Below are 54,012 nucleotides of genomic sequence, written 5' to 3' on the forward strand. Positions count from 1 at the left end.
TCTCGTAGACGATCGGCGTGCGAGCCTTCATCGGCGCGAGGGTGATCTCGTTGATGCCTTCGACGTCCCCCCGCGTCCACGCGTCCGCAAGCTGGCCGAGTTCGACGGGCGCCTCGCCGAACGTGTCGAGCGTATTGCGCAGGAAGGCGACCTGGCCCTCCTCGGAGAAGCCGGACAACATCCGCACCTGGTCGGCAGGGGTCTCCAGGCCGCGGATCGGCTTGGCAGTTCGGGCGGCGTCGGCGCGGAGCTGTACGTCCACGCCGGCGCGCGCTTCGAAACCGCCGCGAGCAGGCAAAGCCGAGGACAGCATCACACCCGCCAGCCAGGGCCGCAGCGGATCCATCTGCCTTGCCGAGGCGCCCAGCGTCCGCGCCGCCGCGTCCAGCCGAACAAAGTCTTCCGGGCTGAGCAGGCTCGACAATGGTCGATCGGGGGACGTGCCGTACTGCTGGATTAGGGGCGCGACCGCGGCCTGATCGTCGGGGTCCGCCACTTCAAGGATCAACGCATCAGAGGCCTCCAGCGCCTCGGCCACCCCGGCTGTCCGCCAATCGATTCCAGGCCTCATGAAATGGATCGTTCCGAAGAGATAGAGGGTTGTGTCGGCGTCCTGTACGACCCACAGCGCTGGCTTCGGCGTGGGCGCTGTCTCGGCGTGTGCAGGAGCGGAGATCAGGACGATGAAGGCGAGTGCTGCGGCGCTCAGGCTGCGGCGCAACGTTGCGGGTAAGGTCATGGCGAGGGTCCAGGCAAGAGTGTACAGGCGGGCGCGATGTCGTCACGCTCGGCTGGGAGGGGCAGTGGTGAGGGAGGAGGAAGCGCGTCAGTCTGGGTGACGCGTCAGGGGTCAGGCGGTCGTCTTCTGTCGCCGACCGAGGCCAAAGAGGACGGTCGCTGCGATTCCTGCAACCACGGCGGCGCAGCCGCCCGTGAACGCCACGGAAATCGGCGCAAAGACCCATATCCCGGCGTAGGCGAGGCCGCTCAGGACAGTCGACCAGCCCCCGAACCGCTGGACTTGGCGGGCTTTCGCGGCAGGGACGAAGGTCTTGGGCATGCTGTTGCCGTACCAGACGAGCATCAGGCCGATCGTCCCCATGACCAGACGGGTGACGGTCTCGCTTTCGATCAGGCCTGCGTTGCGTGCGGCTGTGGCGGCCAGGGCGATAGCGATGATGGCGCCCGCCACCGCCAGGCTCTTGACGATGTCTCTATTCATTTGATTGGGGCCTTGGCCGAGGACGCCGCTGCGCTCGGTTCGAATGTATTGACGAAGCCCAGCAGCGCGTCTTCGAGCACCGAGAGCTTGAGGTGATAGATGACGGCCTTGCCGACCTTCTCGGCGTGGACGAGGTCCGCTTCCTTCAGAACCGCGAAATGCGCGGACATGGTCGGCTTGGACACGTCGAACTGGTCGCTGATCTCTCCCGCGGCGAGAGGACCGGCGCGCAGCATCTGCAGGACGCGGCGGCGGGTCGGATCGGAAAGGGCTTTGAAGACCGAACTCATGATGTGACGATTAGCTAACGGTCTAACCATTGTCAATCGGTCGGTCGAACGCCTCTGCTTTGGTGTCGGACTGCGGTCGATAGGTGGGTGGTTTGCGCAGATCGTACTGATTTGCCATCAAGCAGCCGCACCCGCCCTTGTGCCAGGTCAGCGACCAGCCCCGGCTGCAGACTGCTCACGTTCCCGCTTGCGAAGCGCGCGGCGGAGGCGTCCAGCGTTCCGTTGATGCTCGGCAGAAGATGAACTTCCGCCCCTACGCGCACCGAGGCTGTCGGACGGTAGTCCGCCTCCACGGCGCCGCCGAGTGCGCCGTAAGCTTCGCCCCAGGGGAAGAGACGGTCCAGCCGTCCCTCGACGAACAGGTCCCGTTTGTCGAACCGTTCCGTCCATTCGCCCACGCCCGTGATCGTCGAGCGCTCATCCATGGCATGGGCGGCGGCGACACGCACTTCGTTCCAGTCGGACAGTCCCGCGGCAAGGCGGCTCCTTGAGCCGTCCAGATCAAAGCGCCAAGCGGGTCGCGGCCGCAGGGCGCGGGCCAGGGCTGTCAGATCAGCGCGTTCGGGCGCCTCAAGGAGCGCCTTATCGGTTTCCATTATAGCGCGCTCCGCGTCGCCGCGTCTGCGCGCGACGAGCGCCAGCCCGAGGCGGGCGTCCACATAATGCGGGGCCCGGACCAGGACGGCTTCGAAGTCCGCCTCGGCCTCGTCCAGCCGGTCAAGAGCCAGGAGGGAGAGGCCGCGATTCAAAAGGGCGTCGGTATCCTCGGGCCGAATCCGAAGAACCGTATCCAGCTTGGCAAGCGCCGCCTCGCTGCGCCCCGCGCGTCGGTCGCGGACGGCCTCCTCATAAAGCGCGGTCGGATCCGGGTGGACCTCAGCCGGAACGTCTTGAACGAGCATCGTCGCGCTCCATGCTAGAGTCCGCCGCGATGATCCGGCTGATGCGCTGGACGAGTTCTTCGGGAATGAAGGGTTTGGCCAGATAGTCGGCGGCGCCCAGTTGAAGGCCGCCTACGACGTCTTTTTCGTGTTTTAGCGCTGTCAACATAATCACAGGGACAGCCCGCGTGGTTTCGTCGCTTTTCAGGCGACGCAAAACCTCGAAACCGTCCATGACCGGCATCATGGCGTCCAGAACGATAAGGTCCGGTTTGTGAACCTTTACGAGGTCCAGAACCTCCTCGCCGTGCTCGGCCGCGATTACCTGATGCTCCGCCGCCGCAAGCTTGTGTTGCAGCAAAGCTCGCAACAAAGGATCGTCGTCCGCGATCAGAATCCGGGCCATCTTATTACTCCACTACCATGCGCCCTTCACTTCTATGGGAGGAGAGTATGAACCAAGCCCTAGCAAGCGACCGCTTTGGTCCGGGTCTTGGCGGTCATCGAACTTGACGGGGAGCGCGGGGGCCTGAAGGCCGGGGGTAACAGATTTGAGGTGCAGGGGGTTCGACGCCGCCAGGCGCGTGCGCGCCGCGCCGTCGCTTTCGTCTCTTACCGATCGCCAACAGGCGTCGAGCGGGACTTGCGGGGGCATCATGAACAGCCATCAGGCCTTCGGCTTCTGCCGAAGGCCTTCAGCCGTGAGCGGCCACGCGGGCTCCACCCTTGCACGCCTTCGCTGTGCGACAGGTGCTCCTAACCTTGGCGGTGCTTCAGGCTGCTGACCACGTCATGGTCGGTCTTGATGGCCGCATAAGCCGCAGCAATGCGTTGCCGCAAGGCGTCCGGAAGAACAGCGTCCTCCGCAGCTTTTTCAAAACGCGCCTTGATGACGTCTTCTCCGCGTTCGACTTCGTCGATCACACCACTGTCATCACGTCCCATGATTTCGCCTCTCAGTTCGGCGAACTTGTTATGGACGCGGCCTAACAGGGACTGGTCATCCTCGGGTTCACCGCCCAGGTTACGCACTTCAGACTGAAGCTCACGGCTAAGCTGTTCACGCTTATCTGCGCGGTCCCTGAACATGGCCTTGAGTTCGGGATCACTCGCTCCGTCCGCGGCATGTCGGTAACCATGAACGCTGTCCAAGGTTGTTTCGATCAGATCGTTCAAGGTTTTGACGGCTTGTTCGTTATCAGCGTGCATCGAGGCGATATCCTTTTAAAAACGGCAAGATAGAACCTGCCACGACGCGTCCTGTTCCGTGCCTTTTGCCTAGGCTGAGTCTGGAATCCGAATGGCGGATCGTCCGACGCCCTGGCGTCTCCAAGGGGGCGTCCTGCTTGAGCCCGACGTCTCAGCGGGCGCCGGATGGACTGAGCAGACGGCTTGAGTTCCCATGCTCGCTTTGTGGTGCGCAGGAGGAAGTTAGGACGCCGCCCGCGCCAAGTCCAAGGCCGCGAGCGCGCCAAAGCGCGTTCGTCTGAACACGAGGTACGGACACAGACGCCGAGCAGCGCCGGCGCGGCGGTGCAGAGCTACTGAAACTCGCGTGCATTCTCGTGTCGAGCGTGGTTCGACGGTTCTCACTGAGGGGAAGCGAGCGCGTCTATTCCTGATCGCAAGGAACTCAGGGCCAAGCTTGCGGTTCTCCCTGTCAGCTCGAAAAGGGGGGGGCGACTGGATCGTGCGAAAACGCTTGACGATATTGGTGTTGAGCGTGGCCGTCCCTGCGGCTGCGGCCCTTGGTCTGCTGGTCGGCATCAATGTGCTTGAAGCGCGCCGCGCCCACGAGCGAACGCTTCTGGCGACGGCCCGATCGGTATCGACGGCCGTAGATATGGATCTGGTCCGAAAGCTTGACGCCGTCGACATGATCGCGAGTTCGGACGCCTTTGCCGCCGCGGACTGGGCGCGCCTGGCTGAGCGGACAAGTCGGCTCGGTTTGGGCGAGGGCATAGAGTTGGCGGTGGTCGATCCAGATGTGGCGCACGTCATCCATGTGCCGGCAGGCGCGACAGCGATCGAGCAACCGGTTCCGTTGACGATCCAGCCGGAATCTGACGCCCGAATCGCGGGGGAAGGGCAGGCCAGAGTATCCGATTTGCATGGGGCTATCCGATCCAACGCCCCCGTAATTGCGATCAGCTCCGCGGCAGTACCCCCGCGGACTAACCCAGAGGTTGTTCTGGTTGTCCCTCCAACCCGGTTTCTCGACGTGATCAACCGTCAGCCGGTTTCGCAGTCCACCCTGGTGACCCTGGTCGACGCCCGGCATCGCGTGATCGCCAGATCTCGAGATCACGCCGTTCATCTCGGGGCATCCGCCACGCCGGAAATGGTCGCTGCGATGACGTTCGCGCCCGAAGGCGTCGTGCCTAGTCGGTCGCTGGACGGCGATCGGACAGTTGTGGCCTACACTCGCTCAGAGTTGTCCGGTTGGACGACCATGGTGGTGGTGCCGCGTTGGTGGCTGGAAGCGCCGATCTGGACCAACGTCCTGGGCGTCGGGGCGGTGTTTCTTCTTCTCGGCGGGCTGAGCCTGGTGGCGGTGCGCGACCAGTCCAACGCCATTTCGCATGAACTAGAAGCCTTGGAGCAGGATGCGGCCGCGCTGGGAGGCGGGGGCATCGTATCGCCTCGGCCGGGGCGGATCGCGAGCATGGCCAAGGTTCAGAAAGCCTTAAGCTGCGCCTCGGTGGAACTGGACCGCCGCGACCAGAGACAGACCCTGTTGATCAATGAGCTCAATCATCGGGTCAAGAACACCTTGGCGACGGTTCAGGCTCTGGCTTTGCAGACCTTTAGAGGGACGGAGCCCGAAGCCTGTCGCAAGTTCGAGCAAAGGCTCTCCGCCCTGGGTCGGGCTCATGATCTGCTGACGCAGGCGGCCTGGACAGAAGTCGAGATGCAGGATGTTTTCGCGCGTTGCGGGGAAAACCATGAGGGACGTATTCGGGCCCACGGCCCTTCAGTCATGTTGCGGCCCGAGGCGGCGCTGGCCCTTTACATGTGCGCTCACGAACTCACCACCAACAGCCTCAAGTACGGCGCGCTAGGTTCGGAAACCGGCAGCGTAGAGATTGGGTGGTCGCTTCAGGAGGATGGGGTCGTTCAGCTTGTCTGGCGCGAACGCGGAGGGCCTGCAGTGAGCGCGCCGACGCGCGAAGGATTTGGCACAAAGCTGATGGACAGATTGGCGCGACATGAGCTGAACGGCAGGCTGGAAAGAGAATACCGACGGGCTGGCCTGGTGGCGCGGGGACGATTCCGTCTATCCTCGGACAGCCGGTTTCGTTCGGACCTCTGACCACCAGGGCTTCAGCGCGCGCAGTGACTCCAATCTTCCTAACCTATGTTGAGGACGCGCGGTCCTTTACGTGATCATGAAGACCGATCCCTCCCCGGGTCTATGCGTCGAATACATTGCAGCGACGTCTGTTCGTGGAGAGGCGATCAGTGGCTACGGCGATCATTCTTCGCTGCCGACGCAAGCAGCCCGGCCGTGGCCTTCGCATCTGGTACGAGTACGCGCCGATCGTCGAAGGCTGCGCTAGGAGGCGGCCCAATCACATGATGGCGTCAGCGGAGAGCGCCGCAGATCTGGCTCGACGGTCCGGGTTCAGCGTCGACGACGATGTCATTGATGTTCAGGTCTGAGCTGGCGCGCTGATGGAAGGCTTGCGACGCGGTCTGCTGATCTTCGTGGTTCTGGCGACCACATTCTTCATTGGCGTGAGCATCAGCGTTCTCATCTGGAGCTTGCAGGCGATCTGATGAGGCGGCCCAGGCCATAGCTTGACTGTTTTGGCCGTTCGACCGACGGCGCGATGCAGGAACGAAGGTTCCGTGTCATTCGCCTTGTGAGGAGGATGAGGCTGAACGTCGCGAGAATCTGGAGCGATCCGGCGGCGCAAGAAAATTCCAGGCAGGCGCGCGGCGTCGGCTTCACCTTCTGATCGTTCTGTTCTCCGGCACCCGGGAGATTGAATTGCTATAGGTGCGCGCGGAGGAGCCGCGCGCCGCGCCGGCCCGCAGTACCGAGTGCGCCCATGACCATCCCGACAGACCTGACAGACGCCCAACCGATCCCGAGTGCGGCGACCTCGCCGCGTTTTCTTATCGGGATCGTCGGCGCCGTGGCCTTCGCCCACCTCCTCAACGATTTGATTCAGGCGGTCCTGCCGGCCATCTATCCGATGCTGAAGACGAAGTTCGCCCTGAGCTTCACCCAGATCGGCCTTGTCGCCCTGGTCTATTAGTTCACGGCGTCGCTGCTTCAGCCCTGGATCGGCTTCTATACGGACAAGCGTCCCAAGCCCTATCTGCTGCCCTGCGGGATGTTCGCCACACTGATCGGAATCGGCCTGCTGGCGACCGCCGGCGGCTTCACCATGCTCCTTGTCGCCTCGGCGGTGATCGGGGTGGGGTCCGCCGCCTTCCACCCGGAAGCCTCGCGCGGGGCCGTCTCGCCTCCGGCGGACGGTTCGGCACAGCCCAGTCGACCTTCCAGGTCGGCGGCAACACCGGGTCGGCCATCGGGCCTCTGGCAGCTTCGCTGATCATCCTGCCCCTGGGCCTTACCGCTGTGGGATGGCTGTCGGTCGCTGCGGTGACGGCGATCTGGGTGCTCTTTGGCGTGACGCGGTGGCGTATCCGCAATCCTCACGCCATGGTCGCGGCCAGGACCGTGAGCGAAGGCCCCCAACTGAGCCGGGACCGGATCATCGGGGCCCTGGCGGTCATCACCGTGCTGATGTTCGCCAAATTCATCTACATCGGCGCCTTCACCAACTACTTCACCTTCTACCTCATCGAGCGGTTCGCCCTCTCGGTTGAGGATTCCCAGTTCCACCTGTTCGCCTTCCTGGCCGCGGTGGCGGCGGGAACCTTCGCCGGCGGCCCGATCGGCGACTGGATCGGCCGAAAGGCCGTGATCTGGCTCTCCTTCCTCGGGGCCGCGCCCTTCGCCCTGCTGCTGCCCTACGTCGATCTGGGGTGGACGACCGTCCTCTCGATCGCCATCGGCTTCATCATGTCCTCAGCCTTCGCGGCCCTGGTCGTTTATGCGCAGGAACTCGTCCCAGGCCGCGTCGGCCTGGTGTCGGGGCTGATGTTCGGTCTCATGTTCGGCATCGGCGGCATCGGCGGCATCGGCGCGGCGGGCCTTGGCTTGCTCGCGGACGCCAAGGGCATCGTCTGGGTCTACAAGCTTTGCGCCCTAATGCCGCTTCTAGGTCTGATCACCGCCCTGCTTCCCGAGATGAAGAAGTCGGGTGCGGCTGGGCAGGCCGCAATCCTCGACCGAGCTTTCGCCGAGAGGCCGAGCGCGAGCAGCCGTCAACCTTCGCATCGAACGGCGCTGTGGACCTCGGGCACTGAGTTCCGGTTCAGTGGAGCCGACACGCTGAGCTTTCACCCGTCGCCTCCATGGCCGCATTGCGGACCTGGGCGTAGGCAATGAACCTTCCCTGCCTACGCCTGTCGCGATTAATTGCCTGGCTGGGGCGTGGTGGTCGTGACCACGGCGGTGCTGTTGGACGGCGGCGCCACGACGGTCTGACGCTCGACGACGACCGGCTCCGAAGCGCGGGCTTCGGCGGCGCGCGCCTCAGCCTGGGCGCGGATCGCTTCAGCGCGAGCCGTGGCGCTTTGGGCCTGTGCAATCGCCACGCTGTCCCGGGTGCTGCTGAGCTGGTTCTGAGCCAGGGCGGCCTCTGCCGTTTGCCTCGCATTGTCCGCCGCTGCTTCTGCCTGGATGACGCGCAATTCGGCGTCAGTGGGAGCAGTCGTTGGACGCGTCAGGAAATAGATGAGGCCGAAGACGACTGCGGCGAGAAGAATGCCGACAACCCACCACAGAGCTGTGTTGGGTTCACGCTCGACGATGATCGTTTCCGGCGCGCGGCGGATCGTGCTGCCGATGGGGGCGATGACATTCGGGTCGTCTCGCTTGAAGTCGTCCACGTTTTCCTCCTGATTGCTGCGATCAAATGGCGTGGCGGGAGCTATGGTTCCGCTTGTCTGCCAAAAGACTGCATGACCGTTTGTCTCTCGAGAGAACTCTTTCTTGCGACTGGGTTAGTCAGGCCTGGACTGAGTTCAGTTTCGCACTTTGGAACCTCTGCTGTGGGGCGCCGTTCGGATGGGACAGCGCCTGCTGTACGAGCGGTCCGTAACCGGCGCCGCTCGGCCCCTATCGAGTTGAACCCATCCTTGCCCCTCGCCTTGATCAGCGAGGGGCTTTTTATCAGTGGTCCGTCGCGCCCCTCCCGCTCGGACCCCTGCAGGCCTGGCCCTCCAAGTTGATGGCGACTTCACGCGCAAAAGCCCGATGCGCCTCACTGGCGTCGAAGATCACCCGGCCGGACGCTTTTCGGGTACTGGTCAACCGATAACAGATCTGTTTCGTTTTGCCGGCAACCGTTCGGTTGATGCGCTTCAGCTTCACGCCGGCCTCGGCCCGGATCAGCTTCCTCATCACGACCTCCTGTTCCGAGAGTCAGGCCTGGGCGACGGCTTTGGTTCCCAATCCAAACCCTTGCGGAAATGCAGCCTCGGCCTGAATGGGGACTGGCGGACGTGGTGGCGGAGATTCTGGGCGTTGGGAGAGCCAGGTCGAGGAAGGGAACAAGGCCTCCATCCCGCTGTTACCTCTTCGCACTTCCCCAAAGGAATGCAGGTCGGTCCGGTGTCGCGCTCAGCCAAACCCCGCGCAGCACCGGGCCGATTAGCGCTATCGGCGCTGGAACCAGTTCGCCTCACAGATGTTTTTTGCGACGTCCTTTGGGGAGGACGTTTCTGCGGGCATCCTCCACGATGCCTACTCGAAGTTGCTGTGCCGCGGCATTTCGAGGATCAGGCGGCGACCCAATCCGGTCACCTCTTCCTCCGATCGGGTTGGGTTGTTGCTTCCTTCTAGCCCTCTTCAGACTTGTCTCAGGCGATCTCGATCTCGGTCGGCTGCTTGTCGCTCTTGGCGATCTCCCAAGCCTTGCCGATGTAAAGCGCGCCGACGCCGGCGAATACGCCGCCGACTAGGATGGACCCGTCATCCCCGTTCTCGACGCGATAGGCGATGACGATAATCGCCCAGCCGATCATTCAACCTCTTGATCTGGCGCTCGCACTCGCGCGCCTCCAGCTTGATCACGCGCTCGTGGACGTCATCGATCTCGGCTCATCCTCGACCCGACAGCTAGCGCCGCCATGACCTGATCGACCGCGTGCTACTGAGCGGCCAACCGGGTCAGGATTTCCACCAGGCCTTCACCGGTCTGCTGAAGCGCGTCAGGGTTAACGCTCGGACTGTCGCTTCATACGGTGAATGAGGCCTTCCTGATTTACAGTACTGTCGTCACCGCACCCTTGAAGATCGAGCCCGCAGATTTTGACGTCTGGATGGATGCGGCCAGCGATCCGGCCGAGGTGATGAGAGCCGTCAGGGCTTATAGGTTCGAAGTCGCATGACCCGCAGATTGAATGCCTGACCTTGCACGACTGTGACAGAGGGCCGGGCACGACCCCCGGCTAACTGAACCTTGACGCCATGGCGAAGGCCGCAGGTGATGACGCCCCTGATCACGTGCGAGACCGAGCCTGCATGAATGTCCTGTCGGGCGTCCGAGCCACCTGCACGGACCTGCATGACGGTCTGCGCCGCCGGGACATCGCGATCCACGGCGGATCGACGCAGGAAACGAGAGTCTTGACCCGGGCCGAGGCGGGCGAGCGCGGCGCTCCGTATCGGGATTTAGCGCCGGCCTCTTGAAGCGCGGGGGGCGCCCTCTAGATGGTGACCGCCTTCAAATTTCATTGGAGATGCTTTGATGCGAAACGTCGTTGTAGAACCTTTGGGCGACGCTTGGGCCGTACGTGTGGACGAGGCCGAGCCCCAGCTGTTTGCGCGCGGACGCGCGGCTGAAGAGGCGGCAAGATCCATTGCCGAAAAGCTTGCTGCGGCAGGCGACCACGTTGAGCTCTATCTAGTGCTCCGTAACGGAGCCAAGGCTGCGCGGTTCGTATGTCTGCCGCCCGTGTCCGAAGATGATGAGCCCTTGCTGGTCGGCGGAAGCCTGTTGGCGCGCGAAGCTCTTAGGGAAGAGGTTGAAATGGGGGGAATGGCCCACCGCCGACAGACCTCTCGCCAACCGACATGGCGCGGCCTTGGGTCACATAGCTTCGCCACGCCGACGTGCTTTCTTGGGCAAGTCTTGGAGGAGAGCACGAATGAAAGCCTTGACCCTTAAAGTCGTAATCGGCCTCGGCGCTGCAGCCCTATTGGCCGGCTTAACCCTGGTGATCTGGGCGGGCTTCGCGATGTCGGTTCACGGCGGTTAAGCAGAAAAGTCCGCCCCGGGTGAACCGGAGCGGGTCTGGTATTTGGCGCTAGAGAGCGGACGCTGTGAACTTCGGCTAGGGGTGGGAAGCTGCCGTTCAGCGGAAGCGCCGAAAGAACCTGTGGGCCGCATAAAAGACTCCGGCACCGAGGGCAAAGATTGCCGTTCCGGCGAGGAACCAGAACGGACTTCCACTAACTTCGGCACCGGGAAGAAAGCTGGCCAGAAATGCGATTAAGCAGACAGTCGCGGCGAGCATGGACAGTCCGGCAGGCAGCAAGACAAGCGTGCTTGAGCCGCGCAGCGGCCGAAAGCGCAGCTTAAGTTTGGACCTAGGGTCGTTGTAATCTGGCGCTGACATCTACCGATGATGCTTTTCCGAATGGATGTCCGCAACGGGTCGATTTCGGTCTTGGGCTTAGGCGCCGGAAGCGGACATTGGCTTCCAGGCCGGAAAGCGGTCGACGCTGTAGTCCGCAAAGGGTGGCTAAGCGGACTCCCGGGGGAGTAGCTGCTAGGCTGTCTAAATGTCTTCACACGGCGAATGGCCTGAAACTGAGGAATGGCGCAGGTTGGAAGCGCCTTTGGTTGCCTTAGACGACCAGCTTCATGCGTTTGCGTCGGCTAACAAGCTTGCCGTCTCCAAGAACTACCATGACGTTCCGTCTCGCAGTTTGTCATGGGGCGACAACCCTCGATGCCTGATCCAATTTTATCCAAGCGACCGTGATGGATCGAAGTGGAACCTATGGCTCTGTTGCTCCGAGGATCGCGAGGGGCAGCGTTTCTGGCGAAAGGAATTCGTCTTCAAAGACGCTAGTTGGGCTGAGGTTTCCACCAGCCCTTGGGAAACCCTGAACCGATCCTTGGTCACCCTCAACATATGGGCGGCATCCCCTTCAGAACTGGAATTCGCCACTAAGTTATCAGTTTGAGCGATGTCCGCTATGGGTGGAAAGCGGGCATTGCTACACGCCGTTTTCCAGCCTTGAGGGCCCATCTCGAGCACCATCTGTATCGATCCGAATCCAAGCCGGACGTCTATTGCTGGCTGCGCCCACGAAGAGGCAGGGCTTCTGGGGGTTACTCCGCCATTAGGCGGGCACCCAGAACTTCAGCTGTGATCAATCTCCGTCCAACAAGATTCGAGCGCTCGATCCGCCGCTTTGACCCAGTCAGAGGAAGTTCCCGTCGTAGCGTCTACGCGGAACTGGGCGATGCCGTCCCCCTGAATGGAGCTACCCCACAGGCTATATCCGTCAGCTTCAGTGGGAGGACCAGACAGTTGGGGAAAGACAAACATGCGTGGTCGATCTGCGATCTCCGGCATCCAAACGGATCCAAGGGCTACCCGATTGAGACTGAGCGCTACCTCTGCAACGATAGGGCAAGAGGAACTGGTGATCCATGAAACTTGCTCGCGCCCGGTTGGGGTAACGAGCCCTCTCCGAACGACCCATTCACTCGGCTGGCTATCCTTCTGCCTTATATAAAACTCGGTAGCCCAAGTTCCGTTGCCGTGTACGGCATACCCAGCTTGAAACAAAAGACCGTCAGGTGCCTGTGATCGGCTAGAATTATAGCCGATATCGTCAGGCCCTATGGCAAAAAATGCACTAACAACTGCGAAAATCATTGCGCCGGGCATGGCGACCCCGATGGATTCACTTCCGGCCCCGTGTAGTTACCCGTTACAGCCTCATCAATGTTCCTGTAATCATAGACATTGATCTGCGGAACTACAGGTTGCCCCGCTTGCCCAAGTGGGTACGCGGCAATATAGAGGCGGGCCGCATTCTTAGTGGACGCCGCCCCATAATACGCTCGCATATCCTGGGTATAAGTAAGCACGCCGAAATCATCATATCCTGGTTGATTTGGACGCCCAGACGGGATGTGACCACCTGAAGGATGCGTGTGAATGGTTCCGATAGGCACCGCACCCGGCGCTGGCGGCGTCCAATCGAGCTCAACACCAGAACGCCCTTCTGCTTCCGCGCTAGCCTGTCAGAAAGTATGCTCCCCCCAAGTCATGGGGCCGCGGACAACCATCCCATTGGGAAGCTCCCACAAGACCGTACCATACTCCCGAGCCCAAAACCCTCGATCGCTCATAGGTGCCGAGGGAGGATTATTTGCTGCGAACTGCTCCAATTCTTGAACTGCTGATGCAGCAGCAGCATCGCGGTTCCATTCACGTCGCATTTGGGGTGCCATGCAGGGATTGAACGCCCCCGGTTCATGCTCGCCCCTCTCGACCACCCAAGCTGGCCAAACCAGATCGCCAAGCGCCGGAAACGGGTCCGGCACGCCTGCTGGCCGCCTCTGACCTCTCACCACCACATCATCAACTACGTGCACGTCGGTCATCGCCGCCCACCCATAATTGCTTCTGAAAGGAAGCTATCGTGAACCCTACCGATCGACAACCGCTGTAACTTGAACGCTCAGCCCTGCTCCCCCGCCTTGCTATTTTGGAGTCACACCTCCCCAAGCCAATGTCCGCAATGGGTCGAAAGCGGACGTTCGCATTCCACCTTCGTCAGGCCTACGCCGCCCAAGTGACCGGCGTGCAGTAGTTCTCACTATCGTCCACGGCGGCGCACCGCCGCCGTTGCTACGAAATGGTTCGCTCATGTTCGACTTGGGCGCCTGCCAGCTCAGCCAGCTCGCGCAACATGGCTTACGTATCGCGCCCGGCCCAGCCGTTTTCGGCTAGGCCGAAGGCGCGCTGAAGCAGGCGCACGAAGTCGTGTCGCTCATGATGCTCGTGGGGAGGTCTTCGGTTCAGATTGTGAGAGGGTGGAGCGGCGGCGCTTGGCCGGCGTGAGGGGACATGTCGCCCCGCTTCAGTCTGGTGTATATATGCCGTCTTCTTGGGGAGAAGCCTTGGACCCGTCGAACTTCCTGGATCCGCTGGACGCGCTGCGCCTTCAGGCGCGGGCGAACCCAAGCCTTCGCCAATGCGAGCAATGGCGCATCGAACTTTCAGCCGCGATCGCCGCGGCCCGCGCCTGCGGCGTCAGGTCATTCGTCCTGGCTGACTACGAAGCCCTCTTGCTCGAATGACGGCCCGGCGACGCCGCCAGATCCTGCTCACCTTGATCGGCCCTTTGGGCGTGACAGTCCTGTTGTGAACACAGGGACCCTGGCTGGTTTTGGCCGGTTCCCTCGTCGCACTTCCGGCAGGAAATGCAGGTCGGCCCGGTGTCGCGCTCAGCCAAACCCCGCGCAACACCGGGCCGCCTTTTACCGCTGAAGTTTGCGGCCTGGGAAAGGGGTCCGTCTTCGGAACGCTTCTCCCGACCCTCCACGGCGGCCAAGGCCGGAGGTTTCCTTGCTACTGTCCTCGACCTTGACCCCTAACCGCATCGAGAACGCCGGGATCAGGAGGGGACCTGCTGCCCCTTGCCGCGCTGCTGTTCCTGAGGATCCCCTTCCGGAACGGCGTCGGCCTGTATCTTCGTCAGATTTCCGTTTTCGTCCGAAAGGAAGTCGGCGGCCCTCTTGTCGCCGCTCTGGCCCAGGGTGGTTTCGCGCGCCGCCTGTTTCTGGAGGCTGTCTTCGCCCTGGCCCAGACCACTCTCATCCACCTTGCCGGGCTGGGGACGGGTCGGATCGCGGTCGGGGTCGCGTCCGGATTCAGTTATGTCCATCTCCTCAGTCCGGGTTTGCAATGGGAGGGGTCATGGAGGGGCGACGGCCCTCATCCGGGTCTTCGCCCTCCGCTTTGGACGTCTCCCGTCTTGCTTGCGACCGAAGGCTGTCGTGTTCCTGAGGATCGTCGTTTGGGCCGGCATCGGCCCGCGTGCCCGCAACGGGTCGGGTATCGGTCATAAGGGCTCTCCTCAGCTTCCCGTACCAAATCCGTCCGGGCCGCCTGCGCCGGCAGCTCCTTCTCCCCCAGACGCGGGCGCCGGATCTTCCTTGCCTGGCTGGCGCTGGGTCTGCTCGCGCAGGTGTTCGCGCTGTTGCGGATTTTCATCCGGCTGGGGGGTGTTGGTCTCCGGATCCTGTTCGCGTTCCGGGTTCGGCTGAACGTCGGTCATGTCGTTTCTCCCTGAAGGTTGCAGAAAGTGAAGCGGCCATGGAAACGGGCGTTCCTACGGCGGCGGTTCACGATAAGTTTGGATGCGGGCCGGGAACCCCGGCCGGACGCGCCCTGACGCCGGGCCGCGGACATGAAAAAGGCCCCGGCGACGGGCCAGGGCCTCTTGGGCGGCGCGACTGAAGCAGGGCGTCAGATTCGCGGACCGCGTCCGCGCATGCCCCCGACGACCAGCGAAACCACGAACAGGATGACGGCGATGATGGCGATGAATTTGGCGATCTCGAACGACATGCCCGAGATGCCGCCGAAGCCGAGAACGGCCGCGACCAGGGCGACGATGAAGAAGATGATGGCCCAGCGAAGCATGGAGCGGTCCCTTTGAAGTTTGTTGACGGAGGTGATCTCGACGCCTCCACGCCGATCATTCGACTTCCGACCAACGCCCCCTGGTTTTGACCGTTCCGTCCCGGGGACAACCTTCTGCACACGCCTCGCGGCGCGGCGCAGCTGCGATGGCGAGACTGGGACATGGCGGAATGCAAAGGCCTATTCGTAATCATCGCCGCCGAGTGACAGGCGTCACGGAAATTCGTCTTCTGGAATGACGGCGGATGAGACAGGCTAGGCGCGTCCGCTGTGGCGCTGAGGTCTGCAGGCCGGGGTGTCCGCGCGCCTGGACGTCCCCTGTCCCCGAAGGATGGAGTGGCTCGAATGGAAGAACGCCCGACGCTGGAGTATTCGGCCCATGTCGACGACTGGGTGGTTCGGCGGATTCGGCCGGCGCGGATGGAGGCGAGCCCGGAGCCGGTTGATCGTCGGGCGGCGGCCTATCTCAGGGTCTCGACGGTGCGACAGCCCACTTCCCTGGCGCTTCAGCGAAGAGAGCTCGAGCGCTACGCCCGGAGCCAGGGCTGCGACATCGTCGCGGTTTACGAAGACGTCGGGAAGAGCGGCACGACCTTGGAGAAGCGGTCGGGCTTGAGCCGGCTTCTCTTCGACGTGGTCACGGGGAGGGCGAACTTCGCCCGTGTCCTGGTTCTCGACATCAGTCGATGGGGCCGCTTTCAGGACCCTGACGAGGCGGCTCACTACGAGTTCGTCTGCCGAAGTCACGGCGTCTCGGTAACCTATTGTCGCGATCTGGTGGCGATCGGCCCTCCGGGGCAACTCGCCAAGCAGGTCAAGCGCGTGATGGCGGCGGACTATGTCCGGCAGATTTCGGACAGGACACGCAGAGGGAAGCGGCGGGCTGCGGAGGCGGGGCGCGCTCCGGGGGCATGGCCCCGGTATCTGGTGGACCGGCAGATAATCGAAGCTGACGGTGCGATCGGACCCGTTCTGCAATGCGGCGAGTTTCGCTCTCATCCGCTTCAATCCCTGCGCCTTGTCCCTGCGACGGGAGAGCGGTCTCAGACTGTACGGCGCATTTTCCAGATGTTCGTCGAAGGCGGCAGGTCGATGGCGGAGATCGCATCGATCCTGTCCGACGAGGGGGTCTTGTGGACGGATGGATCGCGCTGGACGCGCAGGCGCATCGGCAGGATCCTTCGCGACCCGCTATCGAAAGGACTGCAACACTACGGCCGTTCCCGTACCGTATTGGGCGTCCGTGGCCCGGAGAAGGACAGGGGGCGCTGGGGAGAAGTCCGGATCTTCGAGGGGATCGTGTCGGAGGAGATGTTCGAGGCGGCTCAGGCGCGATTTCGAACGCTCGACGGCCGATACGGCCATACCCGGGAGGAACTGGTTTCCGGGCTGAGAGCGCTCCTGGATAAGGAGGGAAGGCTTTCCGCCGCCCTGATCGACGCCTGTCCCGAAATCCCGAGCGCGAGACGGTACATGTCGCGTTTCGGCACCCTGGCGGAGGCTGCGCGGTTGGCAGGCTATGTCAAGCCGCCCGTTTCGCGCGGCGCGGCGCCGGACGGAACGCCCCTCTCGCGGGCAGCCATTCTCGAGGGTCTGCGTCGACTGCATGGAGACAAGGGGAGGGTGAACGTCTCCCTGATTCAGGCGGATCGTCGGCTTCCATCGATCGGGCTGATCCGAAAGAGGTTCGGCACGGTCACAGCCGCCTGTCGCGCGGCGGGCCTGTGATGGAGGAAGAACCGCCTTTCGGCATGGATGATCTTCCCGCGCGGCTGAGACGCCATTTCGGGCGCGACGCCGACGGCGCCGTCGTCCTGTCTCCAGATCTCCCCCGTGCTGAGCGAAAGCCAGCGCTCGCGGCGCAATACCTGCGCATGTCGACAGACCACCAGCGCTACTCCCTGGGAAATCAGCGCGCCTATATCGCGAGCTTCGCGGAAAGCCGCGGGATCGAGATCGTCCGCACATACGAGGATGCGGGAAAAAGCGGCGTAAGCGTCGACAGACGCCCCGGCCTCCAGCGCCTCCTGTCGGAGGTTCTGTCAGGGAGGGCTCCGTTTTCGACCATCCTCGTCTTCGACGTCAGTCGGTGGGGCCGGTTTCAGGACGCCGATGAGGCCGCGCATTACGAATTCCTGTGCCGGGAGGCAGGGCTCTCCGTGATCTATTGCGCGGAGCTCTTCGCAGACGACAGCTTCGGCTCGGTCTTCAAGCAGCTCAAACGGGTCATGGCGGGAGAGTACAGCCGGGACCTGTCCGCCAAGGTTCGCGCCGGGCGCCGGGCGAAGGCGGCCCGAGGACGCGCCCTGGGCGGCGGCGCCGTGTACGGCTTTCGGCGGCAGGTGGTGAACGCGGACGGGAGCGCGGGACCCATCCTTCAGGACGGACAATGGAAGTCGCGCCCCGACCAGGAGGTCCGCTACATCTGGGGCCCGCCGGAAGAACTCGCAGTCATACAGCGAATTTTCGAGCTCTTCGTACATGAGGCCCGCAGTCAGGCAGGGATCGCGAGACTTCTCACACATGAAGGGGTGATGTGGCGTGACCGAACGCCCTGGAACGGTGATCGCATACAGAAGATACTCAGACGGGAGTTGGTTGTCGGCTTCCAGGCCTACGGGAAGTCCAGGGTCGAGCTGGGAAAGCGGACCTTTGCCGTCGATCGCTCGCAATGGACCTACGTCCGGGTTCTTGAACCCATTGTGGACGTGGACACCTTTGTCGCGGCCCAGGAGCGGATGGGCGCTCTGAAGCGAGGTCACGGCAAGACTGAAGAAGAAATGGTGCGCGAACTGGGTTGTCTTCTGGCGCGTCGGCGACCCACGCTTGAGGCGATAGCCCAGACTGAGAACATGGCCTCGCCCACGGTCTACCGCAGCCGCTTCGGCTCCATGAAAGCCGCCTATGAGCGCGTCGGCTTTCGCTACACGGGGTATCGTCGGGGGTTGAACCCGGACGGGACGCCGCTTGACCGCGAACAGACCATCGAGGCGCTGCGCGCTCTCCACAAGCAACATGGACGCATCTCGCTCAAGCTGATCAAGGCGTCGCCAGGGATTCCAGGCGATGGCCGGATCAGGAGTCTGTTCGGGTCCATAGCTGAAGCCTATGAGGCGGCAGGCCTCCCCGTGGGACCCCGCGTAGGACGACGTCGGCGGCTTGAGTGATCCGCAAACGGTTCTCGAAAGACGCTTCGCCCCGTCGCTTTGTGGACTGACGCGACCAGAGGCGATCACGCTCTGCCCGCCGCCCTGGCTGAACCACGACCCGCGAAACCAACTTAAGGAGGGTCCGAAGAGGCGAAGAGCGCTAAGGGCTCCGCCCTCGCGCGGGTCAGGGTAAAGCGGCTGCGCCGCCGGATCGGCCGGTCTCCCCAGCCTTCCGCGCCGCATCCTCTCCGAGCCATTTCGACACCTGTGAGCTTGTGCAGGCCGGGTGATCCCCCTCCGGCCGATCCGCCCTGGCCCTTGCTACCCCGGTCTCGCCGACGGGCAGGGTTTCAGGCGCGCCTTTCGCGTGCCTGCAACCCTTGCCCAAAGGAGGCAGACATGACTGCTCAATTCCCCCGAGCCCTCACTACAGCGGCGGCTGGCGCCGCCGCTGTAGGAAAGGATCAGGAGCCGGGACACGGCGCGGAGATCGTGGTTCCGCTCAACAGGCTAAAGGCGTCGCCGAGAAACGCCCGGAAGGTGAAACATTCCGAAGCGGCCATTGAGGCGCTGGCGGCCTCGATCAGGGCCAAGGGGGTGTTGCAGCCGCCCGTGGTCGAGATCGAGCGCGCGGCGGACGGCGCCGCGACCGGAAACTATCTCGTCACCATCGGGGAGGGGAGGCGGCAGGCTCTGCGGCTGTTGTCCAAGAGAAAGGCGATCAAGCGCACCCATCCGGTCAGGGTGACGGTGGATACCGAGAACGACGCCCACGAGATCAGCCTCGATGAAAACATCACCCGCGAAGCCATGCATCCCGCCGACCAGTTCGAAGCCTTCCGCAGGCTGGCGCAAGACAGGGGTTTCGGCCCGGAGGAGATCGGCGTGCGTTTCGGGGTCTCGGCCCATGTGGTGCGGCAGCGCCTGCGACTGGGCGCGGCGGCGCCGGAACTGATGGACGCCTATCGCGAGGGGACGATCACCCTCGACATTCTGACCGCCTTCTGCGTCAGCGAGGATCAGGACCGACAGCGTCAGGTGATGACGCAGATGGGACCCTATCCCTCCGTCTACGCCATTCGTCGCGCCATGACCGAGGCCAAGGTCCGCGCCGACGACCGGCGCGTCGGTTTCGTGGGGCTTGAGGCCTATGAGGCCGAGGGCGGCGCGGTGCTGCGCGACCTCTTCACCGACGACGGCGGCGGCTGGCTGGAAGACCCGATCCTGCTGGACCGGCTGGTCGCCGAGAAGCTGACGGGGCTGGCCGAGGACGCGCGCCAGCGCGAGGGCTGGAAATGGGCCGGGGTCTGCACCGAGTTTTCGGAGGCGGCGGACTTCGGGCGGGTCTATCCGGTGGCGGTGGTCCGGTCCGAGGCGGAGGTCGCGGAGATGGCGGCGCTTTCGGAGGAATACGACCGGCTCATTTCGGAGGCCGATGCGGTGGAGCTTCTGCCGCCCGAGATCGACGCCCGGCTCGAAGCCATCGACAAGGCCTTGCAGGCCTATGGACCGGACTATGACTACACACCTGAGGCCAGGGCGCGGTCCGGGGTCATGGTCATGCTGGGCCATGACGGTCTGGCCCGCTTCGAGCGCGGTCTGGTCCGGGCCGAGGACGCCGCCTCGGCGCCGCCCCCGCCCTGGGAGGAGGAGGCCGGGAAAGGCGAGGTCGAGAGCAGCGGCGGGCGCGGCGGTCCCGAGGACGACCGCCCAGGTTCCAGAACCGATGAGGCGGAACGCAACGAAGAACCGGCGCCCCTTTCAGAGCGCCTCTTGATGGACCTGACGGCCCACAAGACCATGGGCCTGAGGGATGCGGTTCAGGCCGATGTCGCCGCCGCCCTCGCGACGGTGGTCCACGCCATGGCCTTGCAGGTCTTCTATCCCGGCTACGGCGACTTCACGCCCCTGCAACTTCGCCTGTCGGTCGGAGGGCTGGAACGTCATGCGCCGGGGGTGGGGGACGGCCCTGCCGGGCGACGCGTGGCCGACCGCCTCGAGGCCTGGGGCGCGCGGCTGCCGGAGGGGGCCGCTGACCTGTGGGCGGTGATGGCGTCGATGGGCCGCTCCGACCTCCTCGACCTGCTCGCCTGCTGTGCGGGCGTCGGCCTTCTCGCCGTTCGCGATCCCCATGACCGCCGACCCGGGGCATGGGCCCAGGCCGAGAGGCTTGCGACGGCGGTCGGACTGGACATGACGAGGACATGGTCGGCCACCGCCGCCAGCTATTTCTCGCGCGTCTCCAAGGCGCGGGTGTTGGAGGCCGTGACGGAGGCGGTCGGCCCGGAAGAGGCTGGGCGGATCGTCGGCTTCAAGAAGGGCGACATGGCCGATGCGGCGGAGCGTCTGGTGGAGGGACGCCGCTGGCTGCCCGTAATCCTTCGCGTTTCGCCGCCCGCCGGGCCAGCGGCGGAAGTCGAAGCGACGGGGGCGGCCCGGATCGATACGACTGTCTCTGGCTTGGAGGAGAAGCAGGACGGCTGCGCCGTCGCAGCGGAATAACGCTAGGCCCGAGAAGGCCGCGCGCCGGACGGGCGCGCGGCCGACCGCCGGGCAGGTTGGAATCTCAGCGGCCTCAAGGCCACGGCCCGGCCCTGCCAACGCCGGGATCGAAAGCCGGTCCAAGGTGACGCGGCGGCGGTGCTAGTTGGCGGCCGGGACCGCAGACTGAGCCGCCTCGCCGACATTCTCTGCGGCGGCGCCGACGCTCTCGGCGGCCCCCGCGATAGCGTCCGATTCCACCCTTTCGCTCTGACTCATATTGAGCAGGAAGTAGGCGATGACGCCGACCACGAGCAGGCCGAGAATGAGAGCGACGACCGCGCCCATGCCGCCGCCCCTTCTCTCGGCGACGACGGGCGGGCCATCTGTTGTGGTGGTCCGTTCGACGGAACCGTCCGGGTGTTGAATAGTGCGTTCGGTAGGCATGCTTCTGTCTCCTCCGTGAAACTGTTCAAGCGGGGCAAGTCGTGGCGAGTTCCTTACAGTCCGGCCGCCGAGGATCATGATTGGCGGCCCGACAACCGGTGAAAGCCGACGGAACGGGCCTGGCGCCGATGGACGGTTGCGGCGTCGCTCCTCGCCGAGGCGACCTCCCGGCATTCGCTCCAGGTGATCTGAGCGTGACTATCGAAAGTCCGTCTTGGCCGACCGCCGCCTCAGGTGTGTCGGGAACCGAACATAAAGGGCGGGGTTGGTTCAGCACCCCATGAACCAAACCCCTTATTCGGAGGCTCCCGTGCCGAGGGATCCGACAAACCCGCTACTTGAGAAGGTCGATGCCTTCCTGACAGAGGCCCTGGCGGAGCGTAACCCAGGCGCCCGCGCGAGGCTGTTGGGCAAGGCCGTTTACTGGAACGAGATTCAGGCCAAGGCTGAAGGACGGCCCTGCCGCAATCGCCCCTGAGCTCGCCCCATTCTAGCAGCGGCCGCCTGCCGCCCGGCGCTGTGCTTGTCGGTTTGGAGAAGGGCGGCTTTCATCCGGGACCGTCCTTGACGTCGATATCCTTGGTCAGGCCTGAAAGCGCCCTGCCGAAAAGGCTCCCGTGCGTCCATGCAGGGTGAGCCGCCGGCGGGCCGAGACTCCTGACCGTGTTTCCGCCAACCCCCGCCCGGCGGCGGAGCCCCGGATGTTCGACCGCACCGCGATCGCGCACCCCGTCAGGCGGCCTGATCCAGGTCGTGCGGCAGGGCCAGACCATCCCGGGGAAAGCCGAGCGCCGGATTGCTGAGCACCTTGATGAAGCGCTCGCCTTGATAGAGACAGATGGTGTCGAAGCCGATCCAGAGGGCTTCGACCGCATCCAGGGCCTTGATCGCAGAAGCATCGTCTGCGGCGTCCAGAACGCAAATCTCCCGCGCCGGGACCCCGGGCATGTTAACGATGCAGAAGTATGAATTCACGCCACTTTCCTCGAACTGGCGCATCAAACGAAACAGGGCCTCCGCGGTTCCGCGCGATTTGTCTGATCTCTTATTTTTCGCTGCGCGGAACGTCGGCTGTTCGACGGGAAGGGCGAGCGGCATCGGATAGGGTCGGGCCTTCCCTCTATCTCGCTCCGATCATCTCGGTCACCTTGGCCGCGACTTCACCTTGAGGGCGTCGAGGGAAAGGTCGGGTATGTAGATGTCCCGGGGCTTGGGCCTGCGCGCATCCGGGGCGCCGCCGCGATGGACTTCGTCGCCCCGTCCATGGGGCAGGGGGAAGGCATCGCCGCGATCGCCGACAGAGGCCAGGAGGTCGGAACCGTCGTAAAGCCTGGTGGCCACGATGTGGACCACCTCTCCCTCCTTCTGGACCTTGCCGTCGACGATCAGCAGGCTGGAGGCGAGGACGATCCGCCTCTGTTCTTCATAAAGGCTGGGCCAGATCACTAGGTTGGCGAGGCCGGTCTCGTCCTCGATGGTGATGAACATCACCCCCTTGGCGCTGCCCGGCTTCTGACGGACCAGGACCAGGCCTGCGACGCGGGTCTGGCGCCGGTCCCGCATGGCCGTGCCGTCCGCGCAGGTCATGACGTGACTTCGCTCCAGGTCGTGGCGGAGGAAGGTCAGAGGGTGGTCCCGCAAGGTCAGACCGATATGGCTGTAATCCTCCACCACATCCCGGCCCGGCGTCATGGCGCGAAGCGCGGGGGCCGGCTCGGGGACCTCGGGTCGATGGATCTGATCTCTTTCATCGGCGGAGGCGAACAGGGGCAGGGGATCGTCGCGAAGGGCCTTCAACGCCCACAGGGCCTCGCGGCGCTCAAGGGCGAGCGACGGCCGAAAGGCGTCGGCTTCGGCCAGTTTCACCAGGCTCGAGACCGGGACGCCGGCGCGACGCCAGAGGTCGTCAGGCGAGGTGAAGGCGCGATCGTCCCGCGCGGCGACGAGCCGGGCGGCCTCGCCATTGGAGAGGCCTCGGACCATCCGCATGCCGAGCCGGACGGCGAAGCCTTCGCGGGTCGGCTCCAGGCTGCAATCCCAGCGGCTGGCGTTGACGCAGACCGGTCGGACCTCCACCCCGTGCTCGCGCGCGTCGCGGACGATCTGGGCCGGGGCGTAAAAGCCCATGGGCTGGGCGTTGAGCAGGGCGGCGCAGAAGACGTCCGGGTGATGGCATTTGAGCCAGGAGGAGGCGTAGGCGATCAGGGCGAAGGAGGCCGCATGGCTTTCCGGGAAGCCATAGGAGCCGAAGCCCTCCAGCTGGCTGAAGGTCTTGTCGGCGAAGTCGAGGGCGTAGCCGCGCTCGACCATGCCCCTGATCAGCTTGTCCTTGAAGTGGCTGACCCCGCCGGTGAATTTGAAGGTGGCCATGGCGCGCCGCAGCTGGTCGGCCTCCGAGGCGGTGAAGCCGGCGCATTCGATGGCGACCCGCATGGCCTGTTCCTGAAACAGGGGAACGCCCAGGGTCTTGCCCAGGACCTTCTCGAGTTCGGGCCTGGGATAGACGACCGGTTCCCGGCCTTCGCGGCGTCGGAGGTAGGGGTGCACCATATCGCCCTGGATCGGACCGGGACGAACGATGGCGACCTCGATGACCAGGTCGTAGAAGGTTCGCGGCTTGATGCGCGGAAGCATGGCCATCTGGGCCCGGCTCTCGATCTGGAAGACCCCCAGGGTGTCCGCCTTGCGGATCATGGCATAGGTCCCGGGGTCCTCGGCCGGGATGGTCGCCAGGTCGAGATTGATCCCCTTGTGCTCGGCCAGAAGGTCGAAGCCCCGCTTCATGCAGCTCAGCATCCCCAGCGCCAGGACATCGACCTTCATGAATTTCAGGGCGTCGATGTCGTCCTTGTCCCATTCGATGACCTGACGGTCCTTCATCGCCGCCGGTTCGATCGGAACCAGGTCGTCCAGGCGGTCGTGAGTCAGGACGAAGCCGCCCGGATGCTGGCTCAGGTGACGGGGGAAGCCGATCAGCTGGCGCGACAGATCGAGGGCGAGACGCAGCCGCCGGTCCTGCAGGTTGAGGTTGAGCTCCTCGGCGTGCCGGTCCTCCAACCCCTCGCTCGAATAACTCCACACCTGGGAGGACAGGGACCTGATCAGGTCTTCGCTAAGGCCGAGCGCCTTGCCGACGTCGCGCAGGGCGCCGCGTGACCGGTAGCGGATCACGGTCGAGCAGAGGGCGGCGTGGTTACGGCCATAGGTGTCGAAGATCCACTGCATGACGATCTCTCGCCGCTCGTGCTCGAAGTCGATATCGATGTCCGGCGGCTCCTTGCGCTCCTGACTGATGAAGCGCTCGAACAGCAGGTCATTGCGATCCGGGTCGATGGAGGTGACGCCCAGGACAAAGCAGACGGCGGAGTTGGCGGCGGACCCCCGTCCCTGACACAGGATCTCCCGGCTTCGCGCGAAGCGGACAATGGAATGAACGGTCAGGAAGTAGGGCGCATAGCCCAGGTCGGCGATCAGCCGGAGCTCATGCTCCAGGATCTTGCGGACCTTGTCCGGCACGCCCTCCGGGTAGCGGCCCGCCGCCCCTTCCCATGTCAGATGCTCCAGGGCCTGTTGCGGCGTCATGCCGGGCAGGCCCGCCTCATGGGGATACTGATAGGCCAGTTCGTCCAGGGAAAAGCGGCAGCGATCGGCGATCTCGAGGCTTCTGGCCAGGGCTTCGGGGTAGCGAGGAAACAGCCGGTGCATCTCCCGCGCCGGTTTCAGATACCGGTCCGCGGATCGCTCGCGACGGAACCCGAGGCTGTCGATCGTGCAGCCTTCCCGGATGCAGGTGAGCACGTCCTGGAGGATGCGCCGGTCCGGATGATGAAACAGGACGTCATTGGTGACGACTGTCTTCACTCCGGCCTCCGCCGCCATCATCGACAGCTCATGCAGCCGCATCTGGTCCCGGGGACGGCGTTGCAAGGTCAGGGCGATATGGGCCTCCGCCCCGAAGACGGCGCGCAGCCGTTCAAGTCGGCGCCGCGTGACGCCGTCCGCGCGATCGGGGACCAGGATGGCGACCAGGCCCTCGGCATAGGACTCCACATCCTCCCAGCCCAGAAGACACCGGGCCTTGCCGCCGCGTCGCTTGCCCAGGGACAGCAGGCGGCAGAGGCGGGCATAGGCCGGTCGATCCCTGGGGTAGACGAGGATGGCGCTTCCATCGGTCAGCTCCAGTCGGCAGCCGACGATGAGCCGGACCCCGGCGGCCCTGGCGGCCTCATGAGCCCGGACCATGCCGGCCAGGCTGTTGCGATCGGTGACGGCCAGGGCCTCGACGCCATAGACCGCCGCCTGACGGAACAGCTCTTCACAGGCGCTGGCGCCGCGAAGGAAGGAGAAGTGCGAGGCGCATTGGAGCTCGACATAGCGGGGGCCGGTCATATCCGATCGCTCCGAGCCTGCGGCAGGTCGGCCGATCTCGCTGCGGCGCGGCGAGGGGCGCGTACGGCGCCCCATCCCCTTGCAACATCCGCCGGCCGGGGGCGTTGGCCACAGGCATGCGGATCGCGACCTATAATGTGAACGGCGTCCGGGGACGGCTCGAGGTCCTGCTGCGCTGGCTCGCCCTGCGCCAGCCGGACATCGTCTGTCTGCAGGAGCTCAAGGCTCCGCAGGAAGCCTTTCCGGTCGCCGCCCTGGAGGCGGCGGGCTATGGCGCCGTCTGGCAGGGGCAGAAGAGCTGGAACGGGGTGGCCATTCTCTCGCGGGGCGACACCCCGGTCGAGATCCGACGCGGCCTCGCCGGGGAGGCCGATGATCTGCAGAGCCGCTATATAGAGGCGGCGGTGAAGGGGGTGATCGTAGGCTGCCTCTACCTGCCCAACGGCAACCCCGCGCCCGGTCCCAGATACGACTACAAGCTGCGCTGGTTTGAACGATTTGCAGCGCGGGCCCAGGCCTTGATGGACAGCGACGCGCCCGTGGTCCTGGCCGGCGACTATAATGTCATGCCGACCGATCTGGACGTTTACGCCCCCGAACGCTGGCGCGACGACGCCCTGTTCAGGATCGAGGTGCGCGAGGCCTACGCCCGCCTGCTCGATCAGGGCTGGTGCGACGCCTTGCGCGCCCTGCATCCGGACGAGGTCGTCTACACCTTCTGGGACTATCTGCGGAACCGGTTCGCCCGCAACAGCGGCCTGCGTATCGACCACCTCCTGCTGAGCCCGGCGCTTCAGCCTCGTCTGCGCCGCGCCGAGGTCGATCGGGAGGTGCGCGGCTGGGAGAAGACGAGCGATCATGCGCCCGTCTGGATCGAGGTCGCCGACCAGACTGTTCGGTCCAGGTCGAAACCCTGACGCTTCTGCGGGGTTGGTCAGGACGCCTCCTTCTTGCGGAACCTCCTGATGAACATCTCCGACTTCACGGGCACGACCCCCGAATACCGCCCCGAGACCTTCCTCAGCGCCCGGCTCGAGGGCTGGGGCGTGCTGGAGCGCGTGACCGGCGGTCTGCAGCAGCGCTTCACCGTGGCGGCGCGCGGCCATTACGACGGGAGCGAACTGGTCTTCACCGAGACCTGGACCTTCTACGACGGTCATGTCGACACGCTGAACTGGCGCATCCGCCCCCTCGGCGACGGTCGCTACAGCGGGCGCGAGGATCGTCTGAACGGCGAAGCCGAAGGGGACCAGGCCGGCTGCGCCTTCCATTGGCGCTACAGTCGCGACGTCCCTCAGAAGGACGGGACCTCGACCAGATTGAATTTCGACGACTGGTTCTATCGCATCGACGAAACCGCGGTGATGGTGAAGGGCGTCGCGGGACGCCTGGGTCTGCCGTTCGCCACCGCTCATGTCCTCTATCGTCGCCTGGAGTGCTGAAGGGTTCATCCGAACTTTCCGTGGATGAACCAGGTCTGGGGACCGGTCCGGCCGTCCTCGCCGTCGCCCGCGCGGAACAGCCAGAACCGGTCGCCTCCGTCGTCCTCGACCTGGAAATAGTCGCGCACGGCCCACATCTCGGCGTCGTTGCGGCCCCATTCCCCATGGATGCGTTCAGGGCCGTCCGCCCGGCGGATGCGGCGGCGGACGCCGCGCCATGTGAACCAGGCCGGCGGATTGTCCGGGAGCAGGGCCAGGGTCTCGACCGGTTCAGGGGTGCGGAACAACCGGATCGGGCGGGGCCAGTCCGTGCGCCAGCTGGACGCCTCGCTCCCGCCGAGCGGCGCGGCGCGGCGCACCGAGCGTTCGGGAACGTCGCTCTCGACCGGCGCCATGCTGTAGAGGCGGCGCGCGCCGACGCGGTTGGCCAGGACATCGACCAGACCCGAGACGTCAGGGCTGTCGCCGTCGCTCAGGCCGGAGGAGCCCGGGCGCCAGTCGAGAGGCAGGGTGAGGGAGGCTGTGAGCGTCATGCGCTCGATGCCGAAACCCGGGGCTATGGTCCCTATCTTGTCTCGCAGCAGGCGTGACAGCCGATCCCGGTCACGGATCGGCCGGGCCAGACCCACCCGCACCGCCTCGACGCGATGATCGACCCTGTGGCACAGCCAGTCGAGCCGGCGAGCGCCCAGACCGGACCGCTCGAGTTGGAGACAGAGGTCGTCGACCATCAGCCCGACCTGACGTGAGAGGGTTTCAGCCGCCCCGACGGGTTCGGCGAAGCTGCGCTCGGCGCGCGGCTGCTCCGCTTCGATCACGGGAATGATCGGCTCGAAGACCCGGCCCAGGGCCTGGTCGAGCCGCAGCCCCGCCTCGGGTCCGAACCTCAGGGTCAGGGGGCCGCGGGGCTGCCGCTCCAGGTCCAGAACGGTCTCGAAGCCCATGCGTCGCAGCCCGTCGACCAGGTCCGAATCCAGACGCAGGCAGGCCAGGGGCAGGGGACCGAGCCTTCGACCGACCTGGCCTTCGGCCACGACAGCGGGTCCGGAGGAAAAGCGGGCGACCGCCCAGGCCGCCCCGTAGGTGGGCGCGATCACGCCCCGGGCCTGAATCCCGGCCGCCGCCAGTCGCGCCTCCATGTCAGAGATGAGCTCGGCCTCGCCGCCCTTGAGGTGGGCCGCGCCCGTGGCGTCGATCGCCAGGCCGTCAGATCCGTCGGCGGCGCAGACCGGGGCGTAATGGCGAAGCGCCCAGCAGGCGAGGCGTTCAAGCGCCTCGGCGTCGCCCAAGAGGTCGGCGTCGAAGGACGCCAGTCCCGGCGCGAGCGCATGGGCCTGGGTCGCCGCCATGCCGGACCGCAGGCCCAAGGCTCGCGCGGCGGGGTTGCAGGCGGTGAGAAGGCGTCGTCGCCGATCCCGTCCGATCAGGACGATGGGCGCCTCAGGCGGCGGTGCGGCGTCGCCCAGCCGCCGGCGCAACCGATCTATGGGCCAGTTCGGCAGGTAGAGAGAGACGACCCTTTTCATCACAGGCTTCCAGAGAGAAATCGGCGCAGCCGCCTGAACGGCAGCGGAGCAGTTCCACGAACCAGCGCGGCCGACCGACGCCGGGCGCCGGCAGGGGAGAGGAGGGTTGGGGCGTGATCCGCCAGCGGGTCGCAGCCGCCGTGGGCTGGCCGAAATCCGCCGCCTCGGCGGCCCGTCGCCATCGGCGAACGGCCAGACCTGTCACTCCCGAGGCTTCGGCGGCGAGTTGCAGACGCCGGGACGCAGTCATTGACAGCCTGGCCGTCTCGGCGACCACGGCGGCGAGACCCCGGTGCCGCAGTCCCTCCTCGAAACAGGACAACAGGCTCGTCTCGTCTGCGGCCTCGAGGCAGATCAGCCGTCCCGGGTCGAGACCCGCCTGTCTAAGGGCCGGGGCGAAGAGGTCGGCCCGGGTGACGCACCACAGGACCGGACCTGGCAGGCGGGCCGCAATCCCCGCAGCGAAAAGGGCCGCTGCCGCGCCGTCGACCGCCCCGTCACCGCCGCCGGCCACCTCGTGGAGGGCCCCCAGGATCAGTCCGCCCTGGGGCAGGGCGGCGTCGAGAGGGGCGACTCCGAAAGGCAGGACGCCGGAGGACCGGCGATCCCCGGTTTCAAGATGCTGGATCCGGGCGCGCAGTTCGGCGAGCTCGGCTGCAGGCCGGGTTGACATGAGGGCCTCCTTTCCGAGGTCTGAAGTTCCTGTTTTGTTCTGGTTCTCATTTTGATCCGGAGTCAACGGTCCCTTGCGGCGCCGCTTTACGAATCCCTGTGGGTGCTTTTGCGGCCCTCCCGCCTTGCCGCGCGGAACGGGTCGTCAAAACCGGGCGAAAGGAAGCCGACCGGCGTCTGGGGCGTTGGGACGGGACCATGTGCAACAACTACCGCCTGCATGTTCCCGCCAACCAATTGACGGCGCCCTTCACTGATATGGGCCGGACGCTCGCCATGCCCGAGGGTTTGCCGAACCTTGAGCCGACCGACTACCGGATCGGCGATCGCGCACCCGTCGTCCTCGCCGGGGAGAGCGGCCTGCGACTGGTCACGGCGCCATGGGCCTGGAAAGGGCCGACCGGAAAGCCGGTCTTCAACTTCCGGTCCGAGGGCCGGTCCTTCGCTGGATCGACCCGCTGCCTGATCCCTGCTGACGGCTTCTACGAATTCACCGAGCCGAGGGTGGCGGGGAAGAAAACCAAGTGGTGTTTCACCCTGATCGACCAGCCGTGGTTCTGGATCGCCGGGGTGATGAAGGACGGCGCCTTCGCCATGCTGACGACGGAGCCCGGCCCGGACGTAGCCCATTATCACGATCGTCAGATCGTCGTCCTGCCGCCAGGCGGCGGCTTGCGCTGGCTCGACCTCTCCGCGCCGGAGGATCTGATCCTCAGATCAGGTCCCGCGGGCTCGCTCTTAGTCGAGCGGGTTTATCCCTAGACCAAAGAGGAGGCGGCCCGACTCAGGCTAAGCGCCAGTCATGACCCCCGATCAACTGACCGCCGCTCTCGACGCCATGCAGCAGGCCGCCGATGACGACGCCCAACTCATGCCTGGATTGATCGCCGTAAACAGCGCGGAATGGTGCGACAGCCTCTATGCGGTTGAGCATGTCGCCAGGACTCTGGACGAGGGGATCCGGCACCGGGGGATCAAGATCGTGGTCTCATCCCTGTTCGAGACCAAGGTCCTGACCCGCGCCGAAGCCGCTGATCGCGGCGAGCCCTACTATGACCTGACTTCTGGGGGCTAACCCTCGGCGGCCGGCCGGGAAGGTTCAGAAGCGACTGCGTCATCGCTTGCGAACATGCACGCAGGCTCACTTGCTGACGGCCTTGAAGGCGCGCCTTAGGGGGATGGCGGCGGCGCCCCCGGGCGACGCCGCCCAGGTCTGACCCACGCCCTATTTGGGGCGGCTCGGCCCTATTCGCATCCCGTCGACCCTCCGCCAGGAAGCAGGCGTGCCGCGAAGTCCGAGCGGGCGTCCGTTGATCTGGTTTTCGTCAGGCCCGGCCTTCAGCATCCGCCCGCGCTCCAGTGATAGCGACCTCGGCCGAGCGCCTCTTCTCATCATGGCCCATTCGGAAGATCCCCTCCCGGGGAACGGATCGAGGGCGACCGTGCGCGCCTTGGACAGTTGGTGTCCCTCGACAGCCAGTCTTCCGCTATTCGCGCCATCCGGCGCGGCCTCTCAATGAGGCGGATCTGACCGGGACCGGTCGGCTGGCGCAACCGTCGGACCGACTTTCTTCCCCGGCCTGCGGCCTTCCTCGCGAAACAAGAAAGTGGGTTCCTCCAGTCCTCCGCTGCGCTGCGGGGTCTCGCTGCGCTCGCCCTGCGCGCCTCCCGATCCCGGTCTTCCGATCGCCATCGAGGCCGCGACAGGCGTGGCCCGAAGCAAAGGAGAGACTGACATGGCCGCCATTGGAACCTTCATCGCCCAGGGCGACGGCTACACCGGTTCGATCAAGACCCTGACCCTCAACGTGAAGTCGGCGACCTTCCGTCCGAACGAGAAGAGCGACGACAAGGCCCCGGACTATCGGATTTTCGCCGGGACCACGGAGTTCGGCGCGGCCTGGAAAAAGACCAGCCAGCAGAACCGCGAATACCTCTCGGTCAAGCTGGACGATCCGAGCTTCCCGGCGCCGATCTACGCCTCCCTGGTCGAGAGCGACGAGGGGCACAGCCTGATCTGGTCGCGCAGCTGAGAGCCCGGCGGCGGCGTCAGGGGCGCCGCCGCCACCCCCTTCAGACCCTTTTTAAGGAGGCCGCCATGTCGCGTCCCGCCGCTTCCGTTCGCCCCGACCCCCATGCCGAAATCACCGCCCTCATCCTCGCCGACCTCGAGACCGGCGTCCGGCCCTGGAGCCGTCCGTGGACCGCCCAGGGCGCGGTCTCCCGCCCTTTGCGTCATGACGGAGAGCCCTATCACGGGGTCAACGTCCTGACCCTCTGGGTCCGCGCCGCCCGCTGCGGATACGCCCGCCCCGTCTGGATGACCTTTCGTCAGGCCCTTGCCCTCGGCGGTGCGGTTCGAAAAGGCGAAAAGGGCGCCCCTGTCGTCTACGCCGCGCCCGTGGCGACGGATGATGACAGCGACGATCCGCCGGAGGCGCGGCGCGGGGGGCGTTTCCTCAAGCGCTACATCGTCTTCAACCTGGACCAGATCGAGGGGCTGGATGATCGATATCCGCCCCTCCGCCGCCCCGACGCCGCGGGCCGGATCGACCATGCGGAGCGCTACTTCGCCGCGACCGGCGCCGATATCCGGGTGGGCGGGGACACCGCCTGCTACCGTCCGGACGCTGACGCCGTGCACATGCCGGCCTTCGACGCCTTCCAGGAGCGGGAAGCCTACTACGCGGTCCTGGCCCATGAACTGGTTCACTGGACGGGTCATTCCTCCCGTCTGGACCGCGATCTCACCTGCGGCCGCTTCGGCGACGAGGCCTATGCCCGCGAGGAACTGGTGGCCGAACTGGGCGCCGCCTTCGTCTGCGCGGACCTCGGCCTGACCCTCGAACCCCGCCCCGACCACGCCGCCTATATCGCCTCCTGGCTGCGCGTCCTGCGCAATGACACCCGCTTCATTGTCGCCGCCGCCGCCCATGCGGAACGCGCCGCCAGGTTCCTGGCCGAAAGGCAGCCGCCGCCCTGATGCAGACGGGCGTGATGACGCGCGGGCATCGCCTGATGCCCGCGCGCCGACTGCCGCAAGCGCCGGTTTGGCGAAATCCTTGGCCTGTCCCGCCGCCGATATTCGACGGCGTTCCAGCCCTGCAAGGATTGCCGTGATGCACGACGCCCAGACCCCCATGCCGCCGCGCTACCTCCGGACAGCCGAGGCCGCGCGGCATCTCGGCCTGTCCGGACGAACGCTCGAGAAGCACCGCTGCTACGGCACCGGTCCCCTCTATCGGAAGATCGGCGGACGGGTCGTCTATGCCGTCGGCGATCTTCAGGCCTGGGCGGATCGCGGGGTCAAATCCTCCACCACGGACCCGGGCCACGACAGGATCTCGCCAGCGCGCCGCCCGGATGGGGGGGCGGGGCGATGACCGGCCGGGACGAGGAGGGCGCTCCGCCGCCGCCCTATCTGGCCTATCATCGCGAACCCGTGGTGATGGCGGGCCCGTCGTCGCATTCTACTGAGCCACTGACCTGGGTAGAACTTGTCTTCGATCCGGGACATACAGAACGCTGGATCCGCTTCGGTCAGGCGGTCGACCAGCGCATCGTCTCGCGCCGGAACCGTTTCGTCGCCTTCCGCCCCGGAGCCGTCTTCGCCTACGTCCGCTGGGCCGCCAACGCCTACGGCACGGTGGTGTCGCGCCTCGACATCCTCCAGGCGGCCGATCCGACCCGCGACCGTATCGCCATTTCCGGCGTGGTTCCCGGCGCCGTCAGCCTGCTTCGCCTGAGCGGCTGGCCGCGCGTTCGTCGCGCCCTGGACCTGATTGACGTCGTCGAGAGCGGCGGCTTCGAACCGGGCGAGGTCGCGCCCGACTACTGGCGTCATGTCCACGCCCGGATGGCGGTCAGCCTGCCGCCCCTGGCCTATACCGCCGAGCGCCACCGGGCCTTTCGTCTGCGCCAGCAGGTCTCGTCATGAGGCTGGTCGTGCTGGGATGGGCCGGTCTGGCGCTTTTCGCGCTCGCGCTGGGCCCGGTCGCAGCCCGCGCGCCGCGCTTGATCTGGAACGCTTCCGCGAGCCTTCCGGTCGGTCTCTATCGGCTCGAACCGACGCGCGCGGCCGCCGCAGGCGACCTTGTCGCCTATCGACCTAGGCCGGAATGGTCGCGAGCCTTCGCCGCGCGCGGCTATCTGCCGGACGGCGTCCCGCTCCTGAAGCCGATCGCGGCGGCCGCGCCTTCCGTGGTCTGTCGCGAGGGGCTTCGGATCACCATTGACGGCGCTACGGTCGCCATGGCGCTGGAAAAGGACCGCGCCGGACGCCCGCTGCCGCGCTGGAGCGGCTGCATCACTCTGGGTCCGCAGGCCGTCTTCCTGCTCGCGCCTGACGTGCCGGACGCGCTGGACAGCCGCTATTTCGGTCCGGTCGATCGCAGGAATCTGATCGGCCGTATCCTGCCGATCCGCATCCGGGACAATCGCCGATGAGCGTCCTGTTCGTCTCCGGAAGGCGCGGGATGTCGCTGGCCCTGGCGCTCGCCGCAACAGCCTTTCCATGCGTTTCGGTCGCGCTTCCGCCGGCTTCTGACCCGCGCGAGCACCCCCGCGCCCGATGCGCGATCGATGATCTGATCACGGAGGCGGCGCGTCGTTTCGGCCTGCCGCCTCACTGGATCCGCGCCGTCATGAAGCAGGAGAGCGGCTTCAATCCCCGTGCTACATCGCGCGCGGGCGCCATGGGTCTGATGCAGGTCATGCCCGCCACCTATGCGGAGCTGCGGCGACGGCACGGCCTCGGCGCGGACCCTTACGACCCCCGCGACAACATCATGGCCGGCGCCGCCTATCTGCGCGAACTGCACGACCGGTTCGGCCTTGAGGGCATGTTGCCGGCTTATAACGCGGGGCCGCGACGCTACCTGCAGCATCGGGACCAGGGCCGCCCCCTGCCTCTGGAAACCCGCGACTATGTCGCCAGGATCGGGCTTTCGGACGGGGCGGCGGCGTCGCCTGTCCGCCGCGGGATCGTGGCGGTCGCTCCAGTCGATCCGCACCGGGCGCCGCTCTTCCCGGACATGCCGCAGTCTTCCGGTTCCGGGGTTCCCGAGTTGTTCGCCGTGGTGGCGCCTGCCGCCGGCACAGATCCAGTTTCGCCGTGATGAGCCTTCTTGGAGACGTGAAGAAGGGAGGGCGAGATAAAAGCCGCAAGGCGCGGCGGGGTCGGGGGAGGTGTTTTGCCTGCTATATCAGAGGTTTGCAGCAAGGTTTAAATCAACGCCGAGCCTTGTCTGATCGGCTATGTCACGGGAAAGGCGCACATTTTTGCGCCTTGTTCGACCTGCCATGACCGGCGACGACGATATCCGGGTTCGCCCGGGACGCATCCGCGGGGCAGCAGGGCCTAGGGTCGATACGGCGCTGCGCCAGGTCATCGTCGCTGTCGCCCGTGCCGGCGGTCCTTCGCGCGGACCGCGCGCCGGCAAGGGAGGGGGCTCAGGCGCAAGCACCTTCGGACGGGGACGGGCCGCCGTGGTGCGCAGCCTCCACGCGGGGACGTCGGGCAGACGGGTCGTCGTCAAGGCGCGGGTGGCGCGCCGAAGCGTCGGAGGGCTCGCCGCGCACTTAGGCTATCTCCAGCGCGACGGCGTGACCCGGGACGGCGAAGCAGGGCGGCTCTTCGACGCCCGGAGCGACGAGGCGGACGCCTCTGCCTTCGCGGCGCGGGCGAAGGACGACCGACATCATTTTCGCTTCATCGTCTCGCCGGAGGACGCGGCTGAACTGGCCGACCTTCGCGCCTATACCCGCGATCTCATGGCCGACGTCCAGAGGGATCTCGGCGCGCCGCTCGACTGGGTCGCGGTCGATCACTGGAACACCGCCCATCCTCATATCCATATCGTCCTGCGGGGAAGGCTGGATGACGGCGCCGACCTTGTGATCAGCCGGGACTATATCAGCCGGGGCTTTCGCGCGCGCGCCGAGGCCCTGGCGGAGCTTGAACTGGGGCCGCCAAGTCCGCGTGAACGCGCGGCCGCCCTGATGCGGGACGCCGAGGTCCAGGGCCGGACCCGGCTCGATCACGCGCTCGAGCGCCTGGCCGACGGCGAAGGTCATGTCGATCTGAGCCCGGGGAAGTCGATCGGCGATCCGGTCGCCGCCCGGACCCTGACTCATCGGCTCAGGGTCCTCGAGGGTCTCGGCCTGGCGGATGCGGCAGGCCCCGGCCGATGGCGGCTCGAGAAAGGGATCAGGGAGCGGCTGAGCGCGATCGCCCGCGAGGCTGAAACGGCCGCTCGCCTGGCGGCGGCGGTGGAGGCGCGCGGGCTCATCCGCGCCCCGGAACAGTGGGCGACCTCGACCTTGTCCGACGTCGTCGTCGGACGGGTCCTGGCCCGGGGACAAGACGATGAACTCCGCGGCACGGGTTTCGCGGTCATCGACGGGCTGGACGGTCGGGTTCATCACATCACCCTGGCGGACGCAGGCGCGCCCGATCCCAGGGTAGACGCCATCGTGCGCGCCAGCCCGCCGACGCGCGGGGCTAATCCGATGACGGTGACGCTGTCCGATCTCGGCCTGACCGGCCAGATCACAGCCCGGGGCGCGACCTGGCTGGATCGTAGAGCGCTGGACCCCAACCCCTTGCCCGAGGTCGGCGGATTTGCAGACGAGGTCGCGGGCGCCCGCCAGGCGCGCATTGACCATCTGGCGGCCGAGGGTCTGGCCGAACGGCTCGGCGCCGGCGTGCGGTTCGCGCCCGGCCTGCTGGAAATCCTGAAGGCGCGAGAGATGGCGGCTGTCGCGGAGCAGGTCGGGGATGAGACCAGTCTCATTTTCCGGCCGACAGCCGAGGGCGACGAGGTCTCGGGCGTCTACCGCAAACGTCTGGACCTGGCCTCGGGACGATTCGTCATGATCGACGACGGGGCGAGCTTCACTCTCGTACCGTGGCGGCCTCCGCTCGAACGAAATCTCGGCCGGTCGGTCAGCGGTTTCGCGGGCGCCCGGGGCGAGATCGAATGGCGCGCGCCGCGCGCCCTCGGCCGCTAGGCCTAACCCCATGACCTCAACCTCGACAGGAGGGAGCATGTCCGCCGGAAAAATCCTCTGGGGCCAGATCAGCCTCGTCTTCGGCCTCATCCTCGGCGGCGTCTGGGGCGCGACCCAATGGACCGCCTGGCGTCTGGCCTATCAGCCTGCGCTCGGCGCGCCCTGGTTCGAGCTCATGGGACATTCGATCTACGCCCCGCCGAGCCTCTTCTTCTGGTGGTTCGTCTACGAGGCCTATGCGCCGCGCCTCTTCCTGGAGGGCGGCGCGATCGCGGCGAGTTCTGCGCTTGTCGCCATCGGAGTCTCCATCGCCATGGCGGTCTGGCGGTCGCGGGAGGCGGCGTCGGCGACGACCTACGGCACCGCGCGATGGGGCGACGTCCGGGACGCCCGCGCCGCCGGGTTGATGGGTGAGGACGGCGTGCTTCTGGGCGAAATGGACGGCAGGTATCTGCGCCACGACGGACCCGAGCATGTGCTGTGCTTCGCCCCGACCCGCTCGGGCAAGGGGGTCGGTCTGGTTGTGCCGACCCTCCTGACCTGGGGCGGCTCGGCCCTCGTCCACGACATCAAGGGCGAGAATTGGTCCCTGACCGCCGGATGGCGCGCCCGCTTCGGGCCCGTCCTGATGTTCGATCCGACAGATGCGAGGAGCGCCGCCTACAATCCCCTGATGGAGGTGCGGCCAGGGCCGCTTGAGGTGCGCGACGTCCAGAACATCGCCGACATTCTCGTCGATCCTGAGGGGGCGCTCGAACGTCGGAACCATTGGGAGAAGACCAGCCACGCCCTTCTGGTCGGGGCCATCCTCCATGTCCTGCACGCCGAGCCCGACAAGACCCTGGCCGGGGTGGCGTCCTTCCTGTCGGATCCGGAACGGCCGATTGAAGCCACCCTTCGGCGCATGATGACCACGCCCCATTGCGACGGACGGCCCCATCCGGTGATTGCGGCGGCCGCCCGCGAACTGCTGAACAAGAGCGAGAACGAGCGATCGGGCGTGCTCTCCACCGCGATGAGTTTCCTTGGCCTCTATCGCGATCCGATCGTCGCGGCGGTGACCGGACGGTGCGAATGGCGCATCGCCGACCTGGTCGACGGTGAACGGCCCGTCTCCCTCTACCTGGTGGTGCCGCCCTCGGACATCAGCCGCACCAAGCCATTGATCCGCCTGATCCTGAACCAGATCGGCCGACGCCTGACCGAGGACCTCCAGGCGCGGGCAGGGCGACGCCGCCTTCTCATGCTGCTCGACGAGTTCCCGGCGCTCGGTCGTCTCGACTTCTTCGAAACCGCCCTGGCCTTCATGGCGGGCTATGGGCTGAAGGCCTTCCTGATCGCCCAGAGCCTCAACCAGATCGAGAAGGCCTACGGGCCCAACAACGCCATCCTCGACAACTGCCACGTCCGGGTCGCCTTCGCGACCAATGACGAGCGCACGGCCAAGCGGATATCCGAGACCCTTGGAACGGCGACCGAGTTGAGGGCGATGCGGAACTACGCCGGCCATCGGCTGTCGCCTTGGCTGGGTCATCTCATGGTGTCGCGCCAGGAGACGGCCCGCCCCCTCCTGACCCCGGGCGAGGTGATGCAACTGCCTTCGACGGACGCCCTGGTGCTCGCTTCGGGATGCGCGCCGCTGCGCGTGAAGAAAGCCCGCTACTATGCGGACCGTCAGCTCAAGGCGCGCGTGCTTCCGCCCCCGGCGTCGCGCGGCGCGATTTCGGGCGGAGCCGATTTGACCTGGCCGACCGCCGCGGCTCCAGCCGCTGCAGAGCGACCGGAGCCGGCGGCGGCCGATGACGGCGGCCTGAGACGGGAACAGGATCCTGACCCGCCGGACGTCCTGGCGCCGGCGCCCGTCGTCGACGACCCTTCGTGCGAGCCGCTCGGTCCCGACCCCGACCCCGACGACGACGAGGGCGTCGCGGTTCCTTCGGACGACCTCGAGGCCCGAATGCGGCGCGTGGCGCGCCGGGCGGCGCTCGATCCTGATGACGGCATCGCCCTCTAGGGCCGGCGCGATGAAGAAGCCCTTCCTCACCGTCTACCTTACGCCGGAACTGCTCGACCGCCTGGTCGCGCAGGCGAAGCGGCGGGGCGTGCCCAAGTCGACCGTTGCCGAGGCGGCGATCGCCAGCTTTCTCACGCCTGACGCCGCCCAGCAGCAGGAGGCCGCGCTCGGACGGCGGCTGGATCGGCTCAATCGTCACGCAGACCGGTTGGAACGGGACCTCGAAATCGCCGTCGAGATGCTGGCGCTTTTCGCGCGGACCTGGATGGCCGCCACCCCCTCGCTGCCGGACGCCGCCCAGGCGGCGGCGCGTGCGAGAGGACGGGATCGATACGAGCGTTTTGTAGAAAACCTGGGCCGCCGGCTGGCGTCGGGGCGGTCGTTCACGCGCGAGCTGGCGTTCGAGCTTGAGGCGGCGGCACGGGATGCGCCCGCCGATTCATTCGACAAGGAGGATGAGGGAAAGGCGCCGGCCGGCCCGGGCCCGTGAGAGGCGCTGGGGCGCGCTGCCCGCAGCGCGGTTCGCGGCGCCTGGGACGGCAAAGGTATTTCCTTGGCCATGGTCATGCGTCGAGCCAGACCCGGCCGTCCTCTTCCGCGAGGGGGGCTTGGTGCGATACGTCAAGCCGCGCTTCGAAGACGGACTCTCCAGCCGAAGTCATGGCTTTCACGGTGAGACGCTTCAAGGTCGCCCCGCGCAATGCGTGATCTCTCACAATATCCGCCGTCGCGAGCAACGCCTGCGCCGCAGCCGCATTGTGACCTGAAGCTTCAAGCTCCACGGTTGTCAGACATCCGTCAGCCGTGACGAAGAAGGTGTAGTTCGGATCCATGAGCCGAAAACAGCCGCGTGGGGAGGAGGTCTCAAAGGTTGTCTAATGAACTCTTTCATCTCGTAAAGGCGAAGCTGACTCGGCGAGGATCCTTGTCTCTCGCCACCGTGAAGAGGGTCGCTGACGCTTTCGAGCCGCTGGATCAAACCGCTGCGGCCGAGGACCTGATCGTCCAGGGCGTCCGAGCGTCGTCCTGCCTCCTGCTTCTGGATGGCTTCGCCGCCCGGTACCGCCTCCTGGAGAGCGGTCGGCGCCAGTTCACTGACATTGTGGTGCCGGGGGACTTCATAAATCTGGGGACGGTGCTGAAGAAACGACAGCCTCAAAGCGTCCTGGCCTTGACCGAATGCACGACCGTTTCGCTCGCCCATCCGCGCCTGGAGCTGTTGATCGACAGCGACCCCGATCTCACCAAGGTCCTTTGGCTTGAGTCCCTGGTCGACGGCGCCATTGGCCGGGAATGGATTTTCTCATTGGGTGCGCAGAACGCGAAGGCGCGGCTGGCCCGCTTCCTGTGCGAAATGTACTGTCGGCTGGAGGTTGTCGATCGCGCCGCGGACAACAGCTTTCGTCTACCCCTCACTCAGGCCCAGGTGGGCGACGCGCTCGGTTTGTCGGCCGTCCACGTCAATCGGGTGGTCTCAGAGATGCGGAATGAAGGTCTGATCGCCTGGAACTGCCACAGAGTCCGTCTGCGACAATGGCGGGAATTGGCCGGCCTGGCCGAATTCGACGGCGCTTATCTGGAGCTGCCGCCTCGCTCCGCCTAGCAGGATGCCGAGCGGCTGCTGGTTGTCCTGCCGATCCTGTCTCCTGGAATCTCTTTGAAGTTCCAGGCACGCCGAATCCCGACGGCGTTCAAGGACAGATAGGCAGCGCTTGACGCCTCAAGTCTCTGGGAGCGGTAATAGGCTGCGACGGGTTTTGAGGAGAGTGGGCATGCAGCGGAAAGCGACCAGCGAACTCTGCGATCTCGCGAGAAGCGGCGGCAGCATCGTGGTCTATGCCGACACCCGCTCCGTTGAGGATTTGATCCAGATCGCGAGCGAGCTACGACACGGCGCCACGCTTACCCTGACGGGCATGGCCATGCGTCCGACCCCAGACCTGTGCCGGATAGCCGAGGCGGCTCCCGGTCGGGTCTCGTTCGCTGGTTAGGGTGGACCTTGTCTCACACTGACAAAGCCAAAGGCCCGCCTCCTTGTTTAAAGGCGGCGGGCCCAGGAGCCGAGCCCGGGGGCTCAACGCATGACCAATCTCTCTCGGCAAGAGCGAAACTGATCACCAGCCGGGAGTAACCGTGAAGTCGGGAAAAGGTTGCTCCCGGAGCGGGACAGCCGGCGTTGCGTTTCGCCGCCATGTCTTAGGCTGCACGGGGGTCCCGCCGAAGCTGACCGGGTGTTTCTACGCGATCCCCAGGCGATATCGCCGTTCGGCCGGTGCGGTCGTTCGACGAGATTCTGCGCCTGCCCCTCAGACGATCGGGGCTGAAGGGCGGGCCCTTTCGGGAAGCCGACGCTGTCAGATCCTGCGGACGGACCTGCCCCTCACCGGCGCGTCTTCGCCTTTCATCTCGAGAGCATCGGCTTCCTTGCGATAGCGCTCCGCCAGGCCGGCGAACCGGTCGCGATCGGCCTGGAACGGTGAAAGCCTGGCCATGTGTTCGGCGTTGAGCTGCAGCTGGCGAAGTTCTGAAACGCGAGAGGAACGGGTCATGATGAAGCGGAACTCGACGGGGGTGTTCGTGCCGTCGGCCCGGAGCAAGTCCCGGGCCTGGGCGCGATACGGTTCGCTGCGCCGATCGGATGACCCCGCCTTTTCATTCACCGACTAAGGATCCACGTGTAGCCGAGCGTTAGCATCGAAGGTCGGGCGCTCCGGTACGGCCGGCCGTGCCGCCGATCGCCTGTCTTTCTGCGACAAACCCCTACTACGCCGTCCGGAGTGTTGAACCCTGGCGATTTGAGGTTCTCTTGTCGCCCCCGTCCGGATCGGTCGTCGATCCGCTCTCGCAGACGGGACGCCATGACCATTCCGGCGCGCAGCCTCAGGATGCTCCGCACAGCTCTAGGGCCGGCGCTGCTGGACGCCCTGTCCGCGCCGGACGTGGCGGAGGTCATGCTCAACCCCGATGGCAGGATCTGGCTGGATCGGTTGACGACCGGCCTGGAGGTCACCGCCCAGAGGCTGGAGCCTTCGGAGGGCGAGCGGATCGTGAGGCTCGTCGCGCACCACGTCGGACTGGTGGTGGACGAGAACCATCCGCGCATCTCGGCCGAGTTGCCGGAGACGGGGGAGCGCTTCGAAGGTCTACTGCCGCCAATCGTGCGCGGCCCGGCCTTCGCCATCCGCAAGCCCGCCGTCGCGGTCTTCACCCTGGACGACTACGTCGCCGCCGACGTCATGACCGCGAGCCAGGCCCGGAGCTTGCGGGATGCTGTCGCCGGAAGACGCAATATTCTCGTCGCAGGCGGCACGTCCAGCGGCAAGACCACCCTGGTCAACGCCCTGCTGGCGGAGATGGCGAGCAGCGGCGACCGGATCATCCTCATCGAGGACATTCGCGAGCTGCAGTGCGCGGCGGTCAATACCGTGGCCCTGCGGACCCTCAACGGGGGCGTGACCCTGACGGACCTGGTGCGCTCGGCCCTGCGCCTGAGGCCGGATCGGATTCCGGTCGGCGAGGTCCGCGGCGCGGAGGCTCTGGATCTGGTGAAGGCCTGGGGCACGGGACATCCGGGCGGGGTGGGCACCCTGCACGCCGAGTCGGCGCGCGGGGCCCTCTACCGGCTTGAACAACTCATCCAGGAAGCGGTCGTCACCCCGCCGCGCGCCCTGATCGCCGACACCATCCATCTCATCGCCGTTCTCGCCGGGCGCGGCGCTGAAAGACGCCTGGTCGAACTCGCCGCCGTCGACGGCCTGGACGCCGACGGCGGCTACCGGCTGTCGCCCATCGCCTGCTGACCTGTCCTCACCTGCCCAGGAGCATCTCCATGATCGCCTGTCGTCGTTTTCACTCCGCCCTTGTGCTGATCGCGGCCGCAGCCTCGGTTTCACCCGCCTTGGCCGGCGGCTCCTCCATGCCCTGGGAGGCCCCGCTTCAGTCCATCCTCGAGTCGATCGAGGGGCCGGTCGCCAAGATCATCGCCGTGATGATCATCATCGTCACCGGCCTGACCCTGGCCTTCGGAGACACTTCAGGCGGAGCCCGTCGCCTGATCCAGATCGTGTTCGGCCTCTCCATCGCCTTTGCGGCCAGTTCCTTTTTCCTCAGCTTCTTCTCCTTCGGCGGCGGCGCCCTGGTCTGATGTCCGACCCGATCCCCGAAGACTTCGTCGCCCCGGTCCACAGAGCCCTGACCGAGCCGATCCTTCTGGGCGGCGCGCCGCGCGCCCTGGCCCTCGTCAACGGCACCCTCGCCGCCGCCCTGGGGCTGGGCTTGCGGCTCTGGGTCGCCGGCATGGTCCTCTGGGTCATCGGGCATGCGCTCGGGGTCCTCGCCGCCCGACACGACCCGGACTTCGTCGAGGCGGCGCGTCGCCACCTGCGGCTTCCCGCTCATCTGGACGTCTGACCATGTTCTCGCTTCAGGAATACCGCGCCCGGCCGCGGCGACTTTCAGACTTCCTGCCCTGGGCCGCGCTGATCGCGCCGGGCGTGGTCCTCAATAAGGACGGGGGGCTTCAGCGCACCGCGCGCTTTCGCGGGCCGGACCTGGACTCCGCGACCAATGCCGAGCTGGCCGGGGCGGCGGGGCGGTTGAACAACGCCCTGCGCCGGCTCGGTTCCGGCTGGGCCCTCTTCGTGGAGGCGCAGCGTCATCCGGCCGCCGCCTATCCCGAGAGCGCTTTTCCCGACCCTGTGTCCGGTCTGGTCGACGAGGAGCGCAAGGCCGCCTTCCGGGCGCGCGGGGCGCATTTCGAAAGCGCCTTCTATCTCACCCTGGTCTGGTTGCCGCCGACCGAGGATCGGGGACGGGCGGCGCGCTGGCTCTACGAGGGGGAGGCGGAAAAGGGCGTGGACTGGCCCGGCCAGGTCAGGGGGTTCGTCGATCGCACGGACCGGCTCCTCGCCCTGGTCGAGGGGCTCATGCCCCAGGCGGACTGGCTCGACGATGAATCCACCCTGACCTATCTGCACGCCACGGTCTCGACCGCGCCTCAGTTTGTGCGGCTGCCTGAAACCCCCATGCATCTGGACGCCCTCCTGGCGGACCAGCCCCTGGTCGGCGGGCTGGCGCCGCGACTGGGCCGGTCGCACCTGCGGGTCCTCACGATCATCGGTTTTCCCACCGCCACCTGGCCCGGGCTTCTCGACGAACTCAATCGCCTGGCCTTCGACTATCGATGGACCACCCGGGCCCTGTGCCTGGACAAGACCGACGCCGCCCGCCTGCTGGGCCGCATCCGTCGCCAGTGGTTCGCCAAGCGCAAGTCGGTCGCCGCCCTTCTCAAGGAGGTGATGACCAATGAGGCGGCCGTCCTCATGGACACCGACGCCGGCAACAAGGCGGAGGACGCCGATCTGGCGCTTCAGGATCTCGGCGCCGACGGCGTGGGCTACGCCCTCGTCACCGCCACCCTGACGGTCTGGGACGAGGACCCGGCGGTCGCCGACGCCAAGCTGCGCCAGGCGGAGAAGGCTGTTCAGGAACGCGACTTCACCTGCATCGCCGAGAGCCTCAACGCCGTCGAAGCCTGGCTCGGCGGCCTGCCGGGGCAGGTCTACGCCAATGTGCGGACGCCGCCGATCTCGACGCTGAACCTGGCTCACATCATGCCGATGTCGGCCGTGTGGGCCGGGCCGGACTGGAACCCCCACCTGGACGGCCCGCCCCTCTTCCACGCCCGCACGGACGGCGCCACGCCCTTCCGCTTCTCCCATCATGTCGGGGATGTCGGCCACACGCTGATGGTCGGGCCGACAGGGGCGGGGAAGAGCGTCCTACTGGCGCTCATGGCGCTGCAGTTCCGCCGCTATCCGGCCGCCCAGGTTTTCGCCTTCGACTTCGGCGGATCGATCCGGGCGGCGGCGCTCGGCATGGGCGGCGATTTCCACGATCTCGGAGAGGCCCTGCAGAACCGCGAAGGCGGTCTGACCCTTCAGCCGCTCGAGGGGATAGACGATCCCGGCGAGCGCGCCTGGGCCCATGCCTGGCTGATCGATCTTCTCGCCCGAGAAGGCGTGGCGGTCGATCCCGAGACCAAGGATCGGATCTGGTCCGCCCTTACCAGCCTGGCGGGGGCGCCGGCGAACGAGCGCACCCTGTCCGGTTTTGCGGCCCTGGTTCAGAACATCGCCGTGAAGCAGGCGATTGCGCCCTTCACCCTGGCGGGGCCGTGGGGACGCCTGCTCGACGGGGATCATGAACACCTCGGGACGGGATCGATCCAGGTCTTCGAGACGGAAGGCCTCATGGGTTCGGCCGCCGCGCCCGCCGTTCTGGATCACCTTTTTCACCGGGTCGAGGCGCGGCTGGACGGCAGCCCGACCCTGATCCTCATCGACGAAGGATGGATCGCCCTGGATGCGTCCGGTTTCGGCGCCCGGCTGCGGGAGTGGCTCAAGACCCTGCGCAAGAAGAACGCCTCGGTGGTATTCGCCACCCAGTCGCTCGCCGACATCGACGGCGGTCCCCTCGCCGCCGCCATTGTCGAAAGCTGCCATACCCGGCTCTTCCTGCCCAACGCTCGCGCGCGCGAGCCGCAGATCAGCGCCGTCTATCGTCGTTTCGGCCTCAATGACCGGCAGATCGACATCCTGGCCCAGGCGACGCCCAAACGCGACTACTACTGCCAGTCACGCGCAGGAAACCGGCTGTTCGAGCTCGGCCTCGGCCCGGTCGCTCTGGCCTTCTGCGCCGCCTCATCGACGGAGGATCAGGCCGCCGTCCGCGCGGTTCTCGCCAAGGCCGGGAGAACCGGGTTCGGAGCGGTCTGGCTGCGCCATCGCGGCCTGCCGTGGGCGGCTGATCTGCTCGAAACCCCGATCATCCCTCAAGCCGGAGACTCGCCATGAAACGCCTGCGCTCGCCTTTCGCCCTGTCCGCGGCAGCCATTGTCGTCCTTCTGTGCGGAGGACCGGCGGCGGGCCAGGTCGTGGTCCATGATCCGACCAACCACGTTCAGAACGTCATCCAGGCCGCCCGCGCCCTGGAACAGATCAACAACCAGATCCAGTCGCTGCAGAACGAGGCGACCGCCCTGATGAACCAGGCGAGGAATCTGACAAGCCTGCCTTATTCCTCGCTACGGACCCTGCAGGGACAGGTGGAGCGCACGCGCAGTCTTCTGTCGCAGGCCCAGACCCTGGCCTATGACGTTCGGGCGATCGAGGCGGCGTTCGACGCCCGCTACGGCGCCGTGGCGCTGTCGACTTCCGAGAGAGACCTGGTGGCGCGGGCGCGTCAGCGCTGGCTTTCCTCCGTGGCCGGTTTCGAGGACGCCATGCGCGTCCAGGCCGGCGTGGTCCAGGGACTGGGTGCGACCCGGGAGGAGCTGGAAAGTCTGGTGAGCGCCAGCCAGGGCGCGGCGGGCGCGCTCCAGGCCGCCCAGGCCGGCAATCAATTGCTGGCCCTGCAGTCCAGCCAACTGGTCGAGCTCACCGGCCTGCTTGCCGCACAAGGAAGGGCGGAGGCCCTGGACGCCGCCGACCGCGCCGCCGCGCGTGCGGACGCCCAGGCGCGCTTCCGGCGCTTCATGGGAGAGCCGGAGCAGTGAGAAACCTGATCCGCAGGGATCCTCTGGCGGCAGCCGCCGTCATGATCACGATCTGCGCCCTTGTCGCGGCGGCGCTGGCGAGCCCGCGGGAGCTCCGGTCAGGACGGCCCGTGGGCCCGACGGCGGCCGGGCCTTCAGCGGAGCTGGTCCGCTGCCGCGCGCTTGGAGAGGCCGGCGGCGCCGATGCGGCCTGTCATGCCGCCTGGGCGGAAAGCCGACGACGCTTCTTTGCCGGAGGACGCCATGACTGACTCCGGCGTCATCGACCGGTTTTTCGAGGTCTTCAGCCGTTACATCGACAGCGGCTTCGGGCTTCTGGGAGGGGAGGTCGCCTTCATCGCGACCAGTCTGATCGTCATCGACGTGACGCTCGCCGCCCTGTTCTGGGCCTGGGGGCCGTCCGACGACATTCTCGCCCGACTGGTCAAGAAAACCCTCTTCGTTGGTTTCTTCGCCTTCCTGATCGGCAATTTCCAGCGGCTGTCCGAGATCGTTTTCGCCAGCTTCGCCGGTCTGGGCCTGAAAGGTTCTGGCACGACCCTTTCGACCGAGGAGTTTCTCAGGCCCGGCAAGCTCGCCGAGGCGGGGATTGATGCGGGGCGCCCAATGCTCATGGCCGCCGCCGAAATGTCCGGCTTTCCCGGCTTCTTCGAGAATTTCGTCCAGATCGCGATCCTCATGGTCGCCTTTCTGATCGTCCTGATCGCCTTCTTCATCATGGCGATCCAGCTCTTCGTCACCCTCATCGAGTTCAAGCTGACGAGCCTGGCGGGCTTCGTCCTGATTCCCTTCGGTCTGTTTGGAAAGACCGCCTTTCTGGCGGAGCGTGTTCTCGGCAATGTCGTGGCGTCCGGCGTCAAGGTCCTGGTTCTGGCTGTCATCGTCGGCATAGGATCCAGCCTGTTCGACGCCTTCGTCACGGATTTCGGCGGCCGGCCGCCGGCGCTTGAGGACGTTCTGGCCGTCACCCTGGCGGCCCTCAGTCTGGCCGGTCTCGCCATCTTCGGCCCCGGGATCGCCACGGGCCTGGTGTCCGGCGCGCCTCAACTGGGGGCAGGCGCCGCGATAGGAACCGGTCTGGCGGTCGGCGGCGTTGCGGCGGTCGGCATGGCCGGCGCCCGATTGGCGGCGGGCGCGGGGGCCGGTCTCGCGGGACGGGCCGGGACGGCCGCGAGCGCGTCGCGCGCCGGGGCTCCGGCCTCCGGCGGGGGTTCTGGCCCGCGTTCAGGCGGCGGATCTCCAGACGGGAAGGGGACGCGGGGCGGCGAAGGCAGGGGCGGGCCTGGCCGCGGCGGCGGGCGAGGTGGCGGAGGCGTCGATCCGGATGCTCAGCCGTCAGGAAAGACGCAGCAGAAGTCCGCCGCCCCGCCGGAAGCCGCCTCCGCGGGCCCGGAGGCGGGCGTCGGTCGGCGGGACGGGGCACCGTCGGCTGCGGCCGGTGGCCAATCGGCGGCGACCCCGGCCGACGCCGGATCAACCGCATCAAGCCCGAAGGACAAGCCGCAGTGGGCCAGGGAGATGGAGCGCCGTCAGGCTCTAGCCCATGGGGTGGCCGGCGCGCTTCACGCGGTCCGGTCCGGTGATCGCCCCGGGGGCTCCGCATCCGTTTCCGTCAGCGAGGACCGCTCATGAATCCGTTCAAACGCTCCAGCGGCCATTACGGGCGCACGCCCGCGCCGGAGACGCCCTATCAGCGGGCGGCCCAGGCGTGGGACGACCGGATCGGGTCGGCCAGGGTCCAGGCGCGCAACTGGCGCCTGGCCGCCCTGATGGCGCTCGGCCTTTCCGGGGGGCTGGCCTCCGCCCTCGTGGTTCAGTCCGCGCGGGGCGTCGTCACGCCCTGGATCGTCGAGGTGGACGAGCATGGCGAGGCGATCGCCGTCGCCCCGGCCCAGGCCGGATACTCGCCCAGCGACGCCCAGATCGCCTGGCATCTCGGCAGGTTCATCGAGCAGGTCCGCAGCATCCCGGCGGACCCGGTCGTGGTCCGGAACAACTGGCTGCGCGCCTACGACTATACGACCGACCAGGGCGCCGCCGCCCTGTCCGACTTCGCCCGCACCCATGATCCCTTCGCCGATGTGGGCCGGATTCAGGTCGGGGTCGAGGTTTCCAGCATCATCCGCGCCTCGCCGTCCTCGTTCAGGGTCGCCTGGACCGAGCGGCGTTTCATCGACGGCCGCCTTTCGACCACCGAGCGATGGACGGCGATCCTGACGGTGACGGTCCAGCCGCCGAGGACGGCCGACGACCTGCGGAAGAATCCTCTCGGCGTGCTCGTCCACGCCTTCAACTGGTCGAAGGAGATCAACTGATGCGCCGCAGCCACCTGCCGTCCGCGGCCTTGGTCGCGCTCTGCCTTGCTGTTCCCTGCGTGACAGAGGCGTCGACATTCCAGTCCGCGCCGAGAAGCGTTTCGTCTCCCGGAGCGGACGTCGCCGCGGCCAACGCCGCCGCGCGTGTGCAACCGTCCAGCGAGAACTATCTGAATGCGACCCAGGTCTACGCCTATGAGGCGGGCGCGCTGTTTCAGATCTACGCTGCGCCCGGACATGTCACCGACATCGCCTTGCAGCCGGGAGAGGCCCTGGCGGGGCAGGGGCCGGTGGCGGCCGGCGACACGGTTCGCTGGATCATCGGCCAGACGGAAAGCGGCGCCGGCGACGCCCGTCGGACCCATATTCTGGTCAAACCCACGCGCAGTGACCTGAAAACCAACCTCGTCATCAACACTGACCGGCGGACCTATCATATAGAGCTCAACGCTCGACCCGTCGCCTATATGGCCGGCGTGTCCTGGCGTTATCCGCTCGACGACCTCGTCGCCCTTGAGGCTCGGGCCACGCGGCAGGCCGAGCGCGACGCCGAGCCCCGGATGAGGCTGGAGGACCTCGACTTCGGCTATCGCGTATCGGGCCCGCGACTGGCCTGGCGACCTGTACGGGTGTTTGACGACGGTCGGCAGGTCGTTCTCGAGTTCGACGCCGCGATCGATCAGGCAAGCCTCCCGCCGCTCTTTCTCATCGAAGCCGACGGCGATGCGGCGCTGGTGAACTACCGCGTGCTCGGCCGTCGGGTCGTCGTCGACCGTCTGTTCGACAAGGCGGAGCTTCGTCTTGTTTCCGGCCGGCGAACCCAGACCGTGGCGATCGAAAAGAGGAGGGACGGACGATGAAGGACGCGTCCGCCGACCTCGATCCGACCGTAAGGGCCATGAGGCTCAGGGCTGATCCGCCAAAACCTCTCCGGCTTTCGCGCAAGGTGGCGATGGCGGGGGCCGCCGGCCTGGTGGCGGCCGTCTCGACCGCAGCGGGTTTCGGCCTGGTGAAGACCTCGAAGGAAACGCCGTCAGTGGAACTCGTTCCATCCAGGGCTCCCCGGCCCGAGGCTGTGCGCGCCCTGCCTGGGGATTACGCGGCGCCGCGACTGGGGCCGCCGCTGCCCGGCGACCTGGGCAAGCCCGTCCTGAACGCACGGAACGCCGCCGAGGCGCGCCCGGGCGCGACAGCATCTGCCGGTCCCGACGCGCATCGGGCGGAGGTGCGCCGCGCCGAGGGCGAACGGCGCCGCGTGGAAGCCGAAGCGGCGCGCGGCTCGCCTCTGCTTCTGATCCAGAACGGCTCGATCAATTCTGACAGCGCACGGGGCTCGCCGGGCGGCCCGCCCGAGGTCAAGGTCGACAGGAGGGCGGACGCTGCGACGGACGCAACCCTGCTGGCGGGATCGGTCCTGGAGGCCAGCCTGGTGACGGGCATCCGGTCCGACCTGGAGGGACCCGTGCTTGGCCAGATCACCGCGGATGTGCACGACACCCTGACCGGTCGGGACCTTCTGATCCCCAAGGGCTCGCGGCTGATCGGGTCGCATGCCTCGGATGTGAGCCAGGGGCAGACTCGCCTTACGGTGCGCTGGACCCGGATCATCCTGCCGAACGGCCGCTCTATCGCCCTCGAGGATGAGGCGGCGTCTGACGCCCGGGGCTATGCGGGCCTTGAGGACCGCACGGACCAGCGCTGGAGCGAACGACTGAGGGCGGCGGCCCTGACGACCTTGCTCGCCGTCAGCGGCGCGGCGGTTGACGTGGATGATGCAGACCGCGTGGCGCGCGCCCTCCGCGACGGGACAGGGCGAGGGATGGACGCTCTGGGGCGAGGTCTGGTCGAACGCGGCCTGTCGATCCCGCCCCGTATCACCATCCGCCCGGGTTTCGCTTTCCGCATCATCCTGACCCAGGACTTGAACCTTCAACCCTATGGAGATTGATCCATGAGCACGCTCAAGCTGGCGGGTCTGCAGGACGACACTCCGGTGAAGATGACGATTGAAGTGCCTGCGGACGTTCACCGTGACCTGGTCCTGTACGCCGAGGTGCTTTCAGCCGACGGGGAAAGAACCTACGCAGCCGCCCAACTCATCGCCCCCATGCTGACCCGCTTCATGGCGGCCGACAGATCCTTCATCACAGCAAAGGCGCGTCAGGTGGTCGGCCGATCGTCTTCAGGTGCGCTGGCTCATCCGACGTCAGCGCGCGGCGCGGGCTGAACTGACGAACCGGCGCAGCGCCGGGTTGTCGTTCTGATGATACCAGGCCGCGGCGAAGCTGACGCTCAGGCCGTCCTTGGCGCTGAGCGGCCGGTGGGTCAGTCCGGCCGGCAGACGGGCGTGCGCAAGAGCGCTGGGCGCGATGATCGCCAGCCCGAGGCCGAGTTCGACCTGTGACAACAGGATCGGCAGTCCGGCCCGGATGATCCTGACGCTCACGGAGGGGGGGAGGCCGACGTGAGCGAGCACATCGGCGCCCAGGTCGCCTTCGCTGATCAGCAGCGGACCCTGTTCAAGGGCCAGGAGATCGACCGTCGAGCCCTGGGCGAGGACATGGCTCGCGGGCAGGACGACGTGAAGGCTTTCCCGCCATAGCTCCGACATGTCCAGGCCGGTCACCGTCATGCCTCCGGGCAGGACGGCGACGTCAAGCCGCCGATCAGCGACGGCGGCGAGATGATCCTCTGCATCGCCGCAGACCATCTCGATCTGGACATGGGGATGGGCGCCGCGAAATCGATCGAGGAGGCCGAACAAGGCGTCCGACAGGAAGGAGGGCGTCAGCCCGATCTTCAGCCTGCCCAGTCGCCCCTGGCCCGCCTCCTGCGCCTCCGTGACGCAGTCGGTCAGCAGATCAAGCGCATGTTCCACGCCCCGTATGAAGGACGTCCCGGCGAAGGTCAGGGAGGCGCCTCCGGGGTTGCGGTGGAACAGGGAGACTCCGATTTCGTCCTCCAGGCCTCGTATCCGTCGGCTGAGCGCGGACTGTTCGACGCCGAGGGCGTCGGCGGCCTTTCGGAACCCGCCGGCGCTGGCGACGGCGATGGTCCACCTCAGGGATGTCAGGTCCAGCCGCGAGGCAGGTCCTGCCCTCACACCGCGCCCGCCTGGGACATTTCGCTCTCCGCGAGGAGGGGGGCGGCGTTGATGCGTCGGTTGTGGAAGGCGCGAAGCTCGGCGCCCGCCGCTTCGGCATCACCCCTGGTCAGGTGGCGCGTCACCCTCTCCAGCGCGAGCGGCATATCTCCCAGCATCTGCGCTTCGACGACGGCGAACCTCTGGAGGACGCTCTGGGTGCGGTCGTACAACCCCATCAAGGCGGGATCGGCCGCGCCGGCCACGATATGTCTGAAAAGCCGGGCCGGTTCGTCCGGCGGAAACGGGTTGAGGTTCGTTGCGCTGGAGAGGCCCCTTTCCAGGCAGTGAAGACGGAGCCTGTAGCGACCGGACAGCCCCATGGGGTCGAGGCTGAGACCGGCATAGCCGCCAGCCGGGGCGCGGCTGATGAGACCTTCGCCGCCGAGCCAGGCGAGAGCTTCGCGAACGGGGGTCGTGGACAGGCCCAGAGCCTGGGCTTCGTCCAGAATAATGATGGGCTTGCCGGGGGAGAAGACGCCTGCGATCGCTCGCTCGCGGAGCGTACGCAAGGCGCTGGCGAAAGGGTCGCGATTACGCGCCATTCGACGACTCCGGGCTTCGAATCGCCAGACTCGGGCCATCCCGCAGAAGGGGGAAGCTGCAGATAGTCCGGGCGCGGCATATTCTCGCCGGGAGATGAAAAGCTCGCGCTCGCACGCGATATATTCGCGCGAACTGTGAATTCTAAGCAGAGAAACGCTGACTTCTGTTGCCTGAAACGCGCTCCCCGCCCACACCTGTCGCGGGGAGGTTGTGAAATGAAGCCGCCGGACCAATCTGAGCTTGAAAGCGACAGCGCAGTGCTTTCCGCCGCGATCCGGGGTCTTCGACGCCTGCGCGGCTACTCGTCGGCAGAGGTCGCTCAAGGAATGAACCTCGCTCTCCGAACCTATCAGGATTTCGAAGCCGGTAGAGGGCGTCTCAACGTCGATTACATCTACCGCTTCTGCTCTTTCGTGGACGCCGATCCGGACGCCATCTTCGCCTCGCTTTCGATTGGATCTCCGGATTTCGCGATCCGATGCAGTTCGAACAAGTTGATGAGCATCGTGATGATCGGAGTGCAGCAGCTCAATCATCAACTCGGCGACCGCTTGGCGGCTCTGGAGGCGCGCACCATAGTCGCGGCTGTAAATGCGAGCGTGCGCGATCTGGTGGAGAAATCGGCGGGCGGCGATGAGGCCGACTGGCTGAAGGCGGGGGAGGAGGCCCTGCGTCGGGCCAGACCGAAGCCGGGCCGTTGAATATATCGAGATATAGTTTGTCACAGCCTTGAGACGGGCCGCCCATGGAGGCGCCGCAATCCTGCGGCTGATCAAGGAGACTGTGATGCAAAACTCAACCCGTGTTCGCCTGGTTCGTCTGGGCAAGGCCCGCGACCTCACTCGCGGCGGATGGCACGTCGGCGTCCTGGAACTGGACGGCTCCTATATCCGCATGGCCTGACGGACCCGCAGGCGCCGAAAGACGCCGGCGCCTGCACCGGCCATGGAATATATGGCAATATAGCTTGCCGGTTCCGCTCCTCGGTCGCCTCCTGATGAAGCCGCACTTCCGCGGCATACCAAAGGAGAGACTGAGATGACCCGACCGATCCGCCTCATCCGCCTCGGCGAAGCGCGCGCCCTGACCCGCGGCGGCGAACTCGAGGGTGTCCTCGAGATCGACTTCACCCGCATCAAGCCGCAGGGCTGAGGTCGCAGGCCGTCGGCTTCGGCCGGCGGCCAACCGTCCTGCACGTCATGATCTCGCCAGCGCCCTCCATCCATGTCGCCGTCGTCGAAGACGACCTGGTCGCCCTGGACCTCGAGACAGACGCCTATTTCTGCCTCCCTGACCTGGGTCGTTATCTGAGTTGTGAGGGGGGCGGACGGTGGACCGCCGCAAGCCCCGCAATCGCGCAGGGCCTTGTCAAAACAGGGCTGTTCCAGACCGCCTCTTCAGATCACCCCGTGGTCAGGCCCACGCCGGCCGTCCGGACCTCCAGATTCTATGAAGGTCCCGAAATCGGCGTCTTCTCCAATATGGCTTTGGCGAGGGTCATGGCGTTCGAGGCTTGGCGCATCCCTGGCCGTCCGCTGCGAGCCCTGATCGCACGGTCGCCCTGCCTGCCGCTGCGGTATGATCGGGCTGACGACGCCATGGCTGAGGCCCGCCTGTTCGATCGCTGGATGCCATGGGCGCCGGGGCAGGGGCAGTGTCTTTACAGGGCCTGTCTTCTGCGCGCCCACCTGGCGTCGCGCGGACTGGGTTCGACCTGGATTTTCGGGGTCCGGACATGGCCCTTTTCCGCCCACTGCTGGCTCCAGGTCGGGGATGTGCTTCTCGACGACGATCTCGACCGGGTGGCGCTGTACACCCCTATCCTGGTGATCGGGGCGTGACACGCTTCGTCGCCGTGCTGGGGCCGGAGGCGGACGAAGGCGCTTTCCAGGCGATGAAGGAGGCGGCTCGCCGTGAAGGCTGGCGGATCACCGAGGTCGGTTCCCGGCTATGGATCGCGACTGACCGGGCGGTCATCACTCGCTTTCCTCACGCTTCTGGCGAAGTCTTGCTCATAGGCGAGGTCGCGTCGCCATCGTGGCCGGTGATCACGGGGAAGACGGTCGACGCCCTGTGTCGCGACCTGAGCGACGGGCTCTGGGGCCGTTACATCGCCCTATTGCTGGGCCCGGATCAGGTCTTGAGCGGGGTGTTCAGGGACCCGTCCGGCG

58 protein-coding genes (2 of these 58 cut by a window edge) are annotated in these 54,012 nt (G+C 66.3%); 36 read left to right on the forward strand and 22 right to left on the reverse strand.

The genetic code is table 11. The features are described from left to right. The 6 genes from ACR9FL_RS02595 to ACR9FL_RS02620 form a co-directional block, all read right to left on the reverse strand. Positions 1-739 carry the 5' portion of a TraB/GumN family protein gene (locus ACR9FL_RS02595; RefSeq protein WP_436356997.1) on the reverse strand. The gene continues 164 nt to the left of window position 1, outside the view, so the window shows 739 of its 903 coding nt (coding positions 1-739); the start codon lies at positions 737-739; its stop codon lies beyond the left edge, outside the window. A gap of 111 nt (positions 740-850) precedes the next feature. After that, the gene (locus tag ACR9FL_RS02600) at positions 851-1,222 is read right to left on the reverse strand and encodes an ammonium transporter (RefSeq protein ID WP_436356998.1); all 372 of its coding nucleotides are present in this window, start codon (positions 1,220-1,222) and stop codon (positions 851-853) included. Beyond that, positions 1,219-1,512: an autorepressor SdpR family transcription factor gene (locus ACR9FL_RS02605; protein WP_436356999.1), complete on the reverse strand. Its 294-nt coding sequence runs from the start codon at positions 1,510-1,512 to the stop codon at positions 1,219-1,221. The genes ACR9FL_RS02600 and ACR9FL_RS02605 overlap by 4 nt, the downstream gene beginning before the upstream one ends. A 32-nt stretch (positions 1,513-1,544) precedes the next feature. Then, positions 1,545-2,414 (reverse strand): tetratricopeptide repeat protein, encoded by an 870-nt coding sequence (locus ACR9FL_RS02610; protein ID WP_436357000.1) that lies wholly within the window; start codon positions 2,412-2,414, stop codon positions 1,545-1,547. Next, entirely contained in the window at positions 2,389-2,799 is a 411-nt protein-coding gene (locus ACR9FL_RS02615; RefSeq protein WP_436357001.1) for a response regulator, read from the reverse strand. Before ACR9FL_RS02615 ends, ACR9FL_RS02610 begins: the two co-directional genes overlap by 26 nt. Before the next feature lie 350 nt (positions 2,800-3,149). Continuing rightward, positions 3,150-3,602, reverse strand: coding sequence for a ferritin-like domain-containing protein (locus ACR9FL_RS02620; protein WP_436357002.1), 453 nt, complete (start codon positions 3,600-3,602; stop codon positions 3,150-3,152). Positions 3,603-4,116: 514 nt separating this feature from the next. Between ACR9FL_RS02620 and ACR9FL_RS02625 the strand changes: the two genes are divergently transcribed. Further along, positions 4,117-5,706, forward strand: coding sequence for a sensor histidine kinase (locus ACR9FL_RS02625; protein ID WP_436358108.1), 1,590 nt, complete (start codon positions 4,117-4,119; stop codon positions 5,704-5,706). A gap of 272 nt (positions 5,707-5,978) precedes the next feature. On the opposite strand, the gene ACR9FL_RS02630 is transcribed toward ACR9FL_RS02625, so the two are convergent. Then, complete coding sequence (locus tag ACR9FL_RS02630) at positions 5,979-6,191, reverse strand: hypothetical protein (protein ID WP_436357003.1); 213 nt, start codon at positions 6,189-6,191, stop codon at positions 5,979-5,981. Positions 6,192-6,448: 257 nt separating this feature from the next. Here ACR9FL_RS02630 and ACR9FL_RS02635 point away from each other — a divergent pair, with 257 nt between their 5' ends. Both ACR9FL_RS02635 and ACR9FL_RS02640 read left to right on the forward strand, forming a co-directional pair. After that, positions 6,449-6,658, forward strand: a complete 210-nt coding sequence (locus ACR9FL_RS02635; protein WP_436358184.1) for a hypothetical protein — start codon at positions 6,449-6,451, stop codon at positions 6,656-6,658. A 71-nt stretch (positions 6,659-6,729) separates the two neighbouring features. Beyond that, complete coding sequence (locus ACR9FL_RS02640; protein ID WP_436358109.1) at positions 6,730-7,860, forward strand: MFS transporter; 1,131 nt, start codon at positions 6,730-6,732, stop codon at positions 7,858-7,860. Positions 7,861-7,886: 26 nt separating this feature from the next. Here ACR9FL_RS02640 and ACR9FL_RS02645 read toward each other — a convergent pair whose 3' ends face one another. The 3 genes from ACR9FL_RS02645 to ACR9FL_RS02655 all read right to left on the reverse strand — a co-directional run bounded on the left by ACR9FL_RS02645 (position 7,887) and on the right by ACR9FL_RS02655 (position 9,500). After that, positions 7,887-8,363, reverse strand: coding sequence for a hypothetical protein (locus ACR9FL_RS02645; RefSeq protein WP_436357004.1), 477 nt, complete (start codon positions 8,361-8,363; stop codon positions 7,887-7,889). A 283-nt stretch (positions 8,364-8,646) separates the two neighbouring features. Continuing rightward, positions 8,647-8,877, reverse strand: coding sequence for a hypothetical protein (locus ACR9FL_RS02650; protein WP_436357005.1), 231 nt, complete (start codon positions 8,875-8,877; stop codon positions 8,647-8,649). Positions 8,878-9,335: 458 nt separating this feature from the next. After that, positions 9,336-9,500 (reverse strand): hypothetical protein, encoded by a 165-nt coding sequence (locus ACR9FL_RS02655; protein WP_436357006.1) that lies wholly within the window; start codon positions 9,498-9,500, stop codon positions 9,336-9,338. 4,124 nt (positions 9,501-13,624) lie between these two features. Here ACR9FL_RS02655 and ACR9FL_RS02660 point away from each other — a divergent pair. Continuing rightward, positions 13,625-13,804: a hypothetical protein gene (locus ACR9FL_RS02660; protein ID WP_436357007.1), complete on the forward strand. Its 180-nt coding sequence runs from the start codon at positions 13,625-13,627 to the stop codon at positions 13,802-13,804. Positions 13,805-14,121: 317 nt separating this feature from the next. On the opposite strand, the gene ACR9FL_RS02665 is transcribed toward ACR9FL_RS02660, so the two are convergent. The 3 genes from ACR9FL_RS02665 to ACR9FL_RS02675 all read right to left on the reverse strand — a co-directional run bounded on the left by ACR9FL_RS02665 (position 14,122) and on the right by ACR9FL_RS02675 (position 15,152). Further along, positions 14,122-14,391, reverse strand: coding sequence for a hypothetical protein (locus ACR9FL_RS02665; protein WP_436357008.1), 270 nt, complete (start codon positions 14,389-14,391; stop codon positions 14,122-14,124). Positions 14,392-14,583: 192 nt separating this feature from the next. Beyond that, on the reverse strand, positions 14,584-14,784 hold the full coding sequence (locus tag ACR9FL_RS02670) for a hypothetical protein (RefSeq protein WP_436357010.1): 201 nt from the start codon (positions 14,782-14,784) through the stop codon (positions 14,584-14,586). Positions 14,785-14,975: 191 nt separating this feature from the next. Next, the gene (locus ACR9FL_RS02675; protein WP_105562042.1) at positions 14,976-15,152 is read right to left on the reverse strand and encodes a DUF1328 domain-containing protein; all 177 of its coding nucleotides are present in this window, start codon (positions 15,150-15,152) and stop codon (positions 14,976-14,978) included. 345 nt (positions 15,153-15,497) lie between these two features. On the opposite strand from ACR9FL_RS02675, the gene ACR9FL_RS02680 reads away from it, so the two are divergent. From ACR9FL_RS02680 to ACR9FL_RS02690, 3 genes are all read left to right on the forward strand, one after another. Beyond that, positions 15,498-16,880, forward strand: a complete 1,383-nt coding sequence (locus ACR9FL_RS02680; protein ID WP_436357011.1) for a recombinase family protein — start codon at positions 15,498-15,500, stop codon at positions 16,878-16,880. A gap of 23 nt (positions 16,881-16,903) precedes the next feature. Beyond that, positions 16,904-18,319, forward strand: coding sequence for a recombinase family protein (locus ACR9FL_RS02685; RefSeq protein WP_436357012.1), 1,416 nt, complete (start codon positions 16,904-16,906; stop codon positions 18,317-18,319). Positions 18,320-18,841: 522 nt separating this feature from the next. Next, positions 18,842-20,803, forward strand: a complete 1,962-nt coding sequence (locus ACR9FL_RS02690) for a ParB N-terminal domain-containing protein (RefSeq protein WP_436357015.1) — start codon at positions 18,842-18,844, stop codon at positions 20,801-20,803. A 141-nt stretch (positions 20,804-20,944) separates the two neighbouring features. Here ACR9FL_RS02690 and ACR9FL_RS02695 read toward each other — a convergent pair whose 3' ends face one another. The 3 genes from ACR9FL_RS02695 to ACR9FL_RS02705 form a co-directional block, all read right to left on the reverse strand. After that, on the reverse strand, positions 20,945-21,229 hold the full coding sequence (locus tag ACR9FL_RS02695; RefSeq protein WP_436357016.1) for a hypothetical protein: 285 nt from the start codon (positions 21,227-21,229) through the stop codon (positions 20,945-20,947). Between the two features lie 732 nt (positions 21,230-21,961). After that, complete coding sequence (locus ACR9FL_RS02700; protein ID WP_436357017.1) at positions 21,962-22,327, reverse strand: hypothetical protein; 366 nt, start codon at positions 22,325-22,327, stop codon at positions 21,962-21,964. A 45-nt stretch (positions 22,328-22,372) separates the two neighbouring features. Further along, entirely contained in the window at positions 22,373-25,618 is a 3,246-nt protein-coding gene (locus tag ACR9FL_RS02705) for an error-prone DNA polymerase (RefSeq protein WP_436357018.1), read from the reverse strand. Between the two features lie 116 nt (positions 25,619-25,734). Here ACR9FL_RS02705 and xth point away from each other — a divergent pair, with 116 nt between their 5' ends. Further along, entirely contained in the window at positions 25,735-26,535 is an 801-nt protein-coding gene (xth, locus tag ACR9FL_RS02710) for an exodeoxyribonuclease III (protein WP_436357019.1), read from the forward strand. Positions 26,536-26,583: 48 nt separating this feature from the next. Next, the gene (locus ACR9FL_RS02715; protein ID WP_436357020.1) at positions 26,584-27,060 is read left to right on the forward strand and encodes a DUF3833 family protein; all 477 of its coding nucleotides are present in this window, start codon (positions 26,584-26,586) and stop codon (positions 27,058-27,060) included. Between the two features lie 5 nt (positions 27,061-27,065). Here the strand turns inward: ACR9FL_RS02715 and ACR9FL_RS02720 are convergent, their stop codons facing one another. Together ACR9FL_RS02720 and ACR9FL_RS02725 are read right to left on the reverse strand one after the other, a co-directional pair. After that, positions 27,066-28,586, reverse strand: coding sequence for a Y-family DNA polymerase (locus ACR9FL_RS02720; RefSeq protein WP_436357021.1), 1,521 nt, complete (start codon positions 28,584-28,586; stop codon positions 27,066-27,068). Further along, on the reverse strand, positions 28,501-29,259 hold the full coding sequence (locus ACR9FL_RS02725; RefSeq protein WP_436357022.1) for an ImuA family protein: 759 nt from the start codon (positions 29,257-29,259) through the stop codon (positions 28,501-28,503). Before ACR9FL_RS02725 ends, ACR9FL_RS02720 begins: the two co-directional genes overlap by 86 nt. A gap of 197 nt (positions 29,260-29,456) precedes the next feature. Between ACR9FL_RS02725 and ACR9FL_RS02730 the strand changes: the two genes are divergently transcribed. The 11 genes from ACR9FL_RS02730 (at position 29,457) to ACR9FL_RS02780 (ending at position 38,773) form a co-directional block, all read left to right on the forward strand. Then, positions 29,457-30,020: an SOS response-associated peptidase family protein gene (locus ACR9FL_RS02730; protein WP_436357023.1), complete on the forward strand. Its 564-nt coding sequence runs from the start codon at positions 29,457-29,459 to the stop codon at positions 30,018-30,020. A 40-nt stretch (positions 30,021-30,060) separates the two neighbouring features. Next, entirely contained in the window at positions 30,061-30,333 is a 273-nt protein-coding gene (locus ACR9FL_RS02735; RefSeq protein WP_436357024.1) for a hypothetical protein, read from the forward strand. A 661-nt stretch (positions 30,334-30,994) separates the two neighbouring features. Then, positions 30,995-31,291 carry a DUF736 domain-containing protein gene (locus tag ACR9FL_RS02740; protein WP_436357025.1) on the forward strand — a complete coding sequence of 99 codons (297 nt, stop codon included), beginning with the start codon at positions 30,995-30,997 and terminating at the stop codon, positions 31,289-31,291. A gap of 65 nt (positions 31,292-31,356) precedes the next feature. Further along, positions 31,357-32,241 (forward strand): ArdC family protein, encoded by an 885-nt coding sequence (locus ACR9FL_RS02745; protein WP_436357027.1) that lies wholly within the window; start codon positions 31,357-31,359, stop codon positions 32,239-32,241. 136 nt (positions 32,242-32,377) lie between these two features. Next, positions 32,378-32,641: a helix-turn-helix transcriptional regulator gene (locus ACR9FL_RS02750; protein ID WP_436357028.1), complete on the forward strand. Its 264-nt coding sequence runs from the start codon at positions 32,378-32,380 to the stop codon at positions 32,639-32,641. After that, a complete protein-coding gene (locus ACR9FL_RS02755) occupies positions 32,638-33,195 on the forward strand; it encodes a DUF2840 domain-containing protein (protein WP_436357029.1) in 558 nt (185 codons plus the stop codon). The genes ACR9FL_RS02750 and ACR9FL_RS02755 overlap by 4 nt, the downstream gene beginning before the upstream one ends. Then, positions 33,192-33,704 (forward strand): S26 family signal peptidase, encoded by a 513-nt coding sequence (locus tag ACR9FL_RS02760; RefSeq protein ID WP_436357030.1) that lies wholly within the window; start codon positions 33,192-33,194, stop codon positions 33,702-33,704. Before ACR9FL_RS02755 ends, ACR9FL_RS02760 begins: the two co-directional genes overlap by 4 nt. After that, positions 33,701-34,375 carry a lytic transglycosylase domain-containing protein gene (locus tag ACR9FL_RS02765; RefSeq protein WP_436357031.1) on the forward strand — a complete coding sequence of 225 codons (675 nt, stop codon included), beginning with the start codon at positions 33,701-33,703 and terminating at the stop codon, positions 34,373-34,375. The genes ACR9FL_RS02760 and ACR9FL_RS02765 overlap by 4 nt, the downstream gene beginning before the upstream one ends. Before the next feature lie 184 nt (positions 34,376-34,559). Further along, the gene (locus tag ACR9FL_RS02770; RefSeq protein ID WP_436357033.1) at positions 34,560-36,269 is read left to right on the forward strand and encodes a DUF3363 domain-containing protein; all 1,710 of its coding nucleotides are present in this window, start codon (positions 34,560-34,562) and stop codon (positions 36,267-36,269) included. Positions 36,270-36,306: 37 nt separating this feature from the next. After that, the gene (locus tag ACR9FL_RS02775) at positions 36,307-38,283 is read left to right on the forward strand and encodes a conjugal transfer protein TraG (protein WP_436357034.1); all 1,977 of its coding nucleotides are present in this window, start codon (positions 36,307-36,309) and stop codon (positions 38,281-38,283) included. Between the two features lie 10 nt (positions 38,284-38,293). Continuing rightward, entirely contained in the window at positions 38,294-38,773 is a 480-nt protein-coding gene (locus tag ACR9FL_RS02780; protein WP_436357035.1) for a CopG family transcriptional regulator, read from the forward strand. A 73-nt stretch (positions 38,774-38,846) separates the two neighbouring features. Here the strand turns inward: ACR9FL_RS02780 and ACR9FL_RS02785 are convergent, their stop codons facing one another. After that, the gene (locus ACR9FL_RS02785; RefSeq protein ID WP_436357036.1) at positions 38,847-39,116 is read right to left on the reverse strand and encodes a hypothetical protein; all 270 of its coding nucleotides are present in this window, start codon (positions 39,114-39,116) and stop codon (positions 38,847-38,849) included. 92 nt (positions 39,117-39,208) lie between these two features. Here ACR9FL_RS02785 and ACR9FL_RS02790 point away from each other — a divergent pair, with 92 nt between their 5' ends. Further along, positions 39,209-39,886, forward strand: coding sequence for a Crp/Fnr family transcriptional regulator (locus ACR9FL_RS02790; protein ID WP_436357037.1), 678 nt, complete (start codon positions 39,209-39,211; stop codon positions 39,884-39,886). Between the two features lie 169 nt (positions 39,887-40,055). Next, positions 40,056-40,274: a hypothetical protein gene (locus tag ACR9FL_RS02795; protein WP_436357038.1), complete on the forward strand. Its 219-nt coding sequence runs from the start codon at positions 40,056-40,058 to the stop codon at positions 40,272-40,274. 363 nt (positions 40,275-40,637) lie between these two features. On the opposite strand, the gene ACR9FL_RS02800 is transcribed toward ACR9FL_RS02795, so the two are convergent. After that, positions 40,638-40,943, reverse strand: coding sequence for a hypothetical protein (locus tag ACR9FL_RS02800; protein WP_436357040.1), 306 nt, complete (start codon positions 40,941-40,943; stop codon positions 40,638-40,640). 198 nt (positions 40,944-41,141) lie between these two features. On the opposite strand from ACR9FL_RS02800, the gene trbB reads away from it, so the two are divergent. From trbB to ACR9FL_RS02855, 11 genes are read left to right on the forward strand one after another with little or no spacing between them, the layout of a single operon-like run. After that, the gene (gene trbB / locus ACR9FL_RS02805) at positions 41,142-42,083 is read left to right on the forward strand and encodes a P-type conjugative transfer ATPase TrbB (RefSeq protein ID WP_436357041.1); all 942 of its coding nucleotides are present in this window, start codon (positions 41,142-41,144) and stop codon (positions 42,081-42,083) included. A gap of 29 nt (positions 42,084-42,112) precedes the next feature. Continuing rightward, the gene (locus ACR9FL_RS02810) at positions 42,113-42,427 is read left to right on the forward strand and encodes a TrbC/VirB2 family protein (RefSeq protein ID WP_436357043.1); all 315 of its coding nucleotides are present in this window, start codon (positions 42,113-42,115) and stop codon (positions 42,425-42,427) included. Continuing rightward, complete coding sequence (locus tag ACR9FL_RS02815) at positions 42,427-42,693, forward strand: VirB3 family type IV secretion system protein (RefSeq protein WP_436357044.1); 267 nt, start codon at positions 42,427-42,429, stop codon at positions 42,691-42,693. Before ACR9FL_RS02810 ends, ACR9FL_RS02815 begins: the two co-directional genes overlap by 1 nt. Positions 42,694-42,695: 2 nt before the next feature. Then, positions 42,696-45,137: a conjugal transfer protein TrbE gene (trbE, locus tag ACR9FL_RS02820; protein ID WP_436357045.1), complete on the forward strand. Its 2,442-nt coding sequence runs from the start codon at positions 42,696-42,698 to the stop codon at positions 45,135-45,137. After that, positions 45,134-45,838, forward strand: coding sequence for a P-type conjugative transfer protein TrbJ (trbJ, locus tag ACR9FL_RS02825; protein ID WP_436357046.1), 705 nt, complete (start codon positions 45,134-45,136; stop codon positions 45,836-45,838). The genes trbE and trbJ overlap by 4 nt, the downstream gene beginning before the upstream one ends. Before the next feature lie 41 nt (positions 45,839-45,879). Next, on the forward strand, positions 45,880-46,089 hold the full coding sequence (trbK-alt, locus tag ACR9FL_RS02830; RefSeq protein ID WP_436358110.1) for a putative entry exclusion protein TrbK-alt: 210 nt from the start codon (positions 45,880-45,882) through the stop codon (positions 46,087-46,089). Beyond that, positions 46,082-47,470 (forward strand): P-type conjugative transfer protein TrbL, encoded by a 1,389-nt coding sequence (trbL, locus tag ACR9FL_RS02835; RefSeq protein WP_436357047.1) that lies wholly within the window; start codon positions 46,082-46,084, stop codon positions 47,468-47,470. Before trbK-alt ends, trbL begins: the two co-directional genes overlap by 8 nt. Next, complete coding sequence (gene trbF, locus ACR9FL_RS02840; protein ID WP_436357048.1) at positions 47,467-48,153, forward strand: conjugal transfer protein TrbF; 687 nt, start codon at positions 47,467-47,469, stop codon at positions 48,151-48,153. The genes trbL and trbF overlap by 4 nt, the downstream gene beginning before the upstream one ends. Further along, positions 48,153-49,013 (forward strand): P-type conjugative transfer protein TrbG, encoded by an 861-nt coding sequence (gene trbG / locus ACR9FL_RS02845; RefSeq protein WP_436357049.1) that lies wholly within the window; start codon positions 48,153-48,155, stop codon positions 49,011-49,013. The genes trbF and trbG overlap by 1 nt, the downstream gene beginning before the upstream one ends. Further along, complete coding sequence (locus tag ACR9FL_RS02850) at positions 49,010-50,101, forward strand: TrbI/VirB10 family protein (RefSeq protein WP_436357050.1); 1,092 nt, start codon at positions 49,010-49,012, stop codon at positions 50,099-50,101. The genes trbG and ACR9FL_RS02850 overlap by 4 nt, the downstream gene beginning before the upstream one ends. Before the next feature lie 3 nt (positions 50,102-50,104). Further along, positions 50,105-50,380 (forward strand): DUF2274 domain-containing protein, encoded by a 276-nt coding sequence (locus tag ACR9FL_RS02855; protein WP_436357051.1) that lies wholly within the window; start codon positions 50,105-50,107, stop codon positions 50,378-50,380. On the opposite strand, the gene ACR9FL_RS02860 is transcribed toward ACR9FL_RS02855, so the two are convergent. Then, entirely contained in the window at positions 50,360-51,256 is an 897-nt protein-coding gene (locus ACR9FL_RS02860; protein ID WP_436357052.1) for a LysR family transcriptional regulator, read from the reverse strand. The genes ACR9FL_RS02855 and ACR9FL_RS02860 overlap by 21 nt on opposite strands. Further along, positions 51,253-51,840 (reverse strand): hypothetical protein, encoded by a 588-nt coding sequence (locus ACR9FL_RS02865; RefSeq protein ID WP_436357053.1) that lies wholly within the window; start codon positions 51,838-51,840, stop codon positions 51,253-51,255. Before ACR9FL_RS02865 ends, ACR9FL_RS02860 begins: the two co-directional genes overlap by 4 nt. 216 nt (positions 51,841-52,056) lie before the next feature. On the opposite strand from ACR9FL_RS02865, the gene ACR9FL_RS02870 reads away from it, so the two are divergent. The 3 genes from ACR9FL_RS02870 to ACR9FL_RS02880 form a co-directional block, all read left to right on the forward strand. Further along, on the forward strand, positions 52,057-52,542 hold the full coding sequence (locus ACR9FL_RS02870) for a helix-turn-helix transcriptional regulator (RefSeq protein WP_436357054.1): 486 nt from the start codon (positions 52,057-52,059) through the stop codon (positions 52,540-52,542). A gap of 798 nt (positions 52,543-53,340) precedes the next feature. Beyond that, positions 53,341-53,682 (forward strand): lasso peptide biosynthesis B2 protein, encoded by a 342-nt coding sequence (locus ACR9FL_RS02875; RefSeq protein ID WP_436357055.1) that lies wholly within the window; start codon positions 53,341-53,343, stop codon positions 53,680-53,682. Beyond that, positions 53,679-54,012 carry the beginning of an asparagine synthase-related protein gene (locus ACR9FL_RS02880; RefSeq protein WP_436357056.1) on the forward strand. Its footprint extends 1,373 nt past the window's final position, so the window shows 334 of its 1,707 coding nt (coding positions 1-334); it begins with the start codon at positions 53,679-53,681; its stop codon lies beyond the right edge, outside the window. The genes ACR9FL_RS02875 and ACR9FL_RS02880 overlap by 4 nt, the downstream gene beginning before the upstream one ends.

It is taken from the genome of Brevundimonas sp. CEF1, from assembly GCF_051353055.1.
Lineage (GTDB): Bacteria > Pseudomonadota > Alphaproteobacteria > Caulobacterales > Caulobacteraceae > Brevundimonas.

What these genes read in the sequence shown, in the direction of transcription:
- ACR9FL_RS02600 (WP_436356998.1), bottom strand. Translation starts at nt 1,222, where the DNA reads ATGAATAGAGACATCGTCAAGAGCCTGGCGGTGGCGGGCGCCATCATC.
- ACR9FL_RS02605 (WP_436356999.1), bottom strand. Translation starts at nt 1,512, where the DNA reads ATGAGTTCGGTCTTCAAAGCCCTTTCCGATCCGACCCGCCGCCGCGTC.
- ACR9FL_RS02610 (WP_436357000.1), bottom strand. Translation starts at nt 2,414, where the DNA reads ATGCTCGTTCAAGACGTTCCGGCTGAGGTCCACCCGGATCCGACCGCG.
- ACR9FL_RS02615 (WP_436357001.1), bottom strand. Translation starts at nt 2,799, where the DNA reads ATGGCCCGGATTCTGATCGCGGACGACGATCCTTTGTTGCGAGCTTTG.
- ACR9FL_RS02620 (WP_436357002.1), bottom strand. Translation starts at nt 3,602, where the DNA reads ATGCACGCTGATAACGAACAAGCCGTCAAAACCTTGAACGATCTGATC.
- ACR9FL_RS02630 (WP_436357003.1), bottom strand. Translation starts at nt 6,191, where the DNA reads ATGGCCTGGGCCGCCTCATCAGATCGCCTGCAAGCTCCAGATGAGAAC.
- ACR9FL_RS02635 (WP_436358184.1), top strand. Translation starts at nt 6,449, where the DNA reads ATGACCATCCCGACAGACCTGACAGACGCCCAACCGATCCCGAGTGCG.
- ACR9FL_RS02650 (WP_436357005.1), bottom strand. Translation starts at nt 8,877, where the DNA reads ATGAGGAAGCTGATCCGGGCCGAGGCCGGCGTGAAGCTGAAGCGCATC.
- ACR9FL_RS02655 (WP_436357006.1), bottom strand. Translation starts at nt 9,500, where the DNA reads ATGATCGGCTGGGCGATTATCGTCATCGCCTATCGCGTCGAGAACGGG.
- ACR9FL_RS02665 (WP_436357008.1), bottom strand. Translation starts at nt 14,391, where the DNA reads ATGGACATAACTGAATCCGGACGCGACCCCGACCGCGATCCGACCCGT.
- ACR9FL_RS02670 (WP_436357010.1), bottom strand. Translation starts at nt 14,784, where the DNA reads ATGACCGACGTTCAGCCGAACCCGGAACGCGAACAGGATCCGGAGACC.
- ACR9FL_RS02675 (WP_105562042.1), bottom strand. Translation starts at nt 15,152, where the DNA reads ATGCTTCGCTGGGCCATCATCTTCTTCATCGTCGCCCTGGTCGCGGCC.
- ACR9FL_RS02680 (WP_436357011.1), top strand. Translation starts at nt 15,498, where the DNA reads ATGGAAGAACGCCCGACGCTGGAGTATTCGGCCCATGTCGACGACTGG.
- ACR9FL_RS02685 (WP_436357012.1), top strand. Translation starts at nt 16,904, where the DNA reads ATGGATGATCTTCCCGCGCGGCTGAGACGCCATTTCGGGCGCGACGCC.
- ACR9FL_RS02695 (WP_436357016.1), bottom strand. Translation starts at nt 21,229, where the DNA reads ATGCCTACCGAACGCACTATTCAACACCCGGACGGTTCCGTCGAACGG.
- ACR9FL_RS02700 (WP_436357017.1), bottom strand. Translation starts at nt 22,327, where the DNA reads ATGCCGCTCGCCCTTCCCGTCGAACAGCCGACGTTCCGCGCAGCGAAA.
- ACR9FL_RS02705 (WP_436357018.1), bottom strand. Translation starts at nt 25,618, where the DNA reads ATGACCGGCCCCCGCTATGTCGAGCTCCAATGCGCCTCGCACTTCTCC.
- xth (WP_436357019.1), top strand. Translation starts at nt 25,735, where the DNA reads ATGCGGATCGCGACCTATAATGTGAACGGCGTCCGGGGACGGCTCGAG.
- ACR9FL_RS02715 (WP_436357020.1), top strand. Translation starts at nt 26,584, where the DNA reads ATGAACATCTCCGACTTCACGGGCACGACCCCCGAATACCGCCCCGAG.
- ACR9FL_RS02720 (WP_436357021.1), bottom strand. Translation starts at nt 28,586, where the DNA reads ATGAAAAGGGTCGTCTCTCTCTACCTGCCGAACTGGCCCATAGATCGG.
- ACR9FL_RS02725 (WP_436357022.1), bottom strand. Translation starts at nt 29,259, where the DNA reads ATGTCAACCCGGCCTGCAGCCGAGCTCGCCGAACTGCGCGCCCGGATC.
- ACR9FL_RS02730 (WP_436357023.1), top strand. Translation starts at nt 29,457, where the DNA reads ATGTGCAACAACTACCGCCTGCATGTTCCCGCCAACCAATTGACGGCG.
- ACR9FL_RS02735 (WP_436357024.1), top strand. Translation starts at nt 30,061, where the DNA reads ATGACCCCCGATCAACTGACCGCCGCTCTCGACGCCATGCAGCAGGCC.
- ACR9FL_RS02740 (WP_436357025.1), top strand. Translation starts at nt 30,995, where the DNA reads ATGGCCGCCATTGGAACCTTCATCGCCCAGGGCGACGGCTACACCGGT.
- ACR9FL_RS02745 (WP_436357027.1), top strand. Translation starts at nt 31,357, where the DNA reads ATGTCGCGTCCCGCCGCTTCCGTTCGCCCCGACCCCCATGCCGAAATC.
- ACR9FL_RS02750 (WP_436357028.1), top strand. Translation starts at nt 32,378, where the DNA reads ATGCACGACGCCCAGACCCCCATGCCGCCGCGCTACCTCCGGACAGCC.
- ACR9FL_RS02755 (WP_436357029.1), top strand. Translation starts at nt 32,638, where the DNA reads ATGACCGGCCGGGACGAGGAGGGCGCTCCGCCGCCGCCCTATCTGGCC.
- ACR9FL_RS02760 (WP_436357030.1), top strand. Translation starts at nt 33,192, where the DNA reads ATGAGGCTGGTCGTGCTGGGATGGGCCGGTCTGGCGCTTTTCGCGCTC.
- ACR9FL_RS02765 (WP_436357031.1), top strand. Translation starts at nt 33,701, where the DNA reads ATGAGCGTCCTGTTCGTCTCCGGAAGGCGCGGGATGTCGCTGGCCCTG.
- ACR9FL_RS02770 (WP_436357033.1), top strand. Translation starts at nt 34,560, where the DNA reads ATGACCGGCGACGACGATATCCGGGTTCGCCCGGGACGCATCCGCGGG.
- ACR9FL_RS02775 (WP_436357034.1), top strand. Translation starts at nt 36,307, where the DNA reads ATGTCCGCCGGAAAAATCCTCTGGGGCCAGATCAGCCTCGTCTTCGGC.
- ACR9FL_RS02780 (WP_436357035.1), top strand. Translation starts at nt 38,294, where the DNA reads ATGAAGAAGCCCTTCCTCACCGTCTACCTTACGCCGGAACTGCTCGAC.
- ACR9FL_RS02785 (WP_436357036.1), bottom strand. Translation starts at nt 39,116, where the DNA reads ATGGATCCGAACTACACCTTCTTCGTCACGGCTGACGGATGTCTGACA.
- ACR9FL_RS02795 (WP_436357038.1), top strand. Translation starts at nt 40,056, where the DNA reads ATGCAGCGGAAAGCGACCAGCGAACTCTGCGATCTCGCGAGAAGCGGC.
- trbB (WP_436357041.1), top strand. Translation starts at nt 41,142, where the DNA reads ATGACCATTCCGGCGCGCAGCCTCAGGATGCTCCGCACAGCTCTAGGG.
- ACR9FL_RS02810 (WP_436357043.1), top strand. Translation starts at nt 42,113, where the DNA reads ATGATCGCCTGTCGTCGTTTTCACTCCGCCCTTGTGCTGATCGCGGCC.
- ACR9FL_RS02815 (WP_436357044.1), top strand. Translation starts at nt 42,427, where the DNA reads ATGTCCGACCCGATCCCCGAAGACTTCGTCGCCCCGGTCCACAGAGCC.
- trbE (WP_436357045.1), top strand. Translation starts at nt 42,696, where the DNA reads ATGTTCTCGCTTCAGGAATACCGCGCCCGGCCGCGGCGACTTTCAGAC.
- trbJ (WP_436357046.1), top strand. Translation starts at nt 45,134, where the DNA reads ATGAAACGCCTGCGCTCGCCTTTCGCCCTGTCCGCGGCAGCCATTGTC.
- trbK-alt (WP_436358110.1), top strand. Translation starts at nt 45,880, where the DNA reads ATGATCACGATCTGCGCCCTTGTCGCGGCGGCGCTGGCGAGCCCGCGG.
- trbL (WP_436357047.1), top strand. Translation starts at nt 46,082, where the DNA reads ATGACTGACTCCGGCGTCATCGACCGGTTTTTCGAGGTCTTCAGCCGT.
- trbF (WP_436357048.1), top strand. Translation starts at nt 47,467, where the DNA reads ATGAATCCGTTCAAACGCTCCAGCGGCCATTACGGGCGCACGCCCGCG.
- trbG (WP_436357049.1), top strand. Translation starts at nt 48,153, where the DNA reads ATGCGCCGCAGCCACCTGCCGTCCGCGGCCTTGGTCGCGCTCTGCCTT.
- ACR9FL_RS02850 (WP_436357050.1), top strand. Translation starts at nt 49,010, where the DNA reads ATGAAGGACGCGTCCGCCGACCTCGATCCGACCGTAAGGGCCATGAGG.
- ACR9FL_RS02855 (WP_436357051.1), top strand. Translation starts at nt 50,105, where the DNA reads ATGAGCACGCTCAAGCTGGCGGGTCTGCAGGACGACACTCCGGTGAAG.
- ACR9FL_RS02865 (WP_436357053.1), bottom strand. Translation starts at nt 51,840, where the DNA reads ATGGCGCGTAATCGCGACCCTTTCGCCAGCGCCTTGCGTACGCTCCGC.
- ACR9FL_RS02870 (WP_436357054.1), top strand. Translation starts at nt 52,057, where the DNA reads ATGAAGCCGCCGGACCAATCTGAGCTTGAAAGCGACAGCGCAGTGCTT.
- ACR9FL_RS02875 (WP_436357055.1), top strand. Translation starts at nt 53,341, where the DNA reads ATGGCGTTCGAGGCTTGGCGCATCCCTGGCCGTCCGCTGCGAGCCCTG.